Annotated in this window: 56 protein-coding genes and 2 pseudogenes (1 of these 58 running past the window's edge); 34 read left to right on the top strand and 24 right to left on the bottom strand. The window is 38.6% G+C overall.

The window, feature by feature from the left end; genetic code table 11:
- On the top strand, positions 1–178 hold the end of the coding sequence (locus AC559H_RS20210) for a response regulator (protein ID WP_026787812.1). The gene continues 224 nt to the left of window position 1, outside the view; only the last 178 of its 402 coding nucleotides appear in the window; the start codon falls outside the window, past its left edge; its stop codon occupies positions 176–178.
- Between the two features lie 41 nt (positions 179–219).
- Positions 220–522, top strand: a complete 303-nt coding sequence (locus AC559H_RS20205) for a hypothetical protein (RefSeq protein WP_026787813.1) — start codon at positions 220–222, stop codon at positions 520–522.
- A 45-nt stretch (positions 523–567) separates the two neighbouring features.
- On the opposite strand, the gene dcm is transcribed toward AC559H_RS20205, so the two are convergent.
- The 3 genes and pseudogenes from dcm to AC559H_RS20190 all read right to left on the bottom strand — a co-directional run.
- Positions 568–1854 carry a DNA (cytosine-5-)-methyltransferase gene (gene dcm, locus AC559H_RS20200; protein WP_026795136.1) on the bottom strand — a complete coding sequence of 429 codons (1287 nt, stop codon included), beginning with the start codon at positions 1852–1854 and terminating at the stop codon, positions 568–570.
- Positions 1855–1861: 7 nt separating this feature from the next.
- The gene (locus AC559H_RS20195) at positions 1862–1945 is read right to left on the bottom strand and encodes a hypothetical protein (RefSeq protein WP_422630663.1); all 84 of its coding nucleotides are present in this window, start codon (positions 1943–1945) and stop codon (positions 1862–1864) included.
- A gap of 62 nt (positions 1946–2007) precedes the next feature.
- A pseudogene (locus tag AC559H_RS20190) lies at positions 2008–2091 on the bottom strand (hypothetical protein); the annotation flags it as partial.
- Between the two features lie 191 nt (positions 2092–2282).
- Here AC559H_RS20190 and rpsO point away from each other — a divergent pair.
- The 4 genes and pseudogenes from rpsO to AC559H_RS20170 all read left to right on the top strand — a co-directional run bounded on the left by rpsO (position 2283) and on the right by AC559H_RS20170 (position 5519).
- Positions 2283–2552 carry a 30S ribosomal protein S15 gene (gene rpsO / locus AC559H_RS20185; RefSeq protein ID WP_026787815.1) on the top strand — a complete coding sequence of 90 codons (270 nt, stop codon included), beginning with the start codon at positions 2283–2285 and terminating at the stop codon, positions 2550–2552.
- Between the two features lie 263 nt (positions 2553–2815).
- Positions 2816–3175, top strand: a pseudogene (locus AC559H_RS20180) (PAM68 family protein); the annotation flags it as partial.
- Between the two features lie 113 nt (positions 3176–3288).
- Positions 3289–4350 carry a 3-deoxy-7-phosphoheptulonate synthase gene (aroF, locus tag AC559H_RS20175; RefSeq protein WP_026787817.1) on the top strand — a complete coding sequence of 354 codons (1062 nt, stop codon included), beginning with the start codon at positions 3289–3291 and terminating at the stop codon, positions 4348–4350.
- A gap of 215 nt (positions 4351–4565) precedes the next feature.
- On the top strand, positions 4566–5519 hold the full coding sequence (locus AC559H_RS20170; protein ID WP_026795137.1) for a hypothetical protein: 954 nt from the start codon (positions 4566–4568) through the stop codon (positions 5517–5519).
- A gap of 123 nt (positions 5520–5642) precedes the next feature.
- Here AC559H_RS20170 and AC559H_RS20165 read toward each other — a convergent pair whose 3' ends face one another.
- The gene (locus AC559H_RS20165; RefSeq protein ID WP_026787819.1) at positions 5643–6782 is read right to left on the bottom strand and encodes a GspE/PulE/PilB domain-containing protein; all 1140 of its coding nucleotides are present in this window, start codon (positions 6780–6782) and stop codon (positions 5643–5645) included.
- Between the two features lie 314 nt (positions 6783–7096).
- Positions 7097–7930 (bottom strand): glycerophosphoryl diester phosphodiesterase membrane domain-containing protein, encoded by an 834-nt coding sequence (locus AC559H_RS20160; RefSeq protein ID WP_026787820.1) that lies wholly within the window; start codon positions 7928–7930, stop codon positions 7097–7099.
- Between the two features lie 126 nt (positions 7931–8056).
- On the opposite strand from AC559H_RS20160, the gene AC559H_RS20155 reads away from it, so the two are divergent.
- From AC559H_RS20155 to AC559H_RS20145, 3 genes are all read left to right on the top strand, one after another.
- Positions 8057–8707, top strand: a complete 651-nt coding sequence (locus AC559H_RS20155) for a L,D-transpeptidase (protein ID WP_237745590.1) — start codon at positions 8057–8059, stop codon at positions 8705–8707.
- Positions 8708–9029: 322 nt separating this feature from the next.
- The gene (locus tag AC559H_RS20150; protein ID WP_026787822.1) at positions 9030–9650 is read left to right on the top strand and encodes a Uma2 family endonuclease; all 621 of its coding nucleotides are present in this window, start codon (positions 9030–9032) and stop codon (positions 9648–9650) included.
- A 117-nt stretch (positions 9651–9767) separates the two neighbouring features.
- Complete coding sequence (locus tag AC559H_RS20145) at positions 9768–10025, top strand: CRR7 family NDH-1 assembly protein (RefSeq protein ID WP_026795138.1); 258 nt, start codon at positions 9768–9770, stop codon at positions 10023–10025.
- 61 nt (positions 10026–10086) lie between these two features.
- Here the strand turns inward: AC559H_RS20145 and glgA are convergent, their stop codons facing one another.
- From glgA to AC559H_RS20120, 5 genes are all read right to left on the bottom strand, one after another.
- Entirely contained in the window at positions 10087–11562 is a 1476-nt protein-coding gene (glgA, locus tag AC559H_RS20140) for a glycogen synthase GlgA (RefSeq protein ID WP_026795139.1), read from the bottom strand.
- 294 nt (positions 11563–11856) lie between these two features.
- Complete coding sequence (locus AC559H_RS20135; protein WP_026795140.1) at positions 11857–12525, bottom strand: MAE_28990/MAE_18760 family HEPN-like nuclease; 669 nt, start codon at positions 12523–12525, stop codon at positions 11857–11859.
- Between the two features lie 5 nt (positions 12526–12530).
- Complete coding sequence (locus AC559H_RS20130) at positions 12531–13136, bottom strand: hypothetical protein (protein ID WP_052349629.1); 606 nt, start codon at positions 13134–13136, stop codon at positions 12531–12533.
- Positions 13137–13240: 104 nt separating this feature from the next.
- Complete coding sequence (locus AC559H_RS20125; protein ID WP_052349627.1) at positions 13241–13615, bottom strand: DUF262 domain-containing protein; 375 nt, start codon at positions 13613–13615, stop codon at positions 13241–13243.
- A gap of 313 nt (positions 13616–13928) precedes the next feature.
- Positions 13929–15125, bottom strand: coding sequence for a hypothetical protein (locus AC559H_RS20120; RefSeq protein ID WP_026795142.1), 1197 nt, complete (start codon positions 15123–15125; stop codon positions 13929–13931).
- 167 nt (positions 15126–15292) lie between these two features.
- Here AC559H_RS20120 and pgl point away from each other — a divergent pair, with 167 nt between their 5' ends.
- The 3 genes from pgl (at position 15293) to AC559H_RS20105 (ending at position 17520) form a co-directional block, all read left to right on the top strand.
- Positions 15293–16027, top strand: a complete 735-nt coding sequence (pgl, locus tag AC559H_RS20115; protein WP_026795143.1) for a 6-phosphogluconolactonase — start codon at positions 15293–15295, stop codon at positions 16025–16027.
- 49 nt (positions 16028–16076) lie between these two features.
- Positions 16077–16799, top strand: a complete 723-nt coding sequence (locus AC559H_RS20110) for a double zinc ribbon and FHA domain-containing protein (RefSeq protein WP_026795144.1) — start codon at positions 16077–16079, stop codon at positions 16797–16799.
- 223 nt (positions 16800–17022) lie between these two features.
- The gene (locus AC559H_RS20105; protein ID WP_081692293.1) at positions 17023–17520 is read left to right on the top strand and encodes an FHA domain-containing protein; all 498 of its coding nucleotides are present in this window, start codon (positions 17023–17025) and stop codon (positions 17518–17520) included.
- Here AC559H_RS20105 and AC559H_RS20100 read toward each other — a convergent pair.
- Complete coding sequence (locus tag AC559H_RS20100) at positions 17501–18109, bottom strand: hypothetical protein (protein WP_026787830.1); 609 nt, start codon at positions 18107–18109, stop codon at positions 17501–17503. The genes AC559H_RS20105 and AC559H_RS20100 overlap by 20 nt on opposite strands.
- Positions 18106–19203, bottom strand: a complete 1098-nt coding sequence (thiO, locus tag AC559H_RS20095) for a glycine oxidase ThiO (protein WP_026795145.1) — start codon at positions 19201–19203, stop codon at positions 18106–18108. The genes AC559H_RS20100 and thiO overlap by 4 nt, the downstream gene beginning before the upstream one ends.
- 79 nt (positions 19204–19282) lie before the next feature.
- On the opposite strand from thiO, the gene AC559H_RS20090 reads away from it, so the two are divergent.
- From AC559H_RS20090 to AC559H_RS20005, 18 genes are all read left to right on the top strand, one after another.
- Positions 19283–19654 (top strand): hypothetical protein, encoded by a 372-nt coding sequence (locus AC559H_RS20090; RefSeq protein WP_026798578.1) that lies wholly within the window; start codon positions 19283–19285, stop codon positions 19652–19654.
- Between the two features lie 8 nt (positions 19655–19662).
- Positions 19663–21132, top strand: coding sequence for a GMC family oxidoreductase (locus tag AC559H_RS20085; RefSeq protein ID WP_051319704.1), 1470 nt, complete (start codon positions 19663–19665; stop codon positions 21130–21132).
- Between the two features lie 115 nt (positions 21133–21247).
- Positions 21248–22315: an NAD-dependent epimerase/dehydratase family protein gene (locus tag AC559H_RS20080; protein ID WP_026795148.1), complete on the top strand. Its 1068-nt coding sequence runs from the start codon at positions 21248–21250 to the stop codon at positions 22313–22315.
- 2 nt (positions 22316–22317) lie between these two features.
- Positions 22318–22863: a YdcF family protein gene (locus tag AC559H_RS20075; protein WP_026795149.1), complete on the top strand. Its 546-nt coding sequence runs from the start codon at positions 22318–22320 to the stop codon at positions 22861–22863.
- An 80-nt stretch (positions 22864–22943) separates the two neighbouring features.
- Positions 22944–24575, top strand: coding sequence for a hypothetical protein (locus AC559H_RS20070; RefSeq protein ID WP_148292250.1), 1632 nt, complete (start codon positions 22944–22946; stop codon positions 24573–24575).
- Between the two features lie 72 nt (positions 24576–24647).
- On the top strand, positions 24648–26288 hold the full coding sequence (locus AC559H_RS20065; RefSeq protein ID WP_148292251.1) for a hypothetical protein: 1641 nt from the start codon (positions 24648–24650) through the stop codon (positions 26286–26288).
- Between the two features lie 143 nt (positions 26289–26431).
- The gene (locus AC559H_RS20060; protein WP_026795152.1) at positions 26432–28060 is read left to right on the top strand and encodes a hypothetical protein; all 1629 of its coding nucleotides are present in this window, start codon (positions 26432–26434) and stop codon (positions 28058–28060) included.
- A gap of 70 nt (positions 28061–28130) precedes the next feature.
- Positions 28131–29156, top strand: coding sequence for an NAD-dependent epimerase/dehydratase family protein (locus AC559H_RS20055; RefSeq protein ID WP_026795153.1), 1026 nt, complete (start codon positions 28131–28133; stop codon positions 29154–29156).
- 9 nt (positions 29157–29165) lie between these two features.
- Complete coding sequence (locus AC559H_RS20050; protein ID WP_233423089.1) at positions 29166–29528, top strand: DMT family transporter; 363 nt, start codon at positions 29166–29168, stop codon at positions 29526–29528.
- Positions 29529–29550: 22 nt separating this feature from the next.
- A complete protein-coding gene (locus AC559H_RS20045; protein WP_026795155.1) occupies positions 29551–30618 on the top strand; it encodes a UbiA prenyltransferase family protein in 1068 nt (355 codons plus the stop codon).
- Positions 30619–30778: 160 nt separating this feature from the next.
- Positions 30779–33577 (top strand): cation-translocating P-type ATPase, encoded by a 2799-nt coding sequence (locus AC559H_RS20040; RefSeq protein WP_026795156.1) that lies wholly within the window; start codon positions 30779–30781, stop codon positions 33575–33577.
- 260 nt (positions 33578–33837) lie between these two features.
- Positions 33838–35304, top strand: coding sequence for a NupC/NupG family nucleoside CNT transporter (locus AC559H_RS20035; RefSeq protein WP_026795157.1), 1467 nt, complete (start codon positions 33838–33840; stop codon positions 35302–35304).
- 187 nt (positions 35305–35491) lie between these two features.
- Positions 35492–37285, top strand: coding sequence for an SLC13 family permease (locus AC559H_RS20030; RefSeq protein WP_036833991.1), 1794 nt, complete (start codon positions 35492–35494; stop codon positions 37283–37285).
- Between the two features lie 78 nt (positions 37286–37363).
- Entirely contained in the window at positions 37364–38299 is a 936-nt protein-coding gene (locus AC559H_RS20025; RefSeq protein WP_026795159.1) for an ADP-ribosylglycohydrolase family protein, read from the top strand.
- Positions 38300–38330: 31 nt separating this feature from the next.
- Entirely contained in the window at positions 38331–38894 is a 564-nt protein-coding gene (locus AC559H_RS20020) for a nicotinate-nucleotide adenylyltransferase (RefSeq protein WP_036833993.1), read from the top strand.
- Positions 38887–39600, top strand: coding sequence for an NUDIX hydrolase (locus AC559H_RS20015; protein ID WP_026795160.1), 714 nt, complete (start codon positions 38887–38889; stop codon positions 39598–39600). Before AC559H_RS20020 ends, AC559H_RS20015 begins: the two co-directional genes overlap by 8 nt.
- A 71-nt stretch (positions 39601–39671) precedes the next feature.
- Positions 39672–41066, top strand: coding sequence for an IctB family putative bicarbonate transporter (locus AC559H_RS20010; RefSeq protein WP_026787848.1), 1395 nt, complete (start codon positions 39672–39674; stop codon positions 41064–41066).
- Between the two features lie 448 nt (positions 41067–41514).
- Complete coding sequence (locus tag AC559H_RS20005) at positions 41515–41682, top strand: hypothetical protein (RefSeq protein ID WP_193372459.1); 168 nt, start codon at positions 41515–41517, stop codon at positions 41680–41682.
- A 146-nt stretch (positions 41683–41828) separates the two neighbouring features.
- On the opposite strand, the gene cdf31 is transcribed toward AC559H_RS20005, so the two are convergent.
- Positions 41829–42743 carry a CDF family zinc efflux transporter Cdf31 gene (gene cdf31, locus AC559H_RS20000; protein ID WP_026787849.1) on the bottom strand — a complete coding sequence of 305 codons (915 nt, stop codon included), beginning with the start codon at positions 42741–42743 and terminating at the stop codon, positions 41829–41831.
- Between the two features lie 177 nt (positions 42744–42920).
- On the opposite strand from cdf31, the gene AC559H_RS19995 reads away from it, so the two are divergent.
- Both AC559H_RS19995 and AC559H_RS19990 read left to right on the top strand, forming a co-directional pair.
- Positions 42921–43277, top strand: coding sequence for a hypothetical protein (locus tag AC559H_RS19995; protein WP_026787850.1), 357 nt, complete (start codon positions 42921–42923; stop codon positions 43275–43277).
- Between the two features lie 96 nt (positions 43278–43373).
- A complete protein-coding gene (locus tag AC559H_RS19990) occupies positions 43374–43580 on the top strand; it encodes a hypothetical protein (RefSeq protein ID WP_036843656.1) in 207 nt (68 codons plus the stop codon).
- A gap of 848 nt (positions 43581–44428) precedes the next feature.
- Here the strand turns inward: AC559H_RS19990 and AC559H_RS19985 are convergent.
- The 4 genes from AC559H_RS19985 to AC559H_RS19970 all read right to left on the bottom strand — a co-directional run bounded on the left by AC559H_RS19985 (position 44429) and on the right by AC559H_RS19970 (position 47359).
- Complete coding sequence (locus AC559H_RS19985) at positions 44429–44653, bottom strand: DUF4327 family protein (protein WP_071782770.1); 225 nt, start codon at positions 44651–44653, stop codon at positions 44429–44431.
- Positions 44654–44992: 339 nt separating this feature from the next.
- Positions 44993–46579: a glycoside hydrolase family 3 N-terminal domain-containing protein gene (locus AC559H_RS19980; RefSeq protein WP_026795161.1), complete on the bottom strand. Its 1587-nt coding sequence runs from the start codon at positions 46577–46579 to the stop codon at positions 44993–44995.
- A gap of 74 nt (positions 46580–46653) precedes the next feature.
- Entirely contained in the window at positions 46654–47052 is a 399-nt protein-coding gene (gene rbfA, locus AC559H_RS19975) for a 30S ribosome-binding factor RbfA (protein WP_026787853.1), read from the bottom strand.
- A gap of 145 nt (positions 47053–47197) precedes the next feature.
- Complete coding sequence (locus AC559H_RS19970; protein WP_155806305.1) at positions 47198–47359, bottom strand: ribbon-helix-helix protein, CopG family; 162 nt, start codon at positions 47357–47359, stop codon at positions 47198–47200.
- Between the two features lie 368 nt (positions 47360–47727).
- On the opposite strand from AC559H_RS19970, the gene sipA reads away from it, so the two are divergent.
- Positions 47728–47949, top strand: coding sequence for a regulatory protein SipA (gene sipA, locus AC559H_RS19965; RefSeq protein WP_026795162.1), 222 nt, complete (start codon positions 47728–47730; stop codon positions 47947–47949).
- A gap of 94 nt (positions 47950–48043) precedes the next feature.
- On the opposite strand, the gene AC559H_RS19960 is transcribed toward sipA, so the two are convergent.
- The 3 genes from AC559H_RS19960 to AC559H_RS19950 all read right to left on the bottom strand — a co-directional run bounded on the left by AC559H_RS19960 (position 48044) and on the right by AC559H_RS19950 (position 51991).
- Positions 48044–48874: an alpha/beta hydrolase gene (locus tag AC559H_RS19960; protein WP_026795163.1), complete on the bottom strand. Its 831-nt coding sequence runs from the start codon at positions 48872–48874 to the stop codon at positions 48044–48046.
- Positions 48875–49098: 224 nt separating this feature from the next.
- Complete coding sequence (locus AC559H_RS19955; protein ID WP_026795164.1) at positions 49099–49995, bottom strand: type II secretion system F family protein; 897 nt, start codon at positions 49993–49995, stop codon at positions 49099–49101.
- 301 nt (positions 49996–50296) lie between these two features.
- Positions 50297–51991, bottom strand: coding sequence for a tetratricopeptide repeat protein (locus AC559H_RS19950; RefSeq protein ID WP_051319850.1), 1695 nt, complete (start codon positions 51989–51991; stop codon positions 50297–50299).
- 527 nt (positions 51992–52518) lie between these two features.
- On the opposite strand from AC559H_RS19950, the gene AC559H_RS19945 reads away from it, so the two are divergent.
- Positions 52519–52887: a Mo-dependent nitrogenase C-terminal domain-containing protein gene (locus AC559H_RS19945; protein WP_026787858.1), complete on the top strand. Its 369-nt coding sequence runs from the start codon at positions 52519–52521 to the stop codon at positions 52885–52887.
- A gap of 45 nt (positions 52888–52932) precedes the next feature.
- Here AC559H_RS19945 and AC559H_RS19940 read toward each other — a convergent pair whose 3' ends face one another.
- The 4 genes from AC559H_RS19940 to cbiD all read right to left on the bottom strand — a co-directional run.
- The gene (locus AC559H_RS19940) at positions 52933–53286 is read right to left on the bottom strand and encodes a hypothetical protein (protein ID WP_026787859.1); all 354 of its coding nucleotides are present in this window, start codon (positions 53284–53286) and stop codon (positions 52933–52935) included.
- Between the two features lie 153 nt (positions 53287–53439).
- The gene (locus AC559H_RS19935; protein ID WP_026795166.1) at positions 53440–55026 is read right to left on the bottom strand and encodes an SDR family NAD(P)-dependent oxidoreductase; all 1587 of its coding nucleotides are present in this window, start codon (positions 55024–55026) and stop codon (positions 53440–53442) included.
- Positions 55027–55094: 68 nt separating this feature from the next.
- Positions 55095–56714, bottom strand: a complete 1620-nt coding sequence (gene guaA / locus AC559H_RS19930) for a glutamine-hydrolyzing GMP synthase (protein ID WP_026795167.1) — start codon at positions 56712–56714, stop codon at positions 55095–55097.
- A 77-nt stretch (positions 56715–56791) separates the two neighbouring features.
- Positions 56792–57671, bottom strand: an 880-nt coding sequence (cbiD, locus tag AC559H_RS19925) for a cobalt-precorrin-5B (C(1))-methyltransferase CbiD (protein WP_081696203.1), incomplete at its 5' end; no start/stop codon positions are given.

Below are 57671 nucleotides of genomic sequence, written 5' to 3'. Positions count from 1 at the left end.
AAAAGCGAATCCCGCCACTGCTAAACTTCCAGTTATTCTAGTTACTGCCTATGCGAACACAGGCGATCGGGAAAACTTTTTAGCGCGTAGTGGCGCCGATGGTTATATTCCTAAACCCGTCGTTGATCATAAGGATTTTGTTGCACAAATTAAATCCAAATTACCCGCAGATGAATAAAAAAAACTTTAATTTCATAGAATCAACCTTGGTCGAAAATTATGATTTTACCAGAGTGCATTATTCTGCAACAAGAAGCCACCAACCCGAATACCCCAAAAGAAACCTTAATCGAGTTACTCAATGAGTTTCCTAAACCTGTTTTGAGTAATCCACAATTTCGGGTTTTATGTTTGAATTATCCCCAACTTCTCCATAAAATTTCGGTCGCGACTCTGCGCCTCTTGGTTCAGTTTAACACAGCCCCAGAAAGTTTTCTGCACTGGGTCGAAAACAATTCTGAACCTGATGTTTTAGCGGGGTTTAATTATTCTACTAATCCTGAACTCTCCAGTTATAAATAAGATAAAATGGCATGATATCGCAAATTTTTGTCAAAAAATCGATCTTTAAATTATAGGCTGTATCAGAGGCGCGATCGCACCAACAAATACCTTTAACAAAACTTCCTTAACAATAAACTCCACTACATTAATACTAACAGAATTTCCCAATTGATAATAAGCCTTATCATCATGATAATGTAGACAAAAATGATCGGGAAACCCTTGTAAACGGGCCGCTTCACGGGGAGTAATGCGACGAACACGATGATTATGGTAAACACCCAATTTATTCGCATCACTCGCTACTAAAGTTACCGCAATAGATTCAGGATCTAAGAATTTATACACCTCAAAGGAAAAATTACCACTCACAGGTTTATATTGATGATTAATAATTTTAAGATATTTTTTATTGACTAATAACTGAAGAAGATCATCTAAATTAGGAGGATTAAAAAATGTCGCTATTTGATTTTTAGTTAAAAGTTTCCCATCTTGTTCATCCCCAAACTCTTTATTTCGTCTTTTCAAAATAAAACGATTCATTAACTCAATTTCTTGGGGACTACATTCTCCTTTTAAACCCAATTCCCAAGAGTGTATGGAGTTTCCCCCGCGATAATCAATTAATCTTTTTCCATGGAGCTTTTCTAAATCACCTTTTAAATAGTTATTTAAACTTTCAATAAAACCAGGAGAACAATCATATTTGGGATCAGGATTATCTTCTAAAATTGTTTTAACACATGAAAATTGATGCTGTTGAAATAGAGAAAGTTGCTGCATATAAGAATGAGAATCCTGTGGCCCTGTATCAGAGATAATATTGAATTTTGGAGATTGTCCTAAGACAGCAATCATATAAGCTCTTAATCTATTTTGAGGTAAGCCAAAATTGCAGCTATTTAATAAAAATATTTGAAAACTATAGCCTCTTTTTTTGATTTCATATTCTATCGTTTGAATGGTTTTCCCTTGATCATTAGTTTGGATTCCTCGCACATTCTCCAATATTAAAATTTGAGGTTTATTTGTATCTATTAATCTCATAATTTCAAAAAATAATGTTCCCCTCGTATCTCCAAATCCTTCTTTCTTACCTGCGTAAGAAAATGATTGACAGGGGAAGCCCGCCAGTAAAACATCATGTTCTGGTAATTTTTCGATTGTCTTAATATCACCTAAAGCATTGTCTTTAAAGTTGGCTTGATAAACCCATCTGGAATCTTGATTAATCTCGCTACTCAGCAAACATTGAGGTTTAAACTCTAATGCTAAAGCTGCTTTTTCAAAAGCAAGTCTGATTCCTCCAATTCCGGCAAACAAATCAATAAATTTAATGGTTTTCATTGTAATATTATGAATTTTCTCTAATAAAATAGGCTAATAGCTGAATTTCTTCCTTTGAGAAGGCTACAGTACAATCACTATAAAGACAAATTGTACTTACTGCATTTTTTCTAATGTTAATATTGCCGGCTCCATCTATTTGTCAAAGGTTTAGATCAGTTTGTCAATTTTTAAGTGCATTTTCAAAAACTTCCCTAACAACTCAACTCCCCAACGAAGCCGATAAATTTCCCAAATTTCAGCATCAGTAACACCCGCTTATCCATCGGGATGTAATTGATACTCTCATCGTCTGAAGACAGGCTCGATTCTGCGGACAGAATTAAATCACTTTAATTCTTGCTACGACCGCCGGGCAAAACTGATCAAAAGTGTGGTATCCTAAGTGATTGTGGAAATTTACGGATCATCTCTGAGATTCAACAACTATGGCTCTCACACAGCAGCGTAAACAAGAAATCATGTCCGAGCACCAAACCCATGAAACCGATACCGGTTCCTGCGAGGTGCAAGTGGCTATGCTGACGGAACGGATTAGCAAACTCAGCGAACACTTAAAAATCAATAAAAAAGATCACGCTTCTCGCCGTGGACTTTTACAAATGATTAGTCGTCGTAAAAGCCTGTTAGGTTTTTTACAACGCCTAGACAAACCACGCTACCAAGCGTTAATCGCTCGTTTAGGAATTCGGGGTTAGGGTTTTTCAGGCCTTCTGTAAATCCCTCTATCTTGATTCCCGACCTCAAGCTTTCCTCCTGCATTTCCAGACCCCTTTTCTGAACCTATGTCCTCTGAACGTCCGACCGCACGGCCCGCCTTTGAACCCAAGAAAAATCGCAAAAAAACCGATAAAGCGACTTCTAATCCCCCAGACAAGGCGATTTCAGACCCTAAACCAAAAAAACAAATCAGAAAGTTAAGGCAACTTCTAAGTCTCCCCAACCTGAACCCAAAAGTCAGAAGGAGACTAAACGCACCTACACCCGGGAAGAAACAGCAATTCCAGAGAAAGTCAGTCAACGGATGCTCTCTCGGATGGTGGTTTTAGCTGGAATTCCTTTGCTCCTGGGCTTAGGAAGCTTCATCGGCAGTTACTTCATCATTACTCAAGATTTACTTGTCCTTCCCAATACGGCTATTGTAATTTTGAGTATGGGATGTTTTGGGTTAAGTGTCCTGGGGTTAAGCTATGGGGTGCTGTCCGCATCCTGGGACGAGGACGCCCCGGGTAGTGTTCTGGGCTGGCAGGAATTTCAACTGAATTTAGGGCGAATGCAGGATGGATGGAAAGCTGCCAGGCAAAACAAACAGAAAAATTAAGAATTCACAAGATTGTGTCCAAAACTGAATTGTTAAATTGGCTTTAATCTAGGCCGTATTTTCTTAGACAATTTCAGCTTTTTAAGTTTGATCCATCGATCATAAAACCATAAATGATTATAGTAATGAAAGTCGGCACACCAGAAGCCGAAATTGAACGTTTAACTGAAGATCTCAACACCAGTTGGGGTTTATCACCGGAGAAAATTGTCGGTAAACACAAAGTTGTGATTGGGTTAGTCGGTGAAACTGTCGATCTCGACCCTTTACAACTGCGGGAAATGAGTCCTTTTATTGAGGACGTCATGCGGGTAGAAAAACCCTATAAACGGGTGAGTCGTGCCTACCGTCAGGGGGAAGCCAGTGAAGTCACTGTTCCAACTCCCGCCGGGAATGTTACCTTCAGCGAACATCATCCCCTAGTCGTTGTGGCTGGGCCTTGCTCGGTGGAAAACGAGGAGATGATTGTCGAAACCGCAAAACGAGTTAAAGCCGCTGGAGCTAAATTCCTGCGGGGGGGAGCTTTCAAACCTCGGACGTCTCCTTATGCGTTTCAAGGACATGGTGAAAGTGCATTAGGGTTATTAGCTGCGGCCCGTGATGCAACGGGATTAGGTATTATTACGGAGTTAATGGATGCCGAAGACCTGGAAAAATTAGGGGAAGTTGCCGATATTATTCAAATTGGCGCTCGCAATATGCAGAACTTTTCCCTATTGAAAAAAGTGGGAGCGCAAAACAAACCCATTTTGCTCAAGCGGGGAATGTCGGCCACCATCGAAGAATGGTTAATGGCGGCGGAATATATCCTAGCGGGTGGCAACCCTAACGTAATTTTATGTGAACGGGGAATTCGCACCTTTGATCGTCAGTATGCCCGTAATACCTTGGATTTATCCGTTTTACCTGTATTGCGATCGCTGACTCACCTACCAATTATGATCGATCCTAGTCATGGCGTCGGTGTGGCGGAATATGTTCCCGCCATGGCCATGGCTGCCATTGCCGCCGGAACAGATTCCCTGATGATTGAAGTCCATCCCAATCCGGCTAAAGCCCTATCTGATGGCCCTCAATCCCTGACTCCAGAACGGTTTGACCGCTTAATGCAAGAATTGTCTGTCATTGGTAATGCCGTAGGTCGTTGGCCGAAAGAACTGGCCGTTGTCGGTTAAATTAGTCTCAAAAATTTGGAACTTGATCAAGGCGTTTGTAGCAAACGCCTTTGTTTTTGGTATCCATATATAGCAATCCTATTTGAGTTATAGGAATAAATGGGCCTGAAACCCAGGCACAGCAAGGAGCCAATATTAGAACCTACTTAGGATTGCTATATAATGATTGTGTTAGAATCTCGGCAAAAATTATTTCTTGAGGAGTGAATCTACCCATGTCTAATCTGCACAAAACTGTTTTTTTAGGGACTGCGATCGCATTAACCCTAAATGGGGGTGAACTTCTGGCTCAGGAACTTTCCTCGGAATCCTCCTTAGAAAATATTGTTGCATCTTCGGTAGGAATTGCCTCTCAAACTTTCTCAGCAACACCAGATTTTAACCCAGAGCAGATTTTTGCTCAAACTTCAGAACTTAATCCATCCTTAGAAATAGCTTCTCAAATCACCTTAGAAACATCGGATTTCAACCCAGAGCCATTATCTATTCAACCTCCAGAAATAGAGCCATCAGCCGAAATTATTCAACAGCAACCCCAGACTTTATCGGAAGCCCAAAATGATTTTCCTTCAACCCAATCGGCCGATTTAAGTAATAATTGGATGGAGCGAGTTGAGTGGAGTGTTGCTCAAAATTCAGATCAATCCTTACCCGTTGCCCAACAACAAAATGAAGAAGAAAAACCCGAAGATCCCCGTAAAGCCGCCGATGCCAATGGCCGTCGTTTAAGTAATAACTTTAATTATATTGGTCTTGGGGGTAATATTGGAATTGCCGGAGATGGATCGGGTTTAGGGGGAGGAGGTTTAATGACCCTCTCAAAAACCGGGTTTTCAGAAAATTTTTCCTTACATTCTAGTGGAATTCTAATTGGAAGTGATAGTGCGAGTCTAACGCACTTGACCGCAGAATTTCCCGTCAGAAGTGAAACCAATGCGGTGCGTTTTTCTCCTTTTGTCGGAGCCGGAATTATCTACAAAGATTTATTTAATAGTGACCTTAGTTTTGGCCCTTCAGCCACCGTTGGAATTGATATTCCCATTTCCTACAGTTTCTTAATTACTGGACGTGCCAGTGTCGGATATATTCGAGAAGAAACGGATTTCGGGATTCAAATTGGTTTTAGTTATATCTACACGAAAGGGTTACTGGGTTTGATTTTTAAATAATTTTCCCAAAAAGGAATATTGTGTCAATAATATTCCCTATTCCCTATTCCCTATTCCCTATTCCCTCCCCCCGTGCACGCAGGGTTGGGGGGGCTGTTCCCTAGCGCTATAACTGAAAAAGACCTATTCCTTATCGTGACTTTTTTCAATTAAAGCATCAGATTCTTCAACCATGGTTTTTAAGAGTTGATTCAGTAATACTAAATTCTCAGAAGATAGGGGCGTTATTGCCAGACGAGTGTTCAGTTCACTTAGTTTGTTTTGGAGTTGCTGCGTCAGTCGTAGAGCATCTAAACTTAATTTAGATAACTGTTGTTTTTGATAAAACTTTAAAGCAGCCCCGCGTAAAACCTGTAGGTTAGCTTCTTCTCCCAAGGGTGCTGGATTAATTCTTAAACGTAGTAACAGATGGGTATTTTGATAAAGCCTTTCCATTTCAACTTGTCGCGGTTTATCTATAGGAATTAATGGTAGTTCTACTAATAGTTTTAATTCATTAATAACCCCTTGAAATTGCTGATCATCTAGCCCGGTAACAACGGATTGTAAAACGCCATCTTGACTCCACAAAATTCGGCTTAAATTAGCCTCTTGACGTTCAAAATAAAGCCTTCCAATACCTCCCATTAAAACTCGTCCTAACAGTTCTTGTAATAATTCATGGGGAGATAACATTGATAAAACTTCTACCGGACTTTCTAAATAAGTCGTCCTTACCTCTAAAACCGATAGTGCTTCTGAAGAACTTGGAGATGTTGATTCTACAAATTCAGATAAAAAACTTTCAATTTTTGAAGTTGATAAATTTGAATTGACTGGTGCTAAAGAAATAATTGGCTCTATTTCCACAACTTTTGGAGAGGGAACAGAAGTCGAGACATTAGAACTTGAAACAGGAGTTGGTGATGAGTTTTTCTGTTCAGAAAATTGGGTGATTGTTTCCATATCTATTGTCAAAGATTCATCGGTTTTAGCCTGTTGTGTATGATAGAGATAGGCTGATAAAATAGAACGTTGCTCCTTCGAAGAAATCACCTGACTGATGATGGAGCAATTCATGTAAGATACGATCTTCTGCACATATTCTAAGGCTGATTGATCTTCTGAATCAACCACACCTAAATATACATGATTTTCTTTGAGACAAAGAGGTAAAATTTGGTAATGCAGGCAAACTTCTAGCGGTAAGATACTGTCAATTAAGGCAAAAATTTGCTGCGCTTCCAGTGTAACTGTCCCAGTTGCTTCAGATTTAGCTAACATCTTTATAATTTTAATTTAGTGTCTTAGTCCAATATTCTTAGATTTAGAGCTAAGTTCAGCATGAATTAGCTCACTCACGAAGGCACCCCGGCTTAAATCAAATATCTACAACCGTTGAGGAATAAAGACAAGGGGATTAGTAATGCTCCTCTATTTGATTTAAGTTTAACAGCCTTTGCGGAAATCAGCTATAAAATGTAAGTGAAAATGGCTAAACTGCGGGAGCCGGAAATTAGCGATCGCTCCTTGCCATCCCTAGGTTATGATCATGGATCATGCTATGTTGGATTAAACTGATCGCCACTAGGGAAAATTCAAACCCCTGATTTCCTATCTTTAATCGGGTTAGTTGTTAAATTCATTCCTTCCCGTCTGACTCTGAGATCATAATAAATAACCCCAGCAATTGATTGCCAAAATGGAAGAAATAAAGCCCCGATAATAATATTTATAGCCACAGAAAATAAATTCACAATCAGTTTATAAGTAGATGAATCGGGGTTAACTATAATTCCAAAAGCCAGTGGCAAAAAGACGATAATCAATATAACTAAAATTGAAACAGGTAAGATAATCAACAATCCCAGAAACAGAATCCCTTGAATCCGTAATACTGCTCCTTTGGTTAGTTTCCAACTGCGACTAATGGCTGCTGTTGCGGTCATATTATCTTCAACGGCTAAGGGTAAAGCCGCAATGTACATTCGAGAAATTAGCCAAATATAGGCAAATAAAATCGCAATAAAAATCCCAAAACCGATTAAGTATGTAACCGGGTTATTTTGTCCTAAAATAGCCACTAAGATACCCACAAAAATTCCTCCGACTACAGTTAATCCAAAAATTCCACCCATTACAATTAAGCCAACTAGAATTCCTTGCCCTAAAAAGCTCCACATTCTGCGCTCGACACGACTACGAGCTTCTGAAATTACTTCGGGCTGTTCTAAGGTTTCATAATAAGCTAAACGACCAATTAGTGCAGAAAGGGCGGAAAATTTAGCCCAGCCATAAATCGGAATAATTGACCAGCAATAGGCTTGCAGAGCTATATTAAAATAGGATCTGAAATGATCTCGATAGATGCGTAACCCGGCACTAATGACACCAATTATGCTCAGAGGGCTAATGGTTTGATTTTTAGTCATAATCGTAAGATGATGTAACAAACAAGCTGATTTTCCCGTGATCTTAAACCAAAATTCTCAAAATCCCAAAAATTTTATAAATATTAAACTTTGGGGAGAAAGACGAGAAAAACACGGGAAACAATCATGAATCAATCCGTCAAAGTCAATAAAAATAGTGCCATGGTTAGAGGAAAAAGTTTTCAAAAATATTTGACAGCAGTTATATTAGGAACAACTGTACTGTTCGGAGGAGTGACAAAACAGAGTCCAGCCCTATCAATTCAGCCCCAAAACCCGATTCCCCTGGCTCCATCCCCAGTTAAATTCCTAACCCCTCACACCCCCAAATTTGCCACTTCTAATTTATTTCCCCCACCCAATAATCAACTTAATGACTCGATTGAAAATAATTTGAGAGTGGTGATTAAATTAAATCAACGTCGGGTTTATCTCTATCAAAATCAACAACTCCAAAGCAGTTATCCTATCGCTGTTGGTCGAGAAGGTTGGGAAACTCCGGTCGGTAAATATCAAGTTATCGAAATGATTTCCCAGCCCACTTGGGAACATCCCTTTACCGGAGAAATTATTCCTCCAGGGCCAGATAATCCTTTAGGAGAGCGTTGGATTGGGTTTTGGACAGATGGAAAAAACTATATTGGTTTCCATGGAACTCCTAATACTGAAACCGTTGGACAAGCCGCTTCGCACGGTTGTATTCGGATGTTTAATCAAGATGTTCTAACTCTATTTCAGAGGGTAAAAATCGGAACTCCCGTAATAGTTGAACCTTAAATAAACATACGCAATTACGCTATATATAGCCCATAGAAAATCTGGCGATTTTCGTTGATTTGGCTCAGACAATTAACTCATCAAGTTATTACTTTTTCATTCCTTATAATTTACTTAAAGGTTCTGGACTTGTTTCTATATATAATAGAACTTAGAGATATAGCAGTCGCCAGACCTATTAGGACAAAGAGTGATGCAGCAAAGCTAGACGGTGAAGTCTTTTCCTCCGGTGTTCCCTCCCCCTAGCCCCCCGTGCACGGGGGTTGGGGCTGTTCCGGTGTTCCCTGCTATATAATTTATTTATCGGTAATTCTCAAAACCTATGACTCAAACTTTACCCAAACTCGTAAGCTTTGAAGAATTTGTGGAGTGGCTACCAGAAAATTCGGCGGTACGCTACGAACTGCATAATGGAGATATTGTTGAGATGGCACAACCAGTAGGCGAACACGAGGAAGTTATCAGTTTTCTTAGCATCGAAATTCCTGTTGAGATTAAACGTCTGGGATTACCCTACGGTATCCCCCGTCAAGTGATAGTTAGACCTCCTGAAAAAGATTGTGGTTATTTCCCTGATATTTTGGTACTCGATCGCGCAAATCTGGCGAACGAAACATTATGGCAAAAACAATCTACCCTCAGTTTAGGTGCATCTATCCCTTTGTTAATTGAGGTTGTATCAACTAATTGGCGAGATGATTACCATTCAAAATATGCCGATTATGAGGAAATGGGTATCCCAGAATATTGGATTGTCGATTATGCTGCTTTGGGGGGACGCAATTTGATTGGAAATCCCAAACAACCGACAATTTCTATCTGTAACTTGGTTGACGGTGAATATCAAATCGTCAAGTTTCGAGAGAATGATCGCATTGTGTCGCAAACTTTTCCAGATTTGAACCTCACAGCAAACCAAATTTTTCAAGCGGGTGTAGTTTAGTTTGTTCTAATACCACTTTTAAATTGAAGATTTCTGAACTAATCTAAATTATGGATAATACAAGCAGTTGTTAAAATAGAAGCCCCCACTTATATAATATTTTGCGAGAAAATCATTATGCCAGATGCGATGATGTACGATGAGGATACCTTTCTGGTGTTAGAAACCCATGAACCAGAACAGTTTATGAATGTTACGGAACTCCTCGAAAAACTCAAGTCCGTTTTATCTGAACATCAAGACAATCTACCCCAGGATTTACAACGCTTTAATACTCTTGAAACCCAAGCTCAATATCTCTTAAATACAGGTTGCGATCTCAACCTAAGTCCGGGTCAATATTTACAATGGTATGCTGTTAGACTGGAGAAGTAGGGTGAACTGTTACGGATTTATCAGCTATTATTTTTAGCCGTTTAAATCCGTAGCAACTCAATTATTTGTGTCTAATGAATTCGTAAATGGCTAAATAATCAGTTCCAGGTTGGTTCCAAGAATAGTCATAATTCATGCCTTGAATTCTCAATTTTTCAAATTCATCAGGATAGTAATTATACAAGCCAATAGCTCGATCCATTGCGGATTCTAACCCTTGAAAATCGGTTTGATTGAAGACATAACCGTTGCGTTTTTCTGGTTCATGATATTCATCATAATCCCGATCAAAAACGGTATTAACTAAACCACCAACCCCTCGAACAACCGGAACCGCACCATATTTTAACCCGATCATTTGAGTTAACCCGCAGGGTTCATAATTACTCGGAACCACAATAATATCCGCCGCTGCATAAATTAAATGGGATAATTCCTCATTAAAACCTAGTTCTAAATGACAATCGGGGTTATTATTTAAAAAGTTCTTTTCATGCCAAAACCAAGAATTAATACTGGGTTCCGTTGCCGATCCTAATAACACAAACTGGGCTTGTCGATGCAGGGCATAATAAATAGCATGATGAACTAAATGTACGCCTTTTTGATCATCTAAACGACCAATATAACAAACAAGAGGTTTATCATCATGACTTAACCACAATTTTTCCCGCAGAGCTTTTTTATTCTTTTCCTTTCCTGCTAAATCTTCCGGGCTATATTGATAGGGAATAAACGAGTCAATTTCAGGATTCCAAACCGCATAATCAATCCCATTTAATATTCCACCAAATTTATGTTGATGCAGTTCTAAAGTATGTCCTAAACCATAACCAAATTCTCCATAATGGGCTTCCCAAGCATGGTTAGGAGATACGGTTGTAACAAAGTTAGAGTAGACAATTCCCCCCTTCATCGAATTTAATCCAAATGGGTTAAAATTATCGCGTAAACGGTCATATTCAAAATAGTAAGATTCTCGGTTTAATCCCGTTGCCCAAAGGATATTTGTCCCCGCGATTCCTTGATGCTTGAAATTATGGATAGTATAACAAACCCGGATATTTTCCATTCCGTGATATTTGTACATTTCATACAACATCACAGGAGCTAAACCCGTTTGCCAATCATGACAATGGAGAATATCGGGACGTTTATTTGTTATGAGTAAAAACTCTAAGGCAGCTTTGCTGAAAAAAGCAAATCTCAAATGGTCATCGAGGCAACCATAATAACAACCTCGGTTGAAGAAATTATCCTCGGAGTGAGGTTCAATAAAAAAGCATAGGCTTCCATGAACCCAACCACAAAAGACAGTGCAGTGTATTGCGCCATCAAACCAGGGAACAGATAAATCTTGATAGGCTTCATGAAGTCCCCAAATTTGGTCATACCTCATGCAGTCGTACTTGGGCAAAATAATTTCAATGGTATGACCCCGTAGTTCTAATTCCCTACTGAGTCCGTACACAACATCGCCTAAGCCTCCCGCTTTGATGACTGGGGCGCATTCAGAGGCAATTTGTACGATGTACATCCTGTTTCCTCACTCCAAACCGTGATGTTTTGTCTTCCCCATAGTAATCATGTTGGTTGCAATAGTAAAGTCCTTCAGGGGTGATTTTTTTTGCGGGTTGAATCAATTTTGATCAGAATTGGCGGATTTAGTTGGGGGATTGATTCAGTTTAATTTCCTATTTTTGATCGTTAAATTATAGTTTTAGCATGGTTTTATGGGTTGGCAAAGGTATTTTGGAGGAGACATAATAATAGGATTTAGGCAAAAGTTTTAAGAGTTTAATAGACTAAAATTCTTATAATAACAATATTTTTACTGTCGAAAATAGGAGTTGTTTGTAAATCCAGTTTTAATTCTCTCAAACACTAAATCCATAAGTCTCTCAACCAGTTTAATTGCTCTTTCTAAATCTTCTCGGTTTACAACGATAGAGTTTTGTCCATGAGCAACACTGTTTCTGATTTTCAGAAGAAACTTATCGAGTTCATCCGGTAAAGAGTATCCGGGTTCAGGATATTCGGGTATGGTTTCAAGATTAAAGTCCGTCAATATTCTATTTAATACATTAAAACCAACATTACTTTCTGTATTCACCTTGGCACTAATTTCTAAGGTATTACATTGATAAAAATGTCCTAATTTTTCAAAAAATTTTACCTTCTTTCTTAACTTATCCTTTTCTGGATATTGTTTAAATTGCGGAAATTCCGATTCAATATGATAGATAAGAATGGTATGAAAAATATTATTAATGTTAAGATTTAATTTATTTAACTCTCTAATATATATTTGAAAAGAAGTTTGAATAAAACCCTCCCAAATAGAATAAACTATCGGTATTGAATAGTTAAGAAAAAGCTGCTTGTCTTCTGGTGAAAAATCGTATCGTGGACAGAGTAATTTGATCCGAGACATTAATTCCCTTCTTTCTTCTATGTCTGACAGGATTTCTTGTTCTAAAAAAGTAGGATCAGTTGCCATTATTTTCAGATATTGCTAAATATTCGTTGAGCTTCTCGTAACCGATTAATAATTCTAGTTTTCTGATTATTCCCCCCTTTTCTTGAGAATTTTATTAAAACTTCATCAGTACGAACTTCCTTGTCAATTTTATTCAAAATAATTTCCAGTGGTTGAGATTGGTAATGATCATAATTCTCTCCCACGCCAATAGTAATGACATCATAAAGAGCCGTTGCAAATTGTCCATTGGGTTGGCGAAAAATTCCTTTTCCTAATGGCTTCAGCAAAGCAAAAACTTGTGCAAAAATCTGTTTATACTCGTCATAATCAAAATTTTCATTGTCTAACGCAGATTTCATAAAAGCAGTTATATGTTGCGAAATACTGGTTTTGACATTATTGAGGTTTCGGTAAAGAGAAATAAATCTCAACGCTAATTCTTCATCATATAACTGCTCATATTGCTCATAGCTCAAATCGATCAATGTGCGGAAATCCTGATTAGTGGCAATCTCTTTGAGAAAATCATTGAACTTGCTTGATATATCTCTGTAAATGCAATTCCGAATCTCCTGTGGGGTTAAAGAGGAACCACCTGTATTCAACCTATTGAACAGTTCAAATCTCATATCATAGTTACTATTACTATTCCATCTCAGAATTTCAACTCGACAAGTAGCTCTTTTTATGTTAAGTCGAAACTGATTAGGTATGGTTTTATAAGTGAATCCTTCTAATGAATGAACTCTTTCACCTTCGGATAAAACCCAATTGTTTTTTCACTTTGAATCCCGTTATCTTCGATTCTCAAAATCCCAAAGAAAGAAAGTACAGTAGAGACTCTTTGAAGTCCATCAACTAACTCCCATACCCCATCCCCATCCTCAGCTACAAATATAGGAGGAATGGGAATGCCTAAAAGTATAGACTCAATGAATCGAGTTTTCTGTTCTTGATCCCAACGAAAATATCTTTGAAACGCAGGTTTAATCACAATTTCCTTGCGTTCATACATACTCATTAATTCACCAAAAGACACATCGAGTCTATCAGTATTCAATAAGTTTCTCTGTTCTTCTATTTCTATTTTGAGTCTTTCAATACCCATTTTTCATCCTGTTGTAAAATTTTTTGTAGGTGAACGTTATTGTCAGTTATATGATAATTTTTTTGATTTTTAAAACTTACTATAACCCACATTACACCATATTTTGTGTAGTGTCAAGTTTTATTATAGAAAATTATCAATATTGACAACAAGACTTTAGCCCAACCGTCTCAGAGTGCGATCGCCCATTTTAACCCTATAATCAGTTTAATCATAAAATTTATCATTAGTATGGGAGAACCCTATTGATCATAATAGATTCAATTGAATCAAGGCTATTTTCGTAATTCGTAATTCCCAATTCCTCCCTAATTTATGGATTAGCAAAGGTATTAATTTCCCCCCCGCCAATATAACGACCTGGAGCCCGGTTAGGAACGGAAAAATTAGGTTGAGTTTGACCGATTTGACCCTGTTGTATATTGGGATTCATATTACTGGGGGTCATGTAGTTATTTGGTTGAACAGGTTGAACGGTGCTGTTAATACCCGTGTTAGGTGTGACCGAATAGGAGGGAACGGTATTATTTAACGGTAAGGAATTAAAGTTGGAATACCCGGAATTTGGTACAGTTCCAGGCGTAACCGTTGGCACGGTAGGAACCACCGGAGGTAGGGTAACGTTAGTTTGATAGGGATTCTGAGGCAGGGGAACCGTACCGACAGCCGGATTAGGATTGTATCTGGGAACACTCCAACTGGGTTGATTAACCTGTCCTGTAACGGTTGGGGTTCCAGTAAAAGGTGTAACACCAACTGCTGTTCCTGGGCTGGGATTTAAGGCGGAATTAGAATTAGTGAGATTATTGGGAGGGTTACTGGCGGAATTTGTGTCGGTGATTAATGAGTTTAACGAGGCATCAGTTGTATTAGAGGATGCAGCAGCCGGATTTGTGTTTTCTGTTTCCTGGGTTTGCAGATAGTTCTGCATGGCTTGTTGTAGGGAGGTTTTTGCCGTTTCGGGATTTGTGGTTTCTGTTGTAGGGGAACCTAAACCCTTTAGACCCAAGTTAGAATTAGTAGTAGTAGGAGAATTTTCAGAAACCGGATTTGGCAGATTGGAGGTTTTTGGGGAATTTTCCCCTACCGGAGGTTGATTTGTTGAATTAGATGGGGGAAATAAACTATCCAATAAAGGATTAGACCGAGGACTTGGTTCAAGTTTTTTATCTGTATTTTGAGTTTGTTTAAGTAAATCTTTATTAACCTCACTATTAAAATTTAAAGGTGAAATAAAGGAATTATTATTCCCTAATGCCTCTAATAAAACCTTAGAGTTATCAATATCCGCAGCAATCGATTGTTGTTCCGGGGTGAGTTGACTCGCGGAGTTGCCAGGATTTAGGGTGGATTCTCCTTCTAAACTAAACCATTCGGGGTTTTCGGAAAATTGCCAAAAGAAAATCCCCACCACGGCCAGAACGCTGACGGAACCCCAAATACGAGGTTGTAGGAGAAACCGCAATTCCTCCCCTACGGCACGAATAGATTCAGGAATTCGGTGTGACATAACTGAAAAACAGCCGATTGCTGGGTTGAAAGGAATAGGGGCAGATAGTCAGGTAATTCAGAAAAGAAATGCTTGGTTTTGTACCCCAACCGTTAATGAACAAAACCCCCTATTATTATTATAGCCTGTAAATTCAATGTCAAAATCCATCTTGTGAGGCTATCCCAGTGGAAAAAAATATAGAAATTTTAGCGAATCGAGAGGAACTCATTGATCGAGCTTTAGAAATCCTTCTGGCTAAAATCACAGAAGCAATTGAAACTCGGAATCAATTTACGATCGCTTTAGCCGGAGGGAGTACCCCCAAACCCCTATATGAAGCCCTAGCCAAACAACCTTTACCTTGGGACAAAATTCATGTATTTTGGGGAGATGAACGCTATGTGGAACCGGATCACCCCGATAGTAACCAAAAAATGGCAGCGCAGGCTTGGCTGGATCGGGTAAATTTCCCCGCCACTAATATTCATCCGATGCCAACTTTAGCCAATAATCCCATTGCCGATGCAGAACAATACAATAGGGAGTTAGTACAATTCTTTGCGCTCAATGCCGGAGAGTTCCCCGCTTTTGATGTGGTTTTATTAGGGATGGGAGATGATGCTCACACCGCATCTTTATTTCCCCATACCGATGCCTTAACCGTTGAGGATCGCTTAATTACCGTTGGCAATAAGGATGGCCAGCCCCGAATTACCTTTACAGTTCCTTTGATTAATCATGCCCGTTGTGTCCTGTTTCTGGTCACCGGGTCGAATAAACAAGAACCGTTAGCCCAGGTGTTCGCCACCGAGGGGGATGCCATCACCTATCCCAGCCGCCTAATTCAACCCGTGGGAGAACTTTGGTGGTTATTGGATCAAGAAGCGGGAGCCAAACTCGCTGAAAATTTGCCAAATTAAGCATCTGAAACCCTAATTCTACTCAAGTTTGCTTATCCAAATTAATAATATGGTTGTTTGTCCGAATTGTAGTCATCAAAACCCAGAAGGCGCGACCCAATGTGAAGCCTGTTATACGCCTTTACCCACCACTACCAGTTGTCCCCATTGTGGGGCAACGATACAAACGGATGCGTCTTTCTGTGGTCAGTGTGGGTCAAATTTACAACCCGCTACGGTCAGTAATGAGGGGGAAATCCAAGCGGTAATTCCGACGGTGGTTTCGCCTCCGAATGAACCCACACCGGAAGTGGCGGTGAGTTCGGGGTTGAATTTGGAGAAATCTCCCCTTCCTGTAGCGATGGCAACGACTCCCCCAGAAGTTCCGGTGGTGATTCCTGAACCGCCTCCGATCCCGACGAATCTGGGTTCCCAAAGTTCTGCTACCCAGTTACAGCAACAGACAGCTAAGTTAATTCATGTCCAAACCAATACGGATCTGGAATTACCTCAAAATGTGTCGGTGATTCATTTGGGAAAACCGAATGATTTAGTCCCCCCCGATGTGGATGTTTCGGGATTCCCGAATTCGGAAATTGTGTCTCGTAGCCATGCGGATATTCGCCTTGAAGGAGATGCGTATTATATTGAAGATGTGGGCAGTTCCAATGGCACTTATATTAATAACACGGCTCTGCCCAAGGGTAATCGTCATCGGTTAAAACCAGGCGATCGGATTTCTTTAGGAAAAGGGGATTTGGTTTCGTTTATTTTTCAACTTTCCAAGGGTTAGGAGGGCTGAGAAAAAAGCGGGTTTTCCTGTTTTCAAATCGGGTGAAGCATGGGATTAGATCATTAATAGCTGATTGAAGGGAATTAGGAAATCTAACCCCTATTAAACCCCAAAATTGAGGAAATTTTTGATTCTATTCCCTATTCCCTAAATACCAAGAATTCAAAATTTCCGATTAAAAATAGGTTCATGACATAGCTGTTGATTGTTGGATTGTCCCAATGTGATTAGACTAACGTTATTACATCCTCTCCAATCGATTCCTGTCCGCAGTTGGGTATTTGACAAGGACAATATGATTCGGATTGGGCGATCGCTCAAGAATGATGTTGTCCTCTATAGTGCGGTCGTTTCCCGTCATCATGTCGAGATTTGTCGTGTTGGAAAAAATTGGCTGGTCGTAAATCTAGGAACCAATGGAACCTATATCAATGGACAGGCGGTTAAACAAATTCTTTTAGTAGATGGACAGGTGATTCACTTGGCAATCTCTGGCCCTAGAATACTCTTAAATATTTTACCCGATCCGACGGAAATGGTATTAACTGGAGGAATCGACCTCAATCGACCGGAACAGCAGAAGGAAGTAGAAACCCTATATTCTGGGGAAGTTAGGTCTTATGAATCTACTGCTGAACCTCTATTTTCCCATCCCAACGATGAGATAACCAAGGTTGATAAGTATAAACACTTGAAACTTCCTACCAATCATTCGGTTTAATCGGATACCACAATAACCGAGTCAGTGCTATTCCATTCAACGCCGCGACAATTATCCAAACTAGGACTAACCCTAAAACGTCTCCGAGAAAGAAGCTTGTCCCCTGACGCATCATCCCTCCAAATATCCAACCGATGGGTAAGGCTACTCCCCAAGAGATGACACTGGCTACTATCCACCGCCAGGCGTGAAATACTTCGGTGCGTAAGACCAACCATTGTCCTAGGCTTAAACATAGTCCTAATTTCACTCCTTCTATCAACCCGTAGACAATTCTAGGGGTAAGATTTAAGGTGCGCGGAGCCACCCAACCCAAGAGTCCGAGGGGAGTTAAGGCGATGATACTGAATATGAAAACATGAACAAAAATCCATCGCCAACTTTGGGAAATATATTGTTTTAAAATAAACCATTGGGCTAGACTGATAATTAATCCGCCAATGGCTCCTTCTAAGGCTCCTAAATCCGGTTTTTCTCCAATTTCTATCCAAATTAAACTAACTACAAATCCAACCAAAGTTACAAACATCCACTGTAGAATAAATCCTAAATCTGTTTGTAAATCTAAATTATCACATACCCATTTCATAATAATTGAAAGCGATCGCCTTTAAAATAATTTAATAACGGATCATATTGTTGATATAATACCAAATTAGAAATTAATTGAGCCGTAATCGGAGCTAATAGAATCCCATTGCGATAATGACCCGTTGCTAAAGTTAAGTTTTGCCAAGAACTAGGCCCTAATATTGGGCATAAATCTGGGGTTTCCGGTCGAAATCCCCACCAAAATTCCTGAATTTCAAACTCTTTTAATCCTGGGTATAATCGAATAGCTCCTGAGAGTAAATTTTCAATTCCATTCGGGGTTAAACCGGAGGTAAAACCCACCTGTTCGGATGTGGCTCCAATCACAATTAAACCATCTCGACGCGGTACAATATAAATATCTGAACCGAATAAAACCTGTTTTAAAGGTAATGGTTTAATATTATCTGGAACCCGCACCGATAACATTTGTCCCTTTCGGGGATATACGGGAATTGATAATAATTTTCCCGACCAAGCACCCGCCGTTAAAATATAATGATCTGCTCTAAATTTACCTTGATTTGTCTGAACTTCTGTGATAATTTGATTAGGAGAAATAACTAATTTTTCTACCGTAACTCCCTCAACTATTTTAACCCCTAATTCCTGAGCCACCCTTTGCAATATTTTGATTAACCCCCGACGATTATCAACTTGACCATCCTGGGGAAACCACCAACCCCCGACAATATCATCCCCTAACCCGGGTTGTTGTTGTAAAATGGCTTCGGGCTCTAACCAATAGCTGGGGGTGTCTGGAGTAGCCTCTAAACTGGTACAGTGGGGACGTTCATAAACCGGAGCTAAGATCCCACAGGGCCAATATCCCGTATCTAACCCGGTGATTTCCTCCAGTTTGCGCGTCCAGTCATTGTAAAGGGCGCGACTGCGTAAACACAATTCTAGCATAGGGCCAGGGGGAATTTGTTCGGATTGGGGTGCTAACATTCCCGCTCCGACTAAACCCGCCGATTCTTGGACGTCCCGACTCAAAACCGTTACCGTGGCTCCTTTGCATTTTAACTCGACGGCGAGGGATAAGCCAATTAAACCGCCACCGATTAGAATAATTTCACTATGTTGTTGCATAAAATTTAAAAGTTCATCTTAGGAATTGAATCTGTTTTCTATTTTAAACTTTTAGGGTTTGTTTTTCTATAGGTTAACAATGATTAAACGATTTTTTACTAATACTGTCTCCGCCCTGTGTTATTCTTTAATTGATTATCGGTTTAAATCCTCTCCAATTCCCCAGCATTTTCCTAATAATTCTGTGGTTAATTTTGTCATAGAACAACAGAATAGAATGCCAGATTATCTGCGATTTCCCTTGTTTATATTAACATTAATTTTTGATATTTGGGGGCTGCTGCGTACAGGTTTATTCTTTCATGCTCAATCACCATCTGTGCGTCAACAGCAAATTCAATCCTGGAAAAGTTCCCCTTTGCAAATTTGTCGAGATTTGATCAGGTTTTATGAAAGTTTAGTGGTATTATATTGGCAATCTGATCATATAAAATTCTCGAATTATATCTAATAATTATCATGTCTGAATTTAACCTGATTTCCCCATCTGAATCTCCTTTAAAAGTTGAAATTGCCGTGATTGGTTCTGGCCCAGGAGGAGCGATTACCGCCTGTTTATTGGCTGAAGCTGGACGGGATGTTTTATTAATTGAAGAAGGAGCCTATTTATCCTTAGAATCCTGTCAGCCATTTTCCGTTGAAGAAATGGTGCAAAAATATCGTAATGGCGGTATAACAGCAGCCTTTGGTCAACCTAAAATTCAATATGTGGAAGGTAAATGTGTGGGGGGAGGAAGTGAAATCAATAGCGGATTATATCATCGGATACCCCCTAATATTTTAGCACAATGGAGTCAAGAATTTCAAGTAAAATCTTTAACAGAAGCCGATTTAATTCCACATTTTGAAGCCTGCGAACAAGCGGTTAATGTCTGTTATTTACCCGGAAAAGCTCCCACTGCTTCCTTGAAATTACACGAAGGCGCAACCCGTTTAAATTGGCAATCTTTAGAAGTTCCTCGCTGGTTTCGTTATCAAGAATTAGATGAAACCGCAATTCCTAAAGGAACTCGACAATCCATGACGGAAACCTTTATTCCCAGAGCTTTAAAAGCTGGATGTAAACTATTAGCAAATACTAGAATTAAAAAAATTAATCAAAGCGATAAAAACTGGGTTTTAACAGGTTATTCTCAAGCGAATAATTCTGATCAACAACCGATCAAAATTCAAGCCGAAACAGTATTTGTTTGTTGTGGCGCAATTCAAACTCCAGCGTTATTAAGAAGAAGTGGAATTAAAAATAATATTGGTAATTCTTTAAGAATGCACCCAACTGTTAAAATAATTGCTCAATTTAATCAAGATATTAACACCTTAGATATGGGAGTTCCCGTCCATCAAGTTAAAGAATTTTCCCCTAAATTTAGTTTTGGTTGTTCAATTAGTTCTCCCCCCTATTTATCCGTGGGAATGACTGACCATCCTAATTATACTCAAGAAGTGCAAAAAAATTGGCATAAAATGGCAATTTATTATGCTATGATTACAGGGGAAGGTTATGGTACAGTGAGAAATATTCCCTTTTGTCGTGATCCTTTAGTTAGTTATAAATTAACATCTCAAGACTTAAAAGACTTATCAGAAGCATTAAAAAAATTAGCCCAATTATTATTTGAAGTAGATGCTAAAATTCTCTATCCTAGTATTTCCAATAGTTTCCCCTTGACCGATACCAAAGATTTAGTTAAAATCCCAGAACAACTTCCTGTAAAACAAACTAATTTAATGACAGTTCATGTTTTTTCCTCTTGTCCAATGGGAGAAAATTTACAAAAATGTGCGGTTAATTCCTTTGGTAAAGTTCATGGATTCAATAATTTATATATTGCTGATGCTAGTTTACTTTGTACCGCCCCTGGAGTCAATCCTCAAGGTACAATTATGGCGATCGCGCGTCGAAATGCGTTAAAATTCCTAAATCCCTAAGTTGTTGCGCTTAAGCGCATCTTATCAACATAAGATGGTGCTAAAGCACAACAACTATGATGGTGCTAAAGCACAACAACTATGATGGTGCTAAAGCACAACAACAAATAAAATTATGATAGAATTCAACACAAATTTAGTTTTAATAACTGGTGCATTAGGTTGGTTAGGAATTAATTTAGTCGAATCTTTAGTCAAAGGATTAGCAGATTTTGAACCCCTAAGTCAACCTCAAAATAATTTAAAAATTCGCTGTTTAATTTTACCAGATCAAAACCCAAAAGTATTAAATAAAATATCAGATCAGATTGAAGTTTATCAAGGAGATTTAAGAAATCCCCAAGATTGCGATCGCTTTTGTGAAAATGCTGAAAATGCTATTTTATTTCATACCGCAGGAATTATTCATCCTCAAAAAATAGCAGAATTTTATAAAATCAATGTCGAAGGAACAAAAAATCTATTAAATTCCGCCATTTCTGCTAGAATAAAACGAGCTATTATTGTATCTTCAAATTCTCCCTGTGGTTGTAATCCCCATCCCGATCATTTATTTGATGAAACCTCTCCCTATCATCCCTATATGAACTATGGCCGCTCAAAAATGTTAATGGAATTAGCCGTAAATAACTATCAGCAACAGGGAAAAATTGAAACCGTTATTATCCGTCCTCCTTGGTTTTATGGCCCCCATCAACCCCAACGTCAAACCCTATTTTTTAAGATGATTAGAGATGGGAAAGGGCCAATTGTTGGAGATGGGAATAATTTACGATCTATGGCCTATGTGGATAATATTTGTCAAGGATTGATATTAGCAGCTATCACCGAAAAAGCTAACGGAGAAACCTATTGGATAGCTGATAAACAAGCCTACTCAATGAATGATGTTATTAATACAATAGAACATTTATTAGAAACAGAATTTCAGCAATCTTGCATCCATAAACGCTTAAAATTACCAGGGTTAGCCAGTGAAATTGCTTTAGTTGTTGATGGAACATTACAAACCCTAGGATTTTATCATCAGAAAATTCATGTCCTCTCAGAAATGAATAAAACCATTGCTTGCTCTATTGCGAAAGCTCAACGAGAATTAGGTTATAATCCGACAATTGCTTTAGAAGAAGGAATGCGAAGAAGTTTAAAATGGATCTTTGAGAATTATGGAGGATTAGATTAATTATGGTTAGCCATATTGTCGTGACAGAAGGATTGGTTTTTAGAGAAGACTTTGCCCAAAATTATTTTTTATCCAATTATTTTGAAGAAGTTTTAAAACTTGTTTTAAAACAGGTTTCAGAAAATGAAAAAGTGTATATTTCTCCAGGGAATTGTTTTGGTTGTCCAGAATCAGAAGAAGATTATGCGGCAAGATATCTCCTAAATCATCGTCCCGAACTCCAGATTTTTGTTCCTGAAAATGTTAAAGATCGTCCCTATTTGGATACTTTTGATAATGCTAGATTATTAAGAAAATGGTTAGAAAAACAGGAACAATGGCCCTTGGAAGAAGTAATTTTATATTGTAATAAACCCCATGCACTTAGGAGTAAGTTAATGTTTAAACTCTGTGGTTATAAGGTTCAACAGGTGATTACTTCTTATCCTGAACTGGCGAATCGAACAATGCCACTACGTCTTGTATTTTATCATTATTTACCTGCTCATTTACTTTACGAATGGGGAGCTTTGGTGTATAATGTAATCAGATTTTATCAATGGAAATAAAAAAATGCTCAAACAAATACTTTACGAATGGGGAGCTTTGGTGTATAATGTAATCAGATTTTATCAATGGAAATAAAAAAATGCTCAAACAAACTATGATTAAAAATCGGCACGGATTGGGAATTTTAATTTTATATATTATTCTTAGTCTTATTATTTACTCGACGATTATCAATTCTTTTTTTCTGGCTGATGATTTTACCTGGGTTTATCAAATTAAAACCAGAGGAATATTTGGGGTCTGGACAACTGCGCCCGATGTTTTTTTTAGACCGATAATTTCCATACTTTTATTTTTAGATTATCAAATTTGGGGACTAAATCCTGTCGGCTATCATCTCACTAATATTATTTTTCATGGAATCAGTTGCTTTTTTGTGTATTTGATTTCCTCTCAGCTATTAATCCATAGTCATTTATCTAAAAAACTGAGTCAATCCATTTCTATGATTGCAGGTTTTTTGTTTTTAGTTTTACCCAGTCATGTAGAAGCAGTTACTTGGATTTCGGGTCGTTCTGATGTAGTAGCAACTTGTTTTTTTCTAGCGGCTTTTAGTAGTTATTTACATTACAAAAATAACTCTAATAAGTTATGGATATTCAGTTCTTATATCTTATTTGCATTCGCTTTATTGTCCAAAGAATCAGTAATTATCTATCCCGGCTTAATTTTAGGCTATGAAATTTATAGATTTTTCCAAGACAAACAACCCCTTAATCAGCTTTATAAGGTGATTTATTTACCAATACTAATGGCTTCTATTTTTCCGATTTATTTAGGAATCAGATATTTAGGATTAAAACAGTTATTAGGTGGATATGGATCTCAAACTCATCTCAATTTTTCCTTCCCTATTATACTCAGAGGACTTGCTAGTAGTCTCAGAATCATTATTCCACCTTTACCTCAATCTAGCGAAGTACAATGGCAATGGTTTTTTCTGATATTCATCAGTTTAGTTATGATTTTTGTAGCCCAATATTTTCGGTTAGGAGGGATCTACCGAGACCAAGCCAAGTTATTATTATTTCTAATCTATGCCTTTTTACTTTCACTTTTTCCAGTGATTAACATTAGAATTACAGTTTGGGATACATCAGGTGAAAGACTTCTTTATTTACCTTCTGTTTTCTTAGTAATTCTACTGGTGTTTATCATCAGTTTTATGATTAAAAAGAAAAATATTTTGATTTTTTTAGCTGTGATTTTTTCAATATTTTTTATGAAAGATCTATATCTTACTAATAAAAACTGGCAAATGGCAGGTCAAATTTCTCGCGATATTATTGAAAGTATTGATAATCAGATTGGAAACAACAATAACAATAGAATTTTTATTATTAATCTTCCCGACAATTTGAAAGGAGCTTACATTTATAGAAACGGTCTTTATCACGCAATTCAGCTATTCTCTGCTCATAAAGATACTATAAAAAAATTGAATGTTGCATCATTTCAAAATCTGCTTAGTCCTCAAAATCAAATTAAAGTTACTGAACTTAAACCCTATAATTATCAAGTTCAGTTGTTAGATCAAGGAATTTATTTTATGAATGTCTCTGTACCATTAGAACAAACTTTTAAAAATAAAAATTTTACCATTGAAAATTTCGATTTTAAAACGAATCAATCTTATCAAATTAAAGCAAATCCGATTTATCAAATCTTCTATTATTCTCAGGGTCAGCTTGTGCCTGTTCCTCACCGCTAGTTGAGCATCACCTTTACGAATGGGTAGCTTTGGTGTATAATGTAATCAGATTTTATCAATGGAAATAAAAAAATGCTCAAACAAACTATGATTAAAAATCGGCACGGATTGGGAATTTTAATTTTATATATTATTCTTAGTCTTATTATTTACTCTACGATTATCAATTCTTTTTTTCTGGCTGATGATTTTACCTGGGTTTATCAAATTAAAACCAGAGGAATATTTGGGGTCTGGACAACTGCGCCCGATGTTTTTTTTAGACCAATAATTTCCATACTTTTATTTTTAGATTATCAAATTTGGGGACTAAATCCTGTAGGCTATCATCTCACTAACATTATTTTTCATGGAATCAGTTGCTTTTTTGTGTATTTGATTTCCTCTCAGCTATTAATCCATAGTCATTTATCTAAAAAACTGAGTCAATCCATTTCTATGATTGCAGGTTTTTTGTTTTTAGTTTTACCCAGTCATGTAGAAGCAGTTACTTGGATTTCGGGTCGTTCTGATGTAGTAGCAACTTGTTTTTTTCTAGCGGCTTTTAGTAGTTATTTACATTACAAAAATAACTCTAATAAGTTATGGATATTCAGTTCTTATATCTTATTTGCATTCGCTTTATTGTCCAAAGAATCAGTAATTATCTATCCCGGCTTAATTTTAGGCTATGAAATTTATAGATTTTTCCAAGACAAACAACCCCTTAATCAGCTTTATAAGGTGATTTATTTACCAATACTAATGGCTTCTATTTTTCCTATTTATTTAGGAATGAGATATTTAGGATTAAAACAGTTATTAGGTGGATATGGATCTCAAATTCATCTCAATTTTTCCTTCCATATTATACTCAGAGGACTTGCTAGTAGTCTCAGAATCATTATTCCACCTTTACCTCAATCTAGCGAAGTACAATGGCAATGGTTTTTTCTGATATTCATCAGTTTAGTTATGATTTTTGTGGCCCAATATTTTCGGTTAGGAGGGATCTACCGAGACCAAGCCAAGTTATTATTATTTCTAATCTATGCCTTTTTACTTTCACTTTTTCCAGTGATTAACATTAGAATTACAGTTTGGGATACATCAGGTGAAAGACTTCTTTATTTACCTTCTGTTTTCTTAGTAATTCTACTGGTGTTTATCATCAGTTTTATGATTAAAAAGAAAAATATTTTGATTTTTTTAGCTGTGATTTTTTCAATATTTTTTATGAAAGATCTATATCTTACTAATAAAAACTGGCAAATGGCAGGTCAAATTTCTCGCGATATCATTGAAAGTATTGATAATCAGATTGGAAACAACAATAACAATAGAATTTTTATTATTAATCTTCCCGACAATTTGAAAGAAGCTTACATTTATAGAAACGGTATTTATCCAGCAATTCTGCTATTCTCTGCTCATAAAGATACCATAAAAGAATTGAATGTTGCATCATTTCAAAATCTGCTTAGTCCTCAAAATCAAATTAAAGTTACTGAACTTGAACCCTATAATTATCAAGTTCAGTTGTTAGATCCAGGAATTTATTTTATGAATGTCTCTATACCATTAGAAGAAACTTTTAAAAATAAAAACTTTACCATTGAAAATTTCGATTTTAAAACTTATCAATCTTATCAAATTAAAATACTGAACGCAAATCCGATTGATCAAATCTTCTATTATTCTCAGGGTCAGCTTGTGCCTGTTCCTCACCGCTAGTTGAGCATCACCTTTACGAATGGGTAACTTTAGTTTATAATTTAATCAGGTGGAGAAAAACTGGGTTTCAAAACCCTAATCACCCCCTAACAAAGAAAAAGCAAAAAGCCATATTAGAAAGATAGAAGCCACAATTTAAAACTATGATCAAAAAAGGATATTTTCTAGGGATTTTAATTGTTTTTATTGTTCTGAGTGTTATTATTTACCATCCGATTATCAATTCTTTCTTTCTATCCGATGATTTTAGCTGGATTTATCGAATTAAAACTAAAGGAATGTTTTCAGTATGGACAACTGCACCCAATATTTTCTTTAGACCAATAATTTCCATACTTTTATTTTTAGATTATCAAATTTGGGGGCTAAATCCTGTAGGCTATCATCTCACTAACATTATTTTTCATGGATTCTGTTGCTTTTTTGTGTATTTGATTTCCTCTCAGCTATTAATCCATAGTCATTTATCTAAAAAACTGAGTCAATCCATTTCTCTGATTGCAGGTTTTTTGTTTTTAGTTTTACCCAGTCATGTAGAAGCAGTTACTTGGATTTCTGCTCGTTCTGATGTGGTAGCAACTTGTTTTTTTCTTGCTGCTTTCAGTAGTTATTTACATTACAAAAATAACTCTAATAAGTTCTGGATATTCAGTTCTTATGTATTATTTGCATTTGCTTTATTTTCAAAAGAATCAGTTATTATTTATCCGGGGTTAATTTTAGGCTATGAAATTTATAGATTTTTCCAAGACAAACAACCCCTTAATCAGATTTATAAGGTGATTTATTTACCAATACTAATGGCTTCTATTTTTCCTATTTATTTAGGAATGAGATATTTAGGATTAAAGAAGTTATTGGGTGGATATGGAGCTTCAACCCACCTTAATTTTTCTTTCCCGGTTATACTCAGGGGGCTTGCCAGTAGCCTTAGAATTATTATACCCCCGTTACCTCAATCTGGAGAAGTTCAATGGCAATGGTTTTTTCTCCTCTTCATCAGTTTAGTCACAATGTTTGTGATTCAATATTTTCGCTTAGGGGGGATTTACCGAGAGCAAGCCAAGTTACTATTATTCCTAATCTATGCTTTTTTAATCTCACTTTTTCCAGTAGTTAACATTAGTGCTTCACTTTGGGATACACAAGGTGAAAGACTTCTTTATTTACCCTCTGTTTTCCTCATGATTTTACTAATATTCATTATCAGTTTTATGATCAAAAGGAAAAATATTATTATTTTTTTAGCTGTAATTTTTTCAATGTTTTTTATGAGCAATATTTATATGGCTAATAAAAATTGGAAAATAGCAAGTCAAATTTCTTATCAGTTGATTACAAGCATTAATAATCAGAGGGGAAATGAACCGGGACTATTTATTATTAATGTTCCAGATAATTTTAAAGGAGCTTACATTTATAGAAACGGTCTTTATCACGCAATACAACTATTCTCTATTAATAGCATGAATAGAGAATTCTTTGACATTGCATCTTTTCAAAATCTACTTAGTCCTCAAAATCAACTCAAAGTTGCAGAAATTGAACCCTATACTTATCAAGTTCAATTAGTCGATGAAGGAATGTATTTTATGAATGTTAGTTTACCTTTGGAACAAAGTTTTAAACGTAAAAATTTCACCATCAGTAATTTCGATTTTAAAACTTATCAATCTTATCAAATTAAAATCAAAAACAAAATTCCTATAGACCAAATTTTTTATTATTCTCAAGGTCAGCTTATACCTGTTCCCTACGGCAAGTTAAGTTAAACCTTTATGAATGGGTAACTTTCGTGTATGATACAAGGAAACAAGTGGTGTCGAGGACAAACAGAAATTTATGAAGCACTTAATTACCGGAGGATCGGGATTTTTAGGAAATTTAATTGCACGGAGATTATATCAACGTGGGGAAGATGTTAAAATTTTAGATATTTGGGAAGATCCGACCCGTCCCCCAGAAATTGAATTTATTAATTGTGATATTTGCGATCGCAATAACGTAGAAAAAGCCATGAAGGATATTGATATTGTCCATCATAATGTAGCTTTAGTTCCCCTAACAAAATCCGGTAATCAATTCTGGGAAGTCAACGTAGAAGGCAGTAAAATCGCCGCCAAAGCAGCGATAAAAGCCGGAGTTAAAAGCTTTATTCACATGAGTTCTAGTGCCTTATTTGGTGATGCTGAATGTCCGATTACCAATGATACCCCCACAAAAGCTATCGAAATTTATGGAAGGGCAAAATTAGCCGGAGAATTAGCGGTTAGAGACATCTGTGAGCAAGGGGGTTTACCCTTAATTGTTATTCGTCCCCGGACGATTTTAGGAGAAGGAAGATTAGGGATTTTTCAGATATTATTTGAATGGATTCAAGAGGGAAAAAACGTTTATGTGATTGGTAGTGGTGACGTTCAATTTCAGTTTGTTCATGCTCATGATTTGATGGATGCCTATCTTTTAGCCCTCGATTTAGGTCAACCGGGAATCTATAATGTCGGGACGGATCGATTTGGCACTTTACGAGAAGGATTAGAACACTTAATCGAATATGCAGGAACAGATTCTCAGGTTAAAAGTTTACCCACGGGCTTAACCATTGGAACCTTACAACTGTTAGACTGGATGGGGTTAAGTCCCTTAGCTCCTTGGCATTATTTAACCTATCACAAAGAATTTTATTTTGATGTAGACCCTCTGCTAAAATTAGGCTGGAAACCCAAATATTCTAATGATGAAATGTTCCGAGAAAGTTATGATTGGTTCAAAAAGAACTATAATCAACTGCAAGCGGAAAAAGCCGGATCTGCCCATCGTCGCCCGGTGAAAGAAAAGTTACTTTGGGTATTAAAACAACTGTCCTAATTATAAACTGTGAATACTATTAACTCAATTAACTGGATTTCATGGAGTTTAGTTTTAATCGCCGCTATTAATAGTGGAATTGGCAATTTATTACTGAAAAAATCCCGAATAGAAGCCGCCGACCCAGGTTTATTAACCCTGTTATTATCTCCTTGGTTTATGGCAGCAATTTTAGTCTATGGAATTAATTTAATTGTTTTTGCCAAAGCTCTTGATAGCTTACCTGTTTCTGTTGCTTATCCAGTGTTTGCCGCCATTGGTTTTAGCTTGGTTGCCTTGATGGGAAACCTATTTTTAGGAGAGCGTTTTGGATTAAATCAAATCATAGGATTAAGTCTAATTATTGCTGGAATTATTATTATGTCTCGTTAAATAATTCATTATTTTTAATACCATGAAAATACCGAAACCAGAGGATTCTACATCAATATTAGAAACCCATGATCATCAAACAGATCCCGAATTTGTAGCCGTCAAATCCTCAAATTTGCCCCCCACAATTAAACTTCTTCGTCCCCACCAATGGACAAAAAATTTATTCTGTTTAGGCGGACTTTTGTTTGGGGGGAGACTGTTACAACCCCAGGAAATTCTGTTATCAATATTAACGGTAATTTTTTTCTCATTAATGGCATCGGCAATTTATATTTTTAATGATATTCAAGATCGAAAATGCGATCGCTTGCATCCGAAAAAAAAGTATCGCCCTATTGCCAGTGGTCAAGTTTCAATTAAAATAGGATTAGCGATCGCATTCTGTTTAACAATACTTTCCCTTTTAGGTGCTTATAGCTTAGGAATAGCCACATTTATTTGTGTTTTACTATATGCTATTAATAATATTATTTATTCTCTTAAACTCAAAAATTTAGCCCTATTTGATGTTAGTTGTATTGCCTTTGGTTTTGTTCTCAGACTATTAGCGGGAATTTATGCGTTAGGAGATATGCCGACGGCTTGGATTGTTTTATGTACGTTTTTCCTAACTCTATTTTTAGGATTTTCTAAACGACGTTCGGAATTATTGTCTTTATTACATCTTCAAACTAATCAAGAAAGTTTTGATCCTGAAACATCCCTACAGCCCGATTTAAAATCAGCCAATTCAGAACCATCTTATTTAGAGTTATTCTATCAACGGGGAAGCAAAAACCAACAACGTCCGGTGCTGTCTGAATATACCTTACCCTATTTAGATTCTCTCCTGAATAGTACAGCAACCATGACCATTATGTGCTATGCTTTATTTACGATAACATCGGGTAAAAATCCCTCCTTAGTGATTACGGTTCCGATAGTTTATTATGCGGTGATGCACTATAAATGGTTAGTTACTGTTTTAGCAGATGGGGAAGAACCCAGCCGAATTTTAATTCAAGATCCGACAATTAAATTGAGTTTGATCATCTGGCTAATTTCTTACTTAGTAATTTTGTATTTTGATATTCATTTATTTGATTAATTTATTCTCCAATAAAAATAAACCACAAAGACACGAAGACACGAAGGCAGCAACTTCTAATACTTCCGAGGCAATTTCTTCTGGAATTTTAGAGTGATCACCGATTAATCACTTATGATTTAATTAGAGTAGATTAGCTAGAACTTTTAGGACTTAGACAATGGTATCTCCCGAATCCTCATCAATGTCTTCTGATTCAACCTTAGCACCCCTCAAAACCTGGCATACCTTGAGTGCGGATCAAACTCTCCAGATCCTTGATACAGATAGTGAAACCGGGTTAACGCCACAACAAGTGATTGGGCGTCAACAACAGTATGGTCTAAATGAATTAAAAGAAGTTCCCGGTCGCAGTACCTTGGAAATTTTATGGGATCAGTTCACTAATATTATGCTGGTGATGCTGATTGCTGTAGCCATTGTCTCCGCCGTGATTGATTTTCGCAAAGGAAACTTCCCCAAGGATGCCGTTGCTATTTTTTCGATTGTGATTTTGAATGGGATGTTGGGCTATTTCCAAGAAAGCCGTGCAGAACAGGCTTTAGCCGCCCTGAAACGAATGTCTTCCCCTAGAGTTCGGGTGGTGCGGGACGACAAAATGCTAGAACTGGCAGCGAAAGAACTGGTTCCAGGGGATATCATGTTTCTGGAGGCTGGGGTGCAAATTCCGGCCGATGGTCGCCTAGTTGAAGCCCAAAATTTGCAAGTGCGGGAGGCGGCCTTAACGGGGGAAGCAGAAGCGGTAATTAAAAAACCTAGTATGGAGTTGACCGAAGATGCTCCTTTAGGCGATCGCCTGAATATGGTATTTATGGGGACGGAAGTGATCCAGGGACGGGGACAAGTGATCGTCACCAATACCGGAATGACCACGGAACTCGGACGCATCGCAGAAATGATCCAGGGGGTAGAAACTGAACCGACTCCTCTCCAACAACGGATGACCCAGTTAGGGAATGTGTTAGTTAGTGGGTCTTTAGCTTTGGTGGCTTTGGTGGTGGTTGGTGGCGTGATCAAAACAGGCAGTTTTCAGAGTTTAGAAGATTTATTAGAAGTATCCTTGAGTATGGCGGTGGCCGTAGTCCCAGAGGGTTTACCTGCGGTGGTGACAGTGACTTTGGCTATTGGTACACAAAGAATGGTCAAACGCCATGCTTTAATTCGGAAACTCCCGGCGGTGGAAACCTTGGGTTCTGTGACGACTATTTGTTCGGATAAAACCGGAACTCTGACCCAAAATAAAATGGTGGTGCAATCGGTTCAAACCTTTGATCAAGTGTTTCAAGTTACGGGAGAAGGGTATGATCCGGTGGGAGAATTACAACTGATAACCTCGGAACAAAATAACACAATTTCCTCGGATTCTGAAGTTTTAGAACCGATTTTAACCGCTTGTGTTTTGTGCAATGATGCTCAATTACAACAAGATGATAATAAATGGCATATTTTGGGAGATCCCACGGAAGGGGCGTTATTATCCTTAGCTGGGAAAGTAGGTTTATTTAGAAACATTCATAATCACAAAAATCCTCGTCTTGCTGAAATTCCTTTCTCCTCAGAACGGAAGCGGATGAGTGTTATTTGTCAAATTAACAACCATGAAAATCCAGAATGTGTGATGTTTACTAAAGGATCACCGGAGTTAATTTTAGCTCAATGTACTTCGGTTCTTGTGGGCAATCAAAATGTTTTGTTAGCAGAATCAGACCGTCAAATAATTCTCGAACAAAATAATGCAATGGCCGGGAAAGGTTTACGGGTTTTAGGATTTGCCACCCGCCCTTTAACAATATTACCGCCAGAAGGCGAGGAAGAAAGTGCCGAACAGGAATTAGTTTGGTTAGGATTAGTAGGAATGTTAGACGCGCCTCGTCCTGAAGTTCGAGAAGCGGTTAAACTATGTCGAGAAGCGGGAATTCGTCCGGTAATGATTACTGGAGATCATCAATTAACTGCGAAGGTAATTGCTCAAGATTTAGGAATTGCCGAATTAGATTCTTTAAGTTTAACAGGTCAGGAATTACAGAAATTAACTCAAACGGAATTAGAACAACAAGTTGAACAGGTTAGTGTTTATGCCAGGGTTTCTCCTGAACATAAACTGCGGATTGTTCAAGCGTTACAAAAAAATGGTGAATTTGTCGCCATGACCGGGGATGGTGTTAATGATGCTCCAGCTTTGAAACAGGCAGATATCGGTATTGCCATGGGAATTACTGGAACTGATGTTAGTAAAGAAGCCAGTGATATGATTTTATTGGATGATAACTTTGCTACCATTGTTGCTGCTACGGAAGAAGGGCGAGTTGTTTATAGTAATATTCGTCGTTTTATTAAATATATTCTCGGTAGTAATATTGGGGAAGTATTAGTAATTGCGGCCTCTCCAATTTTAGGCTTAGGTGGTGTGCCGTTAATCCCGTTACAAATTTTATGGATGAACCTTGTTACCGATGGTTTACCCGCTTTAGCATTAGCAATGGAACCTGCTGAACCTGCGGTAATGCAACGTCCTCCCTACAATCCCCGTGAAAGTATTTTTGCGCGAGGATTAGGGTTATATATGGTCAGAATTGGGATTGTTTTTGCTATTTTAACGATTGTTTTGATGGTTTGGGCTTACAACTATACTCAAGACACTCCTGACCCTGAACGTTGGAAAACGATGGTGTTTACAACCTTATGTTTAGCCCAAATGGGTCATGCTTTAGCGGTACGTTCCGATACTCAACTAACTTTTCAAATGAATCCTAAAACCAATCTTTATTTGTGGGGTGCTGTGGGATTAACTACAATTCTGCAATTACTCTTGATTTATGTTCCGCCCCTACAAAGTTTCTTTGGAACTCACTTTTTGAGTTTCACTGAATTATCAATTTGTCTTGGTTTTAGTGCATTAATGTTTGTCTGGATTGAAATGGAAAAAGTGGTTTATAAGTGGTTTATCAATCGTCGCTAATTGATAAGTACCTAAACAAAATTAATTACACATCCTCTACCCTGTTCCCTCCCCCCCTAGCCCCCCGTGCACGGGGGGTTTGGGGGGGCTGTTCCGGTGTTCCCTCTCTCAACTAGATAATTTATTTTGTGCAACTACTTATTGAAAATAGAACCCGTGTTTATCCAGATTGACGTTTGACAGCGTTAATGGTAGCTTTGCACAAGAACAAAAGCCAAACGAAATCAGAATACAATCAATAAATCCTTCAAAAACCACTTATGACTTACCTGAATCTTATTTCATTTTTGGGAATTTTTGGCCTTTGCTTTATTGCTTGGTTATTTTCAGAAAATAGACGAGTCGTCCCCTGGCGAACCATGGGTTTAGGCATTGGCCTACAGTTAGTTTTAGCCTTTCTGGTCTTTCTATTTCCGCCTACAAGAACCGGCTTAGAATGGTTTAGCAGTCTGCTCGATAGTTTGTTTTATGCTGCTGATACCGGGGCTAGATTTGTCTTTGGAAAAAATATTGTTCCCATTCCCGGGCAAACCCCCGATGTCAATTTAGGTTATATTTTTGCCTTTAGAGCATTACCAACGGTAATCTTTTTCTCTGGTTTAATGGCACTGTTATATAACTTAGGGGTGATTCAAGTCGTTACTAATGTTTTTGCCAAGTTATTCTATAAAACCATGCGTTTAAGTGGGGCAGAAGCATTAAGCGGGGCGGCGAATATTTTTGTCGGAATTGAAGCCGCCATTGTGGTTAAGCCCTATTTAGAAAAGATGACTCGTTCCGAACTATGTGCGATTTTAACTTGTTGTTTTGGAACGGCTGCTTCATCAACTCTAGCGATTTATGTTAGTTTTCTAAAACCAGTTTTTCCTAATATTTTAGGACATTTAGTTTCGGCTTCAATTATGGCAATTCCCGCCTGTTTTGTCATTTCTAAAATATTAGTTCCTGAAACCGAAAAACCCCTGACATTAGGGATGCTGCCCGAAGAAAAAGCCGAAGACAACTTAATTACGCATGAAGATGGAACCCATGAATTACAAACCATTGGTGGAGAATTAATTGATCAAATTAGCCCCTTAGATTCAGCAATTATTGGAGCATTAGATGGCGTAAAAATGTCCGTTGCCATTGCTGCAATTTTAATCTTAATTTTGGGATTACTCTCTTTGGTTAATCAATTCTCAGCTTGGTTGGGTTTATTACCAAGTCCAGCAGGAGACTTTTTTCAAGTTGTCACCTTAGCGAATATTTTGGGATTTATTTTTTATCCCGTAACCATTTTAACTGGAGTTCCCTTTGAGGATTCTTGGACAGCCTCAGTAATTATTGGTCGTCGTTTATTAGAAACAGCAATTCCCCCCTATCAAGCCCTAGCAGAAGCCGCCAAAGCCGGGTCAATTACACCTCGAACAGTGTTAATTGTTAGTTATGCTTTATCCGGTTTTGCCCATGTTGCTTCGGTGGGAATTTTTGTCGGCGGAATGGTCGGTTTAGTCCCATCACGCCGGAAAGACATTTCCGAATTGGGTTGGAAAGCCCTATTAGGGGGAACTTTAGCCACGCTGATGATTGCCTGTTTAGCCGGATTCTATGATAATGGAAATCCCAGTATTATGGGCGAACCCGCGGCCACTCCTCCGGCCATCAGTACCCCAGCCGCCCCTAATACAACGGTTTCACCCGCCCCAACTCCAGCACCCAAGGTCAGTCCTTCTCCTAAATCTTAATAGAGCAGGGGGAGCAGGGGAGGCAGGGGGAGCAGGGGAGGTCAACTATTACCCATTACCTATTACCTATTACCTATTACCTATTACCCATTACCTATTACCTATTACCTATTCGTAATTCGTAATTCGTAATTCCCTACTATAACCGATAACCACAAACCAAAACTTAACAATTTATTTCACTTACATGACGAACATTGTTCTAACCCTTAGTATTGTTATTCTAGCCTTAATTGCCTTCATTTTTGAGTGGCTTCCTGTCGATTTAACGGCGCTTACCGTTACCGTTGTTTTAATGCTTTTGAAGTTAGTCACACCCGAAGAAGGCATATCAGGGTTTGGCAACCCAGCCACAATTACAGTCATGGCAATGTTTATTTTAAGTGCTGGAATTACAAAAACAGGAGTTGTACAAACTGTTCGAGATTGGTTACTGAAATGGGGAGGAACAACGGCCAGCCAACAAATTTTAGTTATGGGATTAATTGTTGGGCCGATTACCGCTTTTATTAATAATACAGCCGTTGTTGCTATTTTCTTACCCATTGTAGAAGATTGGTGTCGCAAACAAAAAATTTCTCCCTCTAAATTATTAATTCCCCTATCTTATGCGACGGTTTTGGGAGGGATGATTACGGTTATTGGCACTTCAACCAATGTTTTAGCTAGTGGCATTTCTAAACAACTGGGATATGGGGAATTTCAGTTATTTCAGTTTACTCGATTAGGAATTATTACCTTTATTATTGGGATTATTTATTTAGCTGTTGTTGCCCCTCGACTTTTACCCGACCGCAAACCAGCAAATTTTGACCTTATGCAAACAGAATATGGGTTAAAAGATTATGTCAGCGAACTGGTAATTACTCCCCGTTCTAGCTTAGTGGGACAAACCCTTAAAGAAAGTGAAATTCAACGCAAATTTGACTTAGATGTGTTAGAATTAATTCAAAATAATATGCGTTTTGCTCAACCTTTAGCCGATAAATTATTAGCTGCTGGAGATATTTTAATTGTTCGCAGTAGCCGAGAAGATTTACTAAAAATTAGAGATGAAAAAGGGTTAGATATTCTGCCTGATGTAAAATTCAAAGAAGAATCTTTAGAAACTATCTTGAGTTCTGGACAAGAAAAAATAGCCGAAGTCTTGATTTTATCTAATTCTCGGTTAATCGGAACCACTTTAAAAGATTTAAGATTCCGTCAACGTTACAACGCAACGGTTTTAGCTATTCGTCGAGGTTCGGAATTAGTTCAGGGGCGATTAGGAAAAGTTACCCTAAGATTTGGGGATTTATTATTACTTCAAGGGCCGAAACAAAGTTTTGTTGGGTTACAAACAACCAGAGAACTCCTGGTTTTAGAAGAAAGAGATGTAGAAACACTCAGACAGGATAAAGCCTGGATTGCTCTGGCGATTGTTTTGGGTGTTATTATTCTCGCAGCCTTTGAAATTATGCCCATTTTAGTTAGTGCTTTAGCGGGTGTAATTTTAATGGTAATTACCGGATGTCTCAAACCCGGAGAAATCTATGGTTCTGTGCGTTGGGATGTTATATTTCTATTAGCAGGATTAATTCCTTTAGGAATAGCAATGGATAAATCCGGTGCAACCCAATGGTTAGCCGATACTTTAGTCGGTTTGGGTGGTAATTTATCCGGTTATTGGATTCTATTATTATTCTATATTGCCACCTCGATTCTGACAGAAGTTCTTTCTAATAACGCCACGGTTGTATTAATGATTCCCATTGCGGTAAAAGTTTCCGTAGCATTAGGTTTAAATCCCTTTGCTTTTATGTATGCGGTGACTTTTGCGGCTTCTAATAGTTATATGACCCCGATTGGTTATCAAACTAATACAATGGTTTATAGTCCGGGGGGATATAAATTTTTCGACTTTACCCGGGTCGGTGCTCCCCTGAATCTAATCCTAACAATTGTTACCCCCTTATTAATTATTTGGCTATATGGATTATAGTAGTAAGCCCTTTAGGGCTAACTCTTTTCCCTATTGCCTTTTAAGTCTAAATTAGGATTACTATAAAAGGATTTTAATATGAAAAAATCAGCAATTTTATCGGGCTTAATTGGTGTTTGTGTTGGTGATGCTTTGGGTGTTCCGGTGGAATTTACCAGCCGCCAAGAACGTCTAAAAAACCCCATCACAACCATGACTGGCTATGGAACCCATCGACAACCCCCCGGTACTTGGTCGGATGATAGTTCCTTGATGTTCTGTTTAGCAGATAGTCTTTGTCAGGGCTATAATTTAAACGCGATCGCAGCATCTTTTTGTCGTTGGCGCTATCATCAAGAATGGACAGCCCATGGGGTTGTATTTGATATTGGAGGAACCACTAATAACGCCATTCAAAACCTACAAAATGGGGTTAATCCCGTGGAAGCTGGAGAAACCAATGAACGCAGCAATGGCAATGGTTCTTTAATGCGAATTTTGCCCATGGCTTATTTATATTCTTCGGTTTCATTCTATCAATTAATCCAGTGGGTTCATGAATGTTCCTGTTTAACACACGCTCATCTTCGTTCCCAAATTGCCTGCGGAATTTATATTAGTATTGCGGTTAAATTACTCCAAGGATTAGACCTAAAATCCGCCTATCTTCAAGGAATAGAAGCCGTAAAACCGATTTATTATCATCCTAGTTTAACCGTAGAATCTTCTCGGTTTGACCGCATTTTTAGGGGTAATATTGATCAGTTATCAATTGATGAAATTCAATCGGGCGGTTATGTGATTCATACTTTAGAAGCCTCGTTATGGTGTTTATTAACGACATCCTCATACCCAGAAGCTGTTCTTAAAGCCGTTAATTTAGGAGAAGATACCGATACAACAGCCGCAGTCACAGGAGGTTTAGCCGGAATTTATTATGGGTTTAACAATATTCCCTCGGAATGGGTGGAACAAATAGCCCGAAAAGATGATATTATTGCCTTAGCTAATCGATTAGAACAAACAATTGAGTGATTATCTAAAATAATATTAACTCCGATTAAAAATGACTCAAATCGCCCTCTTTGGAACCAGTGCAGATCCTCCCACTTCAGGACATCAAGCGATTCTGCTTTGGTTGTCTCAACGATTTGATAAAGTCGTGGTCTGGGCCTCGGATAATCCCTTTAAAACCCACCAAACTTTATTAGAACATCGGATGGCGATGCTATCATTATTAATAGAGGAAATTAACGCCCCAAAAGCAAATATTGCTTTGCATCCTGAACTCAGTAGTCGCCGAACCTTAGAAACTTTAAAAGGCGCTAAAAATTACTGGTCTGATGCTAAATATACTTTAGTAGTGGGTTCGGATTTAATTCAACAAATTCCCCAGTGGTATCAGATAGAAACCCTATTAAAACAAGTGGAATTATTAATTATTCCGCGACCGGGTTATCAGGTGGTAGAAATGGATTTAGATCACCTAAAAAAATTAGGTGCAACCTTAACTATTGCTACGGTTACGGGTTTACCCGTTTCCTCAAGTCACTATCGTCAAACAGGGAATAAAGAGGTTTTAACGACCCGGGTACAAGATTATATTAACCGAGAAAAATTATATGAATAAAACTTTGATCCTAGAAGATTTTAAAGTGGGTGTTGATAATGTAATTTTTTCAGTCGATACCGAACAAAATCGTCTATTGGTTTTATTGGTTAAGCGAAAAGAAGAACCCTTTATCAATACTTGGAGTTTACCCGGAACTTTAGTTCAAAAAGGAGAATCTTTAGAAAATGCAGCCTATAGAATTTTAGCAGAAAAAATTCTAGTTGAGAATTTATATTTGGAACAATTATATAGCTTTGGGGAGCCAGAACGTGACCCCAGAGAAGCCCCAGATTCCTATAATATTCGTTATTTATCCGTAAGTTATTTTGCCATAGTTCGGTTTGAAGAAGCGGAATTAATTACCGATAAAGTGACCGGAATTGCTTGGTATCCCATTGATCAAATTCCTGATTTAGCCTTTGATCATAATCAGATTTTAGACTATGGTTATCGTCGATTAAAAAACAAATTAGAATATAGTCCCGTCGCTTTTGATGTTTTACCTGAATTATTTACATTAGGGGATTTATACCAATTTTATACAACTATTTTAGGAGAAGGATTTTCCGATTATTCTAACTTTAGAACCCGGTTACTCAAGTTAGGATTTCTCTATGATACCGGGGTAAAAACATCCAGAGGAGCGGGTAGACCTGCGAGTTTATATAGATTTGATGCGGAAGCTTTTGCCCCATTAAAAGATAAACCTTTAGTGTTTGTTTGAATTTAATCTTGAACTAAGCTATACTAATTTCTGAGTTTTCACCCCTGCGATCGCAAAATCCCTTAAAGCCCATGACCACCCTAAACACTATTTGGCAACAATTTACCCTGCAAAATCTATTACTCTACCAATGGCGTAATAGTAGTTTTCTCTACCAGTTGACAGGATTTTTACATCAATGGCGACAGGGGAGTTGGTTATTGCAGTGGGGGGAACCCTTGGGGGCATTATTAATTACTATTGTATTTTGTTTAGCTCCTTTTGTGGGTACGGCATTAATCGGGGTTTTATTAATCGCTTGTGCCGGATGGTGGCTATTATTAACCCTAACGGATGAACCCTCACAAACTGCCTTTACTCCCATTCATTTAATCGTTTTATTATATTGGGGAATTGCCACCATTGCCACGGCTTTATCTCCGGTGAAAACAGCCGCATTTAGTGGCTGGACGAAATTAACTCTGTATTTAATTTTATTCGCTTTCATGTCAAGAATATTGCGATCGCCAAAAATTCGCTCTATTTTTATTACCCTATTTTTACACATAGCTTTAATCGTCAGTGTCTATGGTTTAAGACAATGGTTTTCCGGTGCAAAAGCCTTAGCCACTTGGGTTGACCCCACCTCTCCCCAATCTAACTTAACCCGGGTTTATAGTTATTTAGATAACCCGAATTTATTAGCCGCCTATTTATTACCCGCAGTTGGTTTAAGTTTGGCTGCATTCTTTGTTTGGAAAGGTATTTTACCGAAAGCCCTAGCATTAACAATGATCGTTGTCAACTCCTCCTGTTTAGTCTTAACCTTTAGTCGAGGAGGATGGATTGGATTAGTCTTATTAACGTTTACTTTTTCCGTCTTATTATTATATTGGTTAAGTATTAGTTTTCCTCCCTTTTGGCGACAGTGGGCTTTACCAATCGGATTAACAGGATTAACCCTTTTTCTTGTCTTAGCAGTAGTATTTGTTCCCGCTATTCGCGATCGGGTGGCGAGTATGTTTGTCGGACGAGGAGATAGTAGTAATAATTTTAGAATTAATGTTTGGATGGCAGTCATTGAAATGATTAAAGATCGTCCGATCTTAGGAATTGGCCCTGGAAACGTCGCTTTCAATAAGATTTATCCCCTTTATATGCAGCCTCGCTATACGGCTTTGAGTGCCTATTCCGTGATGTTAGAAGTGGCAGTTGAAACCGGAATTATCGGTTTAAGTTGTTTTATCTGGTTATTAATCGTAAGTTTTAATCAAGGATGGGTGCAATTAAAACAACTCAGAGCTTTAGGAAATACCCAAGGATTTTGGTTGATCGCAGCCATTTCTGTCTTAATAGGACTGATAGGTCATGGTTTTGTTGATACGGTTTTATACCGTCCCCAAGTGAATACTTTATGGTGGTTAATGATTGCTTTAATTGCCAGCTATTATCAACCCAAGCCTCGGATTTTAGCCGATCAAGTTTAAAAGAATCATCAATCAATTCAGCCCATCGGGGCTGAGGCAGTCACGGGACATGGACAACCCCTGAGAAAAAAGGCTATAAGATTTAAAGCCCTGGACATCCGCAAATTTACGATGACAGAGAAACCGCGATCGCAAAAAATCCCAGTATTTTCCCTAGGGGATCTTCCATTTTTTTAAAAAACCTGTATTATGTGTAAGATGAACAATGGGAAATTTTAAATTTGCCTTAACTGCTCAGGAAAGTCGTGTTTTCTTCAGGGTATAGAAATCAAAAGTCTGCAACGGAATCACTCAAACTGAGTTGAAACTGTGGCGGTGCAAACTTGAATAGTTAAAATCTCTATTCTGGTTTAATTTCTAACTTACCATTTAGGAGCATTCCTGGAATTATGGTACATTTTTTCTCAATCTTGTCACTCACCTACTTTCAATTTTCTTGAGATCTCCTATGAAAAAGTTAGCCTTCTTGGTTACAGGTTTAGCCATAGCTTCTTCCTGTTTATTAACGAGTTGTGGTGGTGCTCCCACCCCAGAAACAACTACTCCTCCAGCAGCCACCACTCCTCCTCCTGCGGCTCCCGCCCCTGCTACCCCCGCTCCTGCTCCCAAAAAATAGGGGAAATGATTTTAAGGGGTTAAAATTGATTTCCTCTCCTAATGAATTAGGGGAGGAAATTGTTTAGTAATGGGTAATAGGTAATAGGTAATGGGTAATGGGTAATAGGTAATAGGTAATAGGTAATGGGTTATGGGTATATTCCTTTAGGATTCATAGGTAATTTGCTCCGATTTATATTCAGGGGGTTCAACGTGAATTAAAATTCTGACGGGGCTAAATTCTTTTCCTAATTCAGCTTCTACAGTTTCTGTAATACTGTGCGCCGTTTCTACATCCGTTGCTTCAACAATTAAGTGCATTTCAATAAAAACCTGTCGTCCAATCATCCCACGGGAAGCAATATCATGGCAGTTGATCACCCCCGGAACAGACATGACAATCTCTTTAATGGTTTCCGGTGCAATCACCATTTGATCAACTAACCAAGGTAAATTTTCCTTTAATACACTCCAACCACTTTTAAATACTAATAATGCCACAGGAAAGGCTAAAATTACGTCTAAATATTGTAGTTTTGGTAAATTCCAGACCTGTCCTTGCCAAATCCCAATTAATCCCGCAATCACCATAATTGTCACCCAAACATCACTCATTGTATGTTTAGCATCTGCCACTAAAATCGCACTGCCTAAACGCTTTCCCTCCGCCCGTTCATAATAAGTCACAAAAATATTAATTCCTAAAACAATTAATAAAATCCATAATTCATTAGGAGAAATTGTCACGGGTTCACCGCCTTGAAATAAGCGTTTTATGGCACTACTGAAAATTTCAAAACAGGCAATTCCTAAAAATACACCAATCCCTAATGCCCCCAAAGCATCAAATTTTTGATGGCCATAGGGATGTTCCCGATCTGGATGGGGAGAGGCAAAATGATTCGTAACTAATCCTAAAACATTATTAGCACTATCGGTAACACTATGCAGAGCATCAGCAAGTAAGCTCAAAGAACCTGTCATGTTGCCTACAATAATTTTAATCATCATGACTAACAGATTTAAACCCAGTGTTAGCAATAAAACAAATTGAATTTTTGAACGATTATCCTGAGCCATAAAATTTTTCCTTGGAAGTTTTGACGATGATCAAAAACTTTTTTTAATATATCACTCTGTTTGTATTAATTTGACTATTGAGATTGATTTTCACTAAAAATATAAAAGTTAATTTAGGTTAATTTCACGGTAAAATTAGATTAAAGGATTTCAATTATCGTTTTAAATCGTTATTCTATGTCTATTCCTCCACTCACGATTAATTTAACCCAAGGTTCGGTTTCCATACGTTTCACCCCCGAAGCGGCTCGGAATTTAAAAGGGGTACTAGATGAATTAATGCAAAAACTCAAAACGGTGGCGGCAAAAACTGCTTCAGTTGGCGGTAAACCTACCCCTCAAAAGCCGATGGAATATCAATATACCGGAGATGTGTTTTTAGAGGTTTTCTGCAATCCTAATATTTGGCCCAGTCCCTTTGCTGCTAAAGTCTTAATTACTATCCGAGATGAACGGATTAAACTGACCACGGAAGCCGAACTCACCCGGATTATTGATGACGTGAATCAATACCTCGACCAAGTTAGGGAATAAGCTGTTAGAATATATGGGAAAAATTGGTCTACTTCAGACCATCCCCCAAAAATCCCTATAGCCAGATTGTTCTACTTGAAGAATTGTTTAACTATTATGGATACTGAACAATTAACCGATTTATTCCATCAGGGATTTCGCGTTACCCTCGGCGCGACATCTTCCCTAATCGAGATCCTACAAAATCCTGACAAGCGCAGTGAGAATCTTGGAAAAATTCAGTCCCAGTTTAGCGAATTAGCCCAAGAATGGGCTGAAAAAGGAAAAACGACTGAACAGGAAGCTCGTAATTTTTTAGAATAGATCGTAAGTAAAACAACCATCTGCGTGTTGAAACACTCTAGTATCGGAGAAATCCCGGCACAGTGAGCCACCACACTCCTTGAGGAGTAGTAAGCCTGTATAACTGACAAGTAATGGCAGAGTGTGAAGCGTACCTATCTGGCGTTGTGATGGTCTATGAAAACAAACACAATTTAAAAGTAAGCGCAATTGCAATATCTTTTATAAGGGTAGTTGTTTTGAGCGTGTAGAGGTGATTTGATAGCGCCTTTGAGAGTTTTCGGATTCATTCAAGAATCCCCGTGGCTTCAGCCCTGGGGAGTATCAAAACCCAAATTTCTGAGTTACGAGAGGAATTAAAATGCCTACGAGAATCAAACTCCTCTGACTAATATAACGATAAACCCCGCCTCCAGAACTCAACTGATAGAAATCAGAAACAACATGAATCGGGTTCAAAATTGTGGGGCGGACTTATCGCTATTGGTATATTTATTGATATCTAATTGCAGAACCCATCCTAAAATTGTTCAACTTCATGTTGCAACCGATATCTCATCGCACGCACTTAAATTGTAACTTTATTCTTGACCTCTGCATCCGGGAATCACTTTCCTTTATTTAACCCAGAAGGATAAACCCTCTGAAATAAGACCAATTGCTAGAAGCAGTCCTAAGTTCCTCTATTTCAAGAATTTAAGATATTTTGAACTTAAAACAGCCAAGAAAGGGCTTTAAAGGATCGCGATTCTAGTCCCTCAATTCACCTAAATCGGCAGGCAAATCAGTTCTCAACCGCAGAAGTCAGCACTAAGCAAACTTAAATAATGTCTGAAAGATTTTTTTTGTTTTCAAATTTAATTGGGATTTTAGTCGTTATCCCAGGTTTCATGACCAATCAGGTCGCCAATTCGGTCTCGGAGTAAGAAGTCGCATTCTTCCAACTCACACTCTACACAAGCCCATTCCCGCGCGGAAATATATTGGCAGAGTGTATAGATGGGTTGCTGACGGCTAACAACCCCCTTAGTGACGAGTTGACGGGCTTCGTCTTTGATCACATCTAATGAAAATTGGACAGTTGTGTAAGTCATAATTCGCCCTCTTTGGCGTTGCCGGAGAAGTTTTTGGCATCACAACTAAGTGTAATCTAAAAATTGATTTTAGAAAATATTTTTTTTTCAGTATAGGCAAATACAAATACTCAGGGTTTTTCTATAACAATATGCAAAGTCACTGGACAGAAGCCCATATAGCAGGGAACAGCCCCCGCCCGTGCACGGGGGGCTAGGGGGGGAGGGAACACCGGAGGAAAAGACTTCACCGTCTAGCTTTGCTGCATCACTCTTTGTCCTAATAAGTCTGGCGACTTCCATGACAGAGGTTAAGCATTGAGTCTTCATTCAAGATACTGGGTTATTATTAAATTCTGATTAAATTCCCCAAAGGACTTTTAAGGCAATCTCCTGGGCTGCGGGAGTCTGACCATAAGAGAAAACATAAGGAGTTTTGGGGGAAATTTGGGGCAAAAACTGTTCCAGGGTGTAGGGACTCCCGTAAATCACCAAAGCTTGTAAATGATCCTGTTTTAAGAGAATATTTAGCCAATTCTGAGCAATTTGTGTTAATCCCGAACTATCACGGAAGGCATTAGCTCGAATAAAAATTTGCAGTAAGGTGGGTTCAGAAGACTGCTCAAGATCAGAAAATTCTTGATCATGACAATCAATCAGTTGTAAGCGATAACCAAACTGAGTTGGACGGGCGATCGCCGGGGTATGATTTCCCAAAATAGAACAATTGAGTAAATCATCCACAATCACTAAATTGCGACAGGGTTGGGGTGGATTTAGAACTACTAACGGTAAAGTTCCCCCCTGTTTGAGAGAATCCTGCAAAATGGTTTGAACTAGAACTTGAGAAGATGGTTGAGATAGAGAATAAAATAATTTCTGGGGATCATGACTGGGAGGAGAATAGGGCGTATTCGGTTGCCAGTCGGGGAATACCTTCGCCTTAGCTTGCCTAATGCGCTGTACAGAGGCTTCAATTCGTTCACGGGAAATTCTACCCTCCTTCACCGCCGTACAGACTGCATCAATAGTAACTTGGGGATCAAGAGGCATTAATAAAACATCAGCCCCAGCTTCAACGGCTAAAATTGCGGCTTCTTCGGGAGTATAAAGTTTAGCGATCGCACCCATCACCAAGGCATCCGTCACCACTAACCCTTGAAAGCCCAACCGTTGTCTTAACTGTTCTTGAACAATCACCGGGGATAGGGTCGCGGGATTTTTACTATCCCAAGCCGGGATCAACAAATGAGCCATCATCACCGAGTCCACACCCGCAGCAATACTCGCCACAAACGGAGGTAATTCGACTTCAGCTAAACGCTGATCACTATGGGGAATTACAGGTAATTCCAAATGGGAATCAATCGCCGTATCCCCATGACCGGGGAAATGTTTAGCCGTCGTTAACACCGGATATCCTTGACATCCCCGGATAAAAGCCGTTGCCAAGTTACTGACTCGTTCCGGGGTTTCCCCAAAGGAACGAACATTAATCACCGGATTTTTAGGATTATTATTCACATCAACCACCGGAGCCAAAACCCAATTTAAGCCCACCATTAGGGCTTCTTGGGCTGTAATTGCCCCCATTTTTTCGGCATAAAATTCCGCTTGCGACCGGGATTGATCCGCTAATGCACCAATCGCCATTAAGGGTGGAAACCAAGTCGCCCCGGCAAAGCGCTGACCGACCCCTTCCTCCACATCGGCCGCCACCAATAGGGGAAATTTAGCCCAGGACTGCAATAACTGAGTTCTAATAGCCAACTCCGCCGCACTACCATCCACCAAAATCACCCCACCCACACCCAGGTCATATAACCAATGCTCTAATTTCTGTGCTGGAGGTTCCCAAAGAGAGTAACGAATTTGATGATCAAATAAAAAACCAGAGGCACGAACCACGACCATCTGGGCAACTTGTTCAGCGAGAGAAAAAGTCATATTACGAATTACAAATTACGAATTACGAATTACGAATGGGTAATAATAGAAAGGGTTTACCTCCCATGCTCCTCCTACTCCTCCTCGCCATAATCGCTAAATTCCTCCTCATCCGGTTTGCGGTTCTGGGAGAGTTCGTTTAATAGATTTAACATTTTGTCACCCCTTTCCAGAGAACGATCTTCAAGGAAAACTACTTCTGGAGTCCGACGCAGACGAACTCGTTGACCTAAAGAAGAACGAACATAACCCGTTGCTGATTTTAAGCCTTCCATCGTTTCTCGTCTGGCTTCTTCAGTACCATAAATACTGACAAAAATTTTGGCGTGTTGGAGGTCGCCAGAAACATCGACATCGGTAATACTCACCATTCCGATTCCAACCCGGTCATCTTTGATCCCATCCAGTAATATCTGGCTGACCTCCCGTTTAATTTGTGCAGCCACCCGAGAAACTCGGCGATCTGTAGCCATAATTACTACCCCTTCAAACGGTCTTATTCTTCTATAGTCTCAAGTTTAGCGCGGTTACTTATCTTTTTAGCGACAAAATCCCGATGAATTAAGGGACAAAGCCCCGTGATATCTTACAATAATCCTCGCACAAAGCCCACGTACTTCAGTCGTGGGATGTAGTGCGACCCCCTTTAGGGGGCGTGAGGGTTTTAATGTAGTCCCTAAGAACTTCAGCCATTGATAATCCTTCTGATTCAGCATAGCTTTTGAGTCGTTCATATTCTTTCTCATTGACGTTAAACTGAATTTTCTTTTCTCTTGACATACTCTAGTTAAGACTCTACAATCAGAGTATAGCAGGATGTTCCTCGCTGATGTCGGATGTTCCGACGCACTTAGAAACAAGTTGCCAATTGGCGGGAAAGAAGGCAACCACTGTAACAACCCTAGTTAGCTACAGAGGACTACGCAAAATCCAATCAGAGATTGAGACTGTAATGGTCGTAGTTGCTAATTAGGGCGAGGTGTTTGGCACTCCTCAGAGTCTCGCTCTCCTCTAATATCATCGTGAGATGATTCTGGAAACAGTAGGGGGTAACTCCATGAATACCGAGCAATCGGGGCTAGACAGGAGAATCCCACGCGGTTCACCCGTGGGAGTGTCAAAAGAAAATTAATTTTTATGGTTGATCAATGGAAAAAGAGTTTGAAATCCGGCAAAAAGTCAGGGTGATAGCGATTCCTCCCTATCTAAAAACAGCAGAACCCATGCCGATTTTACGTCCATCCAGCGTGATTAAACTCGGTGAAGTTGGGACTGTAATTGATAGGCGACCCGGTGGCTATTGGGGAGTTTTATTTCAGGGGGGAGCCTTTTTAATTGATAGCCCGTATATCGAAGGGGTAAAATCCTGAATAGATTGTAATTTTAGCCAAAAACTAAAGTGATGCCACCTATTGAATAGATGGCATCGCCAGAATCAAAGGATGATTCTAGTGACTCATGCGCTTACCACAAACCTCTAACTGGTGGGGGTGGTGGTGGTGGCTGTAGTCGTGGGGGTGGCGGTGGGAGTTGGGGTCGTGGCGCTGGGGGTGCCACTGGGGGTGCGGCTGGGAAATCTACTTGTTGTAGAGAACACCCGCCTTTCCCAAATTGAGAAGCCTTCTTAAACAGAGAATCGAGATTCCCCGCTAGGCCTTTGACTTTATCAACGGTCTCGGGAATATTAGCGACATCAACATACATTCCAGGGACAGGATAGTAGCTGACAATATCCAAGAAGGAGAGCTTACCATCGGCACTTAGGGCATTGATTAGAGCCGCACGGATGGCTTTACCATTAACCGCTTCAGTGCTGTTTGGGATTCCTGGTTTTCCACGATGGGTTCTAATCGTTGTCCCAATGGTATTGGTTAACTCTTGACCTTCTGGGGCATAGATAATGCAAGCAAAGGGAACTAAATCAAAGCCGACTTCTAAGGTCATCAGACCGCGAAGGGTATCCGGCTCCATTTTGGATGCCTTAACGATTTGGCTAATCGTTTTGGTCATTTCCCCGGTTTCAGCAAAATTCTTTAAGTCACTGACTAAAATCGGGACTTGGAAGGGGCCATAAGTCAGAATTACGCGATTTTCCCCACAGAATACAGTACGATCCGGGTTAGGAAAGTCGGCAATCGCTGAAGGAACTCTGGCATAATCCGATGATGGCGGACAGGCGCCAGGGTGGTGAGCTTGGGCTTGGGGAATAGGTACAGCAGCGTTGCTAATGAATGCTCCGGCTAGTACCCCCAAAATCCATTTTGGTTGTAGTCTTTGAGGTTTTGGTATTTTCATCGCTTAAAAGAGATAGTCAAATATCCCACTAGACGCTAAAAACAACGACGGGAAAAACCCAGTATTGCAATTGCGCTTACTTTCGTGTTTTGACTTAATAGCTTAAAGGGTGTTGCTCAGTTTCACAAGGGCAAAGTCAAATTTTTTATCAAAAATCGGGAATCGGACATCAAAAATCCTCTGTGGGTGGGGGGTGTAGGCAACAAGAAAGTTAATTCACCAGATCACTTGGGTAACAAAATTAATAGGGATTTCAGAGCTTGCAGTGCTAACAGCAGGACAACTGTACCTGCCATCAGAATTGTCGCAGGAACTAAAACAGATTGTAGACGACGCAGGGTTTGTTCAAGTTCCTCCTCATAGTAATTGGTTAGTTTTTGCAGGGCCAAATCTAATTGTCCTGTGACTTCCCCCGTGCGTAACATTTGCAGGGCGACCGCAGGTAAACGACCTTCTAGGCTTTGACTTAGGGTTTTTTCGGCGGGAATTTGGCCTAATGCAATAGTAATAGTAGCTTTCATTTCCGATTTAGGAATATGGGAGCGAATCAGTTCTAATCCAGCTAATAGGGACATCCCACAACTCAAGGGTAATTTTAATTCTCCCAAATACAACATCATCCGGGCGGTGGAAATTTTTTTAATCATTGATAACCGCGGCAAAATTTTAGGAATAGCTAATATAATAATGGCGAAAATTCCTAATACTAAAAACCACCCTCTACCCGATAAACCTGATAAGTAACAAAGGGTGAGAATCAACAGGATAATACTAATTCCTGTGGCAATTGCCGCAATGGTTACAGACCGATACAGATTTTGATGACGTGCTTTTCGTTCTTCAATTTCGGAAATTCGATAGCAAATTTCGGGTAACATTCCTTGGGATTCTCCCAGGGAAATTAAACCAATTGTCCAACGATCAAAATATCTGGACGCCAAAGCCAAAGCAGAAGCTAAATCAGCCCCCCTTGATGTGGCTGCGGTCATTTTGTTGAGATAGCGTCCGAGTTGCGGGTAGCTATCTTTCCCCACCAACGTTAAGCTCTGTTCTACAGTTAAACCAGAGTTTAACAAGGTTGCTAATTGAAAGAAAAAAAGAGCCTTTTCGCGGGGATTCATTCGGGAACTGGGTATTACTGCATTAGGCAGAGGTTGGACTGAATGCTCTATTTTGGCAAAAAGGAACCCCAGAATCAAGAGGTTATCGTAGTAAGCCCTTCAGGGCTATTTTTCCCCAATTGAGTTAAGAGGTATTAACCCAACGTAGTAAGCCCTTCAGGGCTATCTTTTCCCAATTGAGTTAAGAGGTATTAACCCAACGTAGTAAGCCCTTCAGAGCTATCTTTTCTCAATTGAGTTAAGAGAGCCCTGAAGGGCTCACTACGGGGTTAAGAGAGCCCTGAAGGGCTCACTACGGGAGTTAGTTTGGATTATTTTTTAACTTCAAATTCACTCGATTTCGATGAATAACTGCTTCGGCAGAATTAGGTTGCATTTCTAATGCTACACCATAGGAACGGTTAGCATCCTGATAGCAATTCATCTGTTCAAAGGTCATACCTCGACGAATCCAGGCCGCATAATAATCGGGTTTTATTTGAATAATTTTATCATAAACAGTTAACGCATCTTGATAGCGTTGGGCTGATTCTAATGCTAATCCCCACTGTAACCAAGTCCCATAGGAATCGGGCCAAATTTTAACAGCTTGATTAAAGGCTTCTGCTGCTTCTAAATGCTTTTGAACCGCTTCTAGGGTTTTTCCTAAATGTAACCAGGCTTCAAAATTATTCGGTTGCACCCGAATCACTTTTTTATAAGCAATAATCGCCTCATCATAACGTTCTAATTTTTCTAAGGCTTCTCCCCGTTGGAGTCCGGATTTTGTAGCTAATACCGTATCTTCTGTGGTCATTTGTACCACTTTATCATAGGCAATTAAGGCTTCTTCAAATCGATCTAATTTTTCTAAGGCTTCTCCCCGACAATTCCAAGCATCCATGAAATCCGGTTGAATTTGCAAGGCATTATCATAGGCAATAATTGCTTCTTGATATTGTTTTAATTCACACAGGGCTTTACCTCGACCTAACCAAGCTTCGGGAAAATTAGAGTTTAATTGAGTGGCTTTATCAAAAGATGCGATCGCCGATTGATATTGTTTTAATTCTAATAAATTTTGAGCACGACTAATCCAAATGGCGGCTAAATTAGGATTGATTTGTAAGGCTTGATTTAAGCAGGTTAAGGCTTCTTGATGCTGTTGACTATTTAACAAAGCCATGCCTTTATAAAACCAAACTTCATAATCCTGGGGTTGTAGTTGAATTACGGTATCATAGGAGATAATCGCTTCTTGATAACGTCGTAATTTTTGTAATGAAATTCCTCGATTAAACCAGGCTTGATAACTTTTGGGTTGTAGTTTAATCGCTTGGTCATAGGATGTAATAGCCTCAGAATATTTTTGTTGACTTAATAACATTTCACCTCGATTAAACCAGGCTTCATAATTAGCAGGTTGCAGTTGAATTGAACGATCATAAGAAGCCACGGCATCGCTATAACGTTCTTCATTCATTAAAGCATTGCCTTGATGATACCAAATAGCAGAAACATTCGGTTTAATTTCAATTGCTCGCTTATAAGAAGCCGATGCTGCTTTATATTGTAATAACGTTTCTAATGCCAAGCCACGTTCATACCAAGATTCAAAATTTTCCGGTTCAATAGTAATAGCTTTATCAAAGGATGCAACTGCTTCTTCAAATCGTTCTAATTTGGCTAAAGCAATACCTCGAAATGTCCAAGCCCAATAATCTTCGGGTTTAATTTTAATGGCTCGGTCATAGGAAGCTAGGGCATCTTTATATTGTTTTAATTTGCGTAAACTATTACCCCGTCGTAACCAGGCGGAATACCAATTAGGTTTAAAATTAACAGCTTGATCATAACGTTGAAAGGCTAATTCATAGCGTCCTAATTTATAGAAGCGATTGCCTTGATTATATTCAGGCCATGCTTTCAAAATGCCTAAAAATCCTAATCCCGAAGTGGGGGGAGTTTGTGGGGGGGTTTCCAGAGGAAATAAGGAGGAGGTTAATTCTTCCGACATGGGATGGTTGACTCCTGACCATTGAGTGCTGATATCAATTCTACTAGGGTTCTAGTCTGACTGTTGCAATGTTTGGTTATAGCGGGGAATAGGGAATAGCCCCCCAAACCCCCCGTACACGGGGGGCTAGGGAGGAGGGAACACCGGAACACCGTAGGAAAAGATTTTTGGTGTTTGGGTTTGCTGCATCAGTCTATGTCCTAACTGCCTTGGTGACTGCCTCATATCAAATTTTAATCATTTTGTCAAGCTCTAAGCAGTAATTTTATATTTGTATTTATTATAATAAAAATTTTTAATTTCAATAAAACTTATGAGAAAACTCTGTAGATTTAGGGCATCATGATCACAGAAGGGGGCAAACCTTTACTAAGGACTTGATTCTGGCCAGATATCTCGTTGCTTAGGCTTTGAAACCTTTAATCTCTGTAGTGGACTTATATATCTTTTACGGGAACTTACAACAATATTTCGTAGACACTACATAAGCGGTTGCCCACGTTTGGTTTTTATTCCAAATGAAAACAATAAATAAGGTTAATGCTACCATGTCCCACCTGACTTTTCTGATTCGCGGCATAACTGGTGTTGAATCCTCTCCGGCATCCCAGTCTAGCCCTTTCCACCCACAACGTCGATTTACACCCCTACGTCCAGTTCGCCATTGGTTAGAAAGCATTAAAATCCAAGACCCCCAGTTTGCCCACCGTTTGTGTCAACTGATTCCCTCTCAATGTCCATTTGAACGAGATATTAAAGTATTAGGTCGTGTGATTTTGCATATTCCACCTTTATGTAAACTCAACCCTTTTTATGAAGAATTAGTCTATCTCCGCTTTCAAGCATTGTGTTATTTGGCGGATGAATGTGGAGAAGATATTTCGGCCTATTGTTAGAATAGTTGACGGTTGATTGTTAACAGTTAACCGTCAACCTCTTTTTTATTTTTCAACTAACCATTGACCGGAAAAAATACTTTTAACCGCTAGGGAAATACGCTGTAAATCTTCTTGTAATAATGGTGGCCATTCAACGCCTCGGTTACGACCCGCAGCAAATTGTTGCTGACTTTCCATGACTAACTGATGTAGGGCTAAGACTAAAATTTTCTCAAATTTTGAATTATCTTTTAAGCTATCATAAGCAATTTTTAAGGATAATAAAATAGAGGTGACTTGACCCGGAATGGGGGGATGACCCTGTTTCAAGCGGATTAAAAACGCATCTGGGTTTTTTTGGGTTTCTAATGCCATGCCTTGGTCAATTAAGAAGTTATAGGCTGTTTTGTAGTCCATTGCAATTAATTTGTTAAGTTGTCTACAGTCAAATTCTATAGCAATAAAGCGTAATTTAACCACAAAGACACGAAGACACAAAGAAGTTATAAACAATCATTTGCTTATTGATATAATGGGGGATGGGCAATAATATTATATTTCATAAAATGATTATAAAAACAGAATCGGGGATTGGAGATGAGAACTATAACTTCCCTGAATTTTGACTGTAGATTCAGCTAAACGTAGTGTTAAGGATAGACGTACTTTACCACTAATATTACATATAGAACGATGAATCAAATCATCGGTAAAAAAGATAAATTCTCCGGGTTTTAAAATCACGGGTAAGGCGGATTTTTCGATTTCTGTTTTAACTTCAAAAAAAGGATTTCCACTAAAAGGATCATTCATTTTTACAGGACATAAATTATGGTATTTTTTGGGTAAATATTCAAAACCATTTCCGGCATTGACTTCGGTTAATGCAATATAAACATTAATTGTTTTTCCGGTTTTTGTTAATAACTGAGGATAATGATCTTGATGCCAAAGGGGAATTAACTGTTTTGCTGGATAATTAACCCATAATTCTGAACGCCAAAGAAAGGGCGATTCTCCTAAATATTCCCTGGCTTTTTCTAGTAAATATTGATTTTTACATAGTTCTAAAATTACGGGGGAATCTAAGTGTCTTTCCATATTAAATTGTCTTTTATATCCTTGAATTAATAATAATATTAATGAACCAAAATCTGCTTTTTTTATAAATTGATAACTATTAGAAAATACATGAATTGGAGAACGGGGTAAAACAGTTGTAAAGATCTGTTTTTGAATCTCTTGTAGTTGAGTTGCAGTTAAATTTAAAGAATAGGGCCCCCAGATGCCATCCTCTGAATTATAAATAGTTGGGGTTTGGGAAATAGGGTTAGATAGTCCTGTCCAGAATAAACTCTTTTGCCATAATTCCTGGGCTAAATGATCATTTTTCGCCAAATCTGTTAAAGGGATATGTTGAAAATTTCGGTTTAAAAATTCACCATTGATTAATTTATATTCGGGGTTAGTTAAAAATTTAATAATATTACGACTAATGGTTTGAGGAGAGTTTCCAATCTTTAAAAACTGGCTTAAACGATGGGATAGACTAATATTAGATTGGACAAAACCCGGATGTAAGGCATTAATTCTGACAGAGGTTTGATTTAATTCATTTTGCAGAAGATATCGCATTAATAATAATAAACAAACTTTAGAATCAGCATATAATTTGAGAAAGTTAAAGGGGGTTTTTTGTATCCATAATTTCCAGCCTAGATTTTTTGACCATAAAGCCATATCGGAAGCTATAAATAAAATTTGACTTGCTGCTGATGCTTTGAGTTTATCTAAGAGTAAATAAGTTAGTAAAAAATGCCCTAAATAATTAGTTCCCCAAATTAGTTCAAATCCTTCTTGAGTAGTTCCAGATTGATTAAAAATTCCAGCATTATTAATTAATATATTTAAAGGAAGTTGACGTTCTAAGAATAAATTAACACAGGCACGAATTGAATCTAAAGAGGCTAAATCTAAAGGCAAAAATTCAACTTTTCCTTGATTGGTTTGTGCTATAATATAATTAATTGCTTGCTGGGCTTTTTGTTCAGAACGACAGGCAATAAAAACATGGTTTCCCTGTTTTACGAGTTCTAATGCCGTCATTAAACCGATGCCAGAAGTTCCCCCTGTGACTAGACAAATTTGTGGGTTCATATCAAATGTTATTCAATAACAATAAATAAGAGAGACGCGCCGTGGCACGTCTCTACGGGGGGTTTATTCTATTCCCATTCGATAGTTCCAGGGGGTTTAGAAGTAATATCATAAACCACTCGATTCACGCCGCGAACTTCATTAACAATCCGATTAGAAATCAATTCTAATAAATCATAGGGAACCCGTGACCAATCGGCGGTCATCCCATCTTCACTACTAACAAATCGTAGTACAATTGGATAGGCATAGGTACGATGATCTCCCATTACTCCCACACTTCGCACCGGAAGTAATACGGCAAAAGCTTGCCAATAATCGTGATAAACTCCACGTCTATTGATTTCTTCTCGGACAATTAAATCCGCATCTCGGAGAATATTTAACCTTTCCGCCGTGACTTCTCCTAATATCCGAATCGCTAAACCTGGGCCGGGAAAAGGATGACGTCGGACAATTTCTTCGGGTAAACCAATCGAACGTCCGACTTTTCTGACTTCATCTTTAAACAGTTTCCGCAGAGGTTCTACTAATTTAAACCGTAAATCTTTTGGTAATCCCCCCACATTATGATGGCTTTTAATTTTAACCGCCACCCGTTCCCCACTTTTGGGGTCAACATTAGTATCGGCTGACTCAATTACATCAGGATATAATGTTCCTTGGGCTAAATAATCAAAGGGCCCTAAACGCACAGATTCTTCTTCAAAAACCTGAATAAATTCTCCCCCAATGCGTTTACGTTTTTCTTCGGGGTCGGTAATTCCTTCTAGTTTTTTTAAGAACCGTTCCCGGGCATTTACATACTCAACGGGAATGTGAAATTGTTCATGGAATAGTTTAACTAATCGTTCCGGTTCTAGCTTCCGCATAAACCCTTGATCGATAAACATACAAGTTAATTTATCACCAATAGCACGGTGCAGTAAAAATGCTAAAGTTGAAGAATCAACACCACCAGAAAGGGCTAATAAAACCCGTTTCTCCCCAACTTGGTTACGAATTTCTCGAATAGATTCTTCTACAAAAGCTTCCGTTGTCCAAGTAGGATGACAGCGACAAATATGGTAAACAAAATTCCGAATTAGGGCTTGACCCCCAATAGAATGAACGACTTCGGGATGGAATTGTACCCCGTACATTTTGTTTTCATGGTCAGCAATCGCCGCAGAGGGGGTATTTTCGGTATGGGCTAAAATCTCAAATCCAGGGGGTAACTGGTTACAGGAGTCGGCGTGACTCATCCACATGGTCGCCCCCTGTTCGACGTTGGTGAGGAGGTCGGTGGGGTCATCAATATGTAAGGAGGCTTTTCCGTATTCGGCCCTTTTAGCCCGTTCTACGCTACCCCCTAGCTGTTTGACCATTAGCTGCATTCCGTAGCAAACCCCTAAAACGGGAATTCCTAACTCCCAGATTTTAGGGTCACATTCGGGCGCCCCGTCATCATAGACGGAATTGGGGCCACCGGAGAGAATAATGCCCTTGGGGTTGATTTCCTTGAGTTTTTCGGCGGTTGTCCGGTAGGAAATGACTTCGGAATAAACCTCAGTTTCCCGAATGCGGCGGGCGATTAACTCGGAATATTGGGAACCGAAATCGAGAATCACGATCATTTGTCGGTTCAATTTTTCTACTGAAATATCAGTATTTTCAGTTTGAGTTGGGATTTGAGTCTGGGGAGACATATTGAGTTTAATGGGTTTTAATTTTAATTGTCAACCAAGGATAAACCTGATTGTTGTATCCGATTAGAATAACAAATTTACCCCAAAATTATATCAGCATTTTCACTTTTAATGATAATTTTACGCTGGCGGTCGAACATTACCGAACCAACCTTAATATTTTTTTCACAATGGGTGTAAATATAGTTCTGGGATCGTTGATCAATCGTCTTTGCTATTTCTCCATAGACCCGGATGACCCAATTTTCTCCTTTGATTGCGTCTAATTCTCGCAGATATTGTAAAGCATCTTCGGCCGTTGAACAATTAAAAACTCTTTGTAGATCGAAGGTGGGTAATCCTAAGTTAGCACAGTGGGCGGTTAATATTTCTAATCGTCCATCGGCAATATGATGATGGGTATGGAAAATTCCTCCGGCTAATTTGATTAATTTACCATGATAACCAAATAATAAGATTGACTTAACCTCTGCTAAGGAGGCACAGACTAACATTGGCCCTAACCAATTGGCGGTTTTAATCATTTGGTGGGGGGAAATCCCCATTTTTGCAGCTAATTCTAATCCATTTTCACCAATACAAAATACTAAAGAATCAAATTTTTTTGCTTTTTCTTGGAGTTGAATTTTATACTGTTCTAATTGTTCGGGAACAGTTAAGGGTTGAGAAATTCCTGTTGTTCCCAGTAAAGATAATCCTTCAACTATTCCAAAAGCAGCGTTAGAAGTTCGGGTTGCTAGTCGTTTTCCTTGGGGTAAAATAAAGGTAATTAAAATAGATTTATTTGGTGGTAATATTTTCTCAATGTTGGCTAATAATAAAGTTTTAGCATAACGATATATTGCTGTTTGTCCGGTCTTTTGATCATAGCCAATTCCTTCTCCTCCTTTGATAAAAATAGTATCGGAAAGTTGACCCCCCCCTAGCCCCCCCCTTGGTAATGGGGGGAATTTTGTT

The sequence above is a fragment of the Planktothrix prolifica NIVA-CYA 540 genome, from assembly GCF_963864145.1.
GTDB classification, from domain to species: domain Bacteria; phylum Cyanobacteriota; class Cyanobacteriia; order Cyanobacteriales; family Microcoleaceae; genus Planktothrix; species Planktothrix agardhii.
Note: the sequence above shows the minus strand (reverse complement) of the source record. Positions and strands in the feature narration are given on the sequence as shown.

What these genes read in the sequence shown, in the direction of transcription:
- AC559H_RS20080 (WP_026795148.1), top strand. Translation starts at nt 21,248, where the DNA reads ATGATAGAATTCAACACAAATTTAGTTTTAATAACTGGTGCATTAGGT.
- AC559H_RS20110 (WP_026795144.1), top strand. Translation starts at nt 16,077, where the DNA reads ATGGTTGTTTGTCCGAATTGTAGTCATCAAAACCCAGAAGGCGCGACC.
- AC559H_RS19950 (WP_051319850.1), bottom strand. Translation starts at nt 51,991, where the DNA reads ATGTCGGAAGAATTAACCTCCTCCTTATTTCCTCTGGAAACCCCCCCA.
- guaA (WP_026795167.1), bottom strand. Translation starts at nt 56,714, where the DNA reads ATGTCTCCCCAGACTCAAATCCCAACTCAAACTGAAAATACTGATATT.
- AC559H_RS20150 (WP_026787822.1), top strand. Translation starts at nt 9,030, where the DNA reads ATGACTCAAACTTTACCCAAACTCGTAAGCTTTGAAGAATTTGTGGAG.
- AC559H_RS19970 (WP_155806305.1), bottom strand. Translation starts at nt 47,359, where the DNA reads ATGTCAAGAGAAAAGAAAATTCAGTTTAACGTCAATGAGAAAGAATAT.
- AC559H_RS20130 (WP_052349629.1), bottom strand. Translation starts at nt 13,136, where the DNA reads ATGAGATTTGAACTGTTCAATAGGTTGAATACAGGTGGTTCCTCTTTA.
- AC559H_RS20170 (WP_026795137.1), top strand. Translation starts at nt 4,566, where the DNA reads ATGTCTAATCTGCACAAAACTGTTTTTTTAGGGACTGCGATCGCATTA.
- AC559H_RS20100 (WP_026787830.1), bottom strand. Translation starts at nt 18,109, where the DNA reads ATGAAATGGGTATGTGATAATTTAGATTTACAAACAGATTTAGGATTT.
- AC559H_RS19935 (WP_026795166.1), bottom strand. Translation starts at nt 55,026, where the DNA reads ATGAACCCACAAATTTGTCTAGTCACAGGGGGAACTTCTGGCATCGGT.
- AC559H_RS20010 (WP_026787848.1), top strand. Translation starts at nt 39,672, where the DNA reads ATGACCACCCTAAACACTATTTGGCAACAATTTACCCTGCAAAATCTA.
- rpsO (WP_026787815.1), top strand. Translation starts at nt 2,283, where the DNA reads ATGGCTCTCACACAGCAGCGTAAACAAGAAATCATGTCCGAGCACCAA.
- AC559H_RS19985 (WP_071782770.1), bottom strand. Translation starts at nt 44,653, where the DNA reads ATGACTTACACAACTGTCCAATTTTCATTAGATGTGATCAAAGACGAA.
- AC559H_RS20020 (WP_036833993.1), top strand. Translation starts at nt 38,331, where the DNA reads ATGACTCAAATCGCCCTCTTTGGAACCAGTGCAGATCCTCCCACTTCA.
- AC559H_RS20075 (WP_026795149.1), top strand. Translation starts at nt 22,318, where the DNA reads ATGGTTAGCCATATTGTCGTGACAGAAGGATTGGTTTTTAGAGAAGAC.
- AC559H_RS20205 (WP_026787813.1), top strand. Translation starts at nt 220, where the DNA reads ATGATTTTACCAGAGTGCATTATTCTGCAACAAGAAGCCACCAACCCG.
- AC559H_RS19960 (WP_026795163.1), bottom strand. Translation starts at nt 48,874, where the DNA reads ATGAAAATACCAAAACCTCAAAGACTACAACCAAAATGGATTTTGGGG.
- AC559H_RS19940 (WP_026787859.1), bottom strand. Translation starts at nt 53,286, where the DNA reads ATGGACTACAAAACAGCCTATAACTTCTTAATTGACCAAGGCATGGCA.
- AC559H_RS20045 (WP_026795155.1), top strand. Translation starts at nt 29,551, where the DNA reads ATGAAAATACCGAAACCAGAGGATTCTACATCAATATTAGAAACCCAT.
- AC559H_RS20055 (WP_026795153.1), top strand. Translation starts at nt 28,131, where the DNA reads ATGAAGCACTTAATTACCGGAGGATCGGGATTTTTAGGAAATTTAATT.
- AC559H_RS20135 (WP_026795140.1), bottom strand. Translation starts at nt 12,525, where the DNA reads ATGGCAACTGATCCTACTTTTTTAGAACAAGAAATCCTGTCAGACATA.
- AC559H_RS19980 (WP_026795161.1), bottom strand. Translation starts at nt 46,579, where the DNA reads ATGACTTTTTCTCTCGCTGAACAAGTTGCCCAGATGGTCGTGGTTCGT.
- rbfA (WP_026787853.1), bottom strand. Translation starts at nt 47,052, where the DNA reads ATGGCTACAGATCGCCGAGTTTCTCGGGTGGCTGCACAAATTAAACGG.
- AC559H_RS20025 (WP_026795159.1), top strand. Translation starts at nt 37,364, where the DNA reads ATGAAAAAATCAGCAATTTTATCGGGCTTAATTGGTGTTTGTGTTGGT.
- glgA (WP_026795139.1), bottom strand. Translation starts at nt 11,562, where the DNA reads ATGTACATCGTACAAATTGCCTCTGAATGCGCCCCAGTCATCAAAGCG.
- AC559H_RS20120 (WP_026795142.1), bottom strand. Translation starts at nt 15,125, where the DNA reads ATGTCACACCGAATTCCTGAATCTATTCGTGCCGTAGGGGAGGAATTG.
- AC559H_RS20065 (WP_148292251.1), top strand. Translation starts at nt 24,648, where the DNA reads ATGCTCAAACAAACTATGATTAAAAATCGGCACGGATTGGGAATTTTA.
- AC559H_RS20035 (WP_026795157.1), top strand. Translation starts at nt 33,838, where the DNA reads ATGACTTACCTGAATCTTATTTCATTTTTGGGAATTTTTGGCCTTTGC.
- AC559H_RS20060 (WP_026795152.1), top strand. Translation starts at nt 26,432, where the DNA reads ATGATCAAAAAAGGATATTTTCTAGGGATTTTAATTGTTTTTATTGTT.
- thiO (WP_026795145.1), bottom strand. Translation starts at nt 19,203, where the DNA reads ATGCAACAACATAGTGAAATTATTCTAATCGGTGGCGGTTTAATTGGC.
- aroF (WP_026787817.1), top strand. Translation starts at nt 3,289, where the DNA reads ATGATTATAGTAATGAAAGTCGGCACACCAGAAGCCGAAATTGAACGT.
- AC559H_RS20070 (WP_148292250.1), top strand. Translation starts at nt 22,944, where the DNA reads ATGCTCAAACAAACTATGATTAAAAATCGGCACGGATTGGGAATTTTA.
- dcm (WP_026795136.1), bottom strand. Translation starts at nt 1,854, where the DNA reads ATGAAAACCATTAAATTTATTGATTTGTTTGCCGGAATTGGAGGAATC.
- AC559H_RS19955 (WP_026795164.1), bottom strand. Translation starts at nt 49,995, where the DNA reads ATGAATCCCCGCGAAAAGGCTCTTTTTTTCTTTCAATTAGCAACCTTG.
- AC559H_RS20155 (WP_237745590.1), top strand. Translation starts at nt 8,057, where the DNA reads ATGAATCAATCCGTCAAAGTCAATAAAAATAGTGCCATGGTTAGAGGA.
- AC559H_RS19995 (WP_026787850.1), top strand. Translation starts at nt 42,921, where the DNA reads ATGTCTATTCCTCCACTCACGATTAATTTAACCCAAGGTTCGGTTTCC.
- AC559H_RS20090 (WP_026798578.1), top strand. Translation starts at nt 19,283, where the DNA reads ATGATTAAACGATTTTTTACTAATACTGTCTCCGCCCTGTGTTATTCT.
- AC559H_RS20030 (WP_036833991.1), top strand. Translation starts at nt 35,492, where the DNA reads ATGACGAACATTGTTCTAACCCTTAGTATTGTTATTCTAGCCTTAATT.
- AC559H_RS20040 (WP_026795156.1), top strand. Translation starts at nt 30,779, where the DNA reads ATGGTATCTCCCGAATCCTCATCAATGTCTTCTGATTCAACCTTAGCA.
- AC559H_RS20085 (WP_051319704.1), top strand. Translation starts at nt 19,663, where the DNA reads ATGTCTGAATTTAACCTGATTTCCCCATCTGAATCTCCTTTAAAAGTT.
- cdf31 (WP_026787849.1), bottom strand. Translation starts at nt 42,743, where the DNA reads ATGGCTCAGGATAATCGTTCAAAAATTCAATTTGTTTTATTGCTAACA.
- AC559H_RS20125 (WP_052349627.1), bottom strand. Translation starts at nt 13,615, where the DNA reads ATGGGTATTGAAAGACTCAAAATAGAAATAGAAGAACAGAGAAACTTA.
- AC559H_RS20145 (WP_026795138.1), top strand. Translation starts at nt 9,768, where the DNA reads ATGCCAGATGCGATGATGTACGATGAGGATACCTTTCTGGTGTTAGAA.
- AC559H_RS20015 (WP_026795160.1), top strand. Translation starts at nt 38,887, where the DNA reads ATGAATAAAACTTTGATCCTAGAAGATTTTAAAGTGGGTGTTGATAAT.
- AC559H_RS20005 (WP_193372459.1), top strand. Translation starts at nt 41,515, where the DNA reads ATGAAAAAGTTAGCCTTCTTGGTTACAGGTTTAGCCATAGCTTCTTCC.
- AC559H_RS20160 (WP_026787820.1), bottom strand. Translation starts at nt 7,930, where the DNA reads ATGACTAAAAATCAAACCATTAGCCCTCTGAGCATAATTGGTGTCATT.
- AC559H_RS20165 (WP_026787819.1), bottom strand. Translation starts at nt 6,782, where the DNA reads ATGTTAGCTAAATCTGAAGCAACTGGGACAGTTACACTGGAAGCGCAG.
- AC559H_RS19990 (WP_036843656.1), top strand. Translation starts at nt 43,374, where the DNA reads ATGGATACTGAACAATTAACCGATTTATTCCATCAGGGATTTCGCGTT.
- sipA (WP_026795162.1), top strand. Translation starts at nt 47,728, where the DNA reads ATGGAAAAAGAGTTTGAAATCCGGCAAAAAGTCAGGGTGATAGCGATT.